At 60.7% G+C, this 57,671-nt stretch carries 40 protein-coding genes and 1 tRNA gene (2 of these 41 only partly in view); 28 read left to right on the forward strand and 13 right to left on the reverse strand.

Annotated elements, in window-relative coordinates; translation table 11 throughout:
• A protein-coding gene (gene csrA / locus CIB54_RS03405) for a carbon storage regulator CsrA (protein ID WP_065950236.1) crosses the window boundary here: on the forward strand, positions 1-82 show its 3' end. The gene continues 122 nt to the left of window position 1, outside the view; the window shows 82 of its 204 coding nt (coding positions 123-204); its start codon lies off the left edge, out of view; the stop codon is at positions 80-82.
• An 8-nt stretch (positions 83-90) separates the two neighbouring features.
• Here csrA and CIB54_RS03410 read toward each other — a convergent pair whose 3' ends face one another.
• The 5 genes from CIB54_RS03410 to mnmC form a co-directional block, all read right to left on the reverse strand.
• Entirely contained in the window at positions 91-318 is a 228-nt protein-coding gene (locus tag CIB54_RS03410) for a YheU family protein (protein WP_003192759.1), read from the reverse strand.
• A gap of 75 nt (positions 319-393) precedes the next feature.
• Positions 394-1,593, reverse strand: coding sequence for an osmoprotectant NAGGN system M42 family peptidase (locus tag CIB54_RS03415; protein ID WP_065950234.1), 1,200 nt, complete (start codon positions 1,591-1,593; stop codon positions 394-396).
• A gap of 172 nt (positions 1,594-1,765) precedes the next feature.
• On the reverse strand, positions 1,766-3,511 hold the full coding sequence (ngg, locus tag CIB54_RS03420) for an N-acetylglutaminylglutamine synthetase (RefSeq protein ID WP_101218583.1): 1,746 nt from the start codon (positions 3,509-3,511) through the stop codon (positions 1,766-1,768).
• 3 nt (positions 3,512-3,514) lie between these two features.
• On the reverse strand, positions 3,515-5,287 hold the full coding sequence (locus CIB54_RS03425; RefSeq protein WP_101218585.1) for an N-acetylglutaminylglutamine amidotransferase: 1,773 nt from the start codon (positions 5,285-5,287) through the stop codon (positions 3,515-3,517).
• A gap of 135 nt (positions 5,288-5,422) precedes the next feature.
• Complete coding sequence (mnmC, locus tag CIB54_RS03430; RefSeq protein WP_101218587.1) at positions 5,423-7,423, reverse strand: bifunctional tRNA (5-methylaminomethyl-2-thiouridine)(34)-methyltransferase MnmC2/FAD-dependent 5-carboxymethylaminomethyl-2-thiouridine(34) oxidoreductase MnmC1; 2,001 nt, start codon at positions 7,421-7,423, stop codon at positions 5,423-5,425.
• Positions 7,424-7,579: 156 nt separating this feature from the next.
• Between mnmC and pap the strand changes: the two genes are divergently transcribed.
• The 13 genes from pap to CIB54_RS03495 all read left to right on the forward strand — a co-directional run bounded on the left by pap (position 7,580) and on the right by CIB54_RS03495 (position 21,283).
• Positions 7,580-9,094, forward strand: coding sequence for a polyphosphate:AMP phosphotransferase (gene pap / locus CIB54_RS03435; protein WP_065950231.1), 1,515 nt, complete (start codon positions 7,580-7,582; stop codon positions 9,092-9,094).
• Between the two features lie 794 nt (positions 9,095-9,888).
• Complete coding sequence (locus CIB54_RS03440) at positions 9,889-11,073, forward strand: thiolase family protein (protein ID WP_101218589.1); 1,185 nt, start codon at positions 9,889-9,891, stop codon at positions 11,071-11,073.
• Between the two features lie 486 nt (positions 11,074-11,559).
• Positions 11,560-12,081, forward strand: a complete 522-nt coding sequence (locus CIB54_RS03445; RefSeq protein ID WP_065950229.1) for a fimbrial protein — start codon at positions 11,560-11,562, stop codon at positions 12,079-12,081.
• Between the two features lie 51 nt (positions 12,082-12,132).
• Positions 12,133-12,693, forward strand: a complete 561-nt coding sequence (locus CIB54_RS03450; protein ID WP_065950228.1) for a fimbrial protein — start codon at positions 12,133-12,135, stop codon at positions 12,691-12,693.
• Positions 12,694-12,713: 20 nt separating this feature from the next.
• Positions 12,714-15,317: an outer membrane usher protein gene (locus CIB54_RS03455; RefSeq protein WP_157829686.1), complete on the forward strand. Its 2,604-nt coding sequence runs from the start codon at positions 12,714-12,716 to the stop codon at positions 15,315-15,317.
• Positions 15,314-16,075 carry a fimbria/pilus periplasmic chaperone gene (locus tag CIB54_RS03460; protein WP_065950227.1) on the forward strand — a complete coding sequence of 254 codons (762 nt, stop codon included), beginning with the start codon at positions 15,314-15,316 and terminating at the stop codon, positions 16,073-16,075. The genes CIB54_RS03455 and CIB54_RS03460 overlap by 4 nt, the downstream gene beginning before the upstream one ends.
• Before the next feature lie 17 nt (positions 16,076-16,092).
• Positions 16,093-16,674 carry a fimbrial protein gene (locus CIB54_RS03465; RefSeq protein WP_101218659.1) on the forward strand — a complete coding sequence of 194 codons (582 nt, stop codon included), beginning with the start codon at positions 16,093-16,095 and terminating at the stop codon, positions 16,672-16,674.
• 10 nt (positions 16,675-16,684) lie between these two features.
• Positions 16,685-17,167, forward strand: a complete 483-nt coding sequence (locus CIB54_RS03470) for a fimbrial protein (RefSeq protein ID WP_065950226.1) — start codon at positions 16,685-16,687, stop codon at positions 17,165-17,167.
• A gap of 28 nt (positions 17,168-17,195) precedes the next feature.
• The gene (locus CIB54_RS03475) at positions 17,196-17,675 is read left to right on the forward strand and encodes a fimbrial protein (RefSeq protein ID WP_065950225.1); all 480 of its coding nucleotides are present in this window, start codon (positions 17,196-17,198) and stop codon (positions 17,673-17,675) included.
• 11 nt (positions 17,676-17,686) lie between these two features.
• Positions 17,687-18,223 carry a fimbrial protein gene (locus CIB54_RS03480; protein WP_101218591.1) on the forward strand — a complete coding sequence of 179 codons (537 nt, stop codon included), beginning with the start codon at positions 17,687-17,689 and terminating at the stop codon, positions 18,221-18,223.
• Positions 18,224-18,260: 37 nt separating this feature from the next.
• Positions 18,261-19,229, forward strand: a complete 969-nt coding sequence (locus tag CIB54_RS03485; protein ID WP_101218593.1) for a fimbrial protein — start codon at positions 18,261-18,263, stop codon at positions 19,227-19,229.
• A gap of 68 nt (positions 19,230-19,297) precedes the next feature.
• The gene (locus CIB54_RS03490; RefSeq protein ID WP_065950279.1) at positions 19,298-20,254 is read left to right on the forward strand and encodes a fimbrial protein; all 957 of its coding nucleotides are present in this window, start codon (positions 19,298-19,300) and stop codon (positions 20,252-20,254) included.
• 75 nt (positions 20,255-20,329) lie between these two features.
• On the forward strand, positions 20,330-21,283 hold the full coding sequence (locus CIB54_RS03495; protein ID WP_065950222.1) for a DMT family transporter: 954 nt from the start codon (positions 20,330-20,332) through the stop codon (positions 21,281-21,283).
• A gap of 348 nt (positions 21,284-21,631) precedes the next feature.
• On the opposite strand, the gene CIB54_RS03505 is transcribed toward CIB54_RS03495, so the two are convergent.
• Positions 21,632-23,020: a class II fumarate hydratase gene (locus CIB54_RS03505; protein WP_101218597.1), complete on the reverse strand. Its 1,389-nt coding sequence runs from the start codon at positions 23,018-23,020 to the stop codon at positions 21,632-21,634.
• A 182-nt stretch (positions 23,021-23,202) separates the two neighbouring features.
• On the opposite strand from CIB54_RS03505, the gene CIB54_RS03510 reads away from it, so the two are divergent.
• From CIB54_RS03510 to CIB54_RS03520, 3 genes are all read left to right on the forward strand, one after another.
• Positions 23,203-23,721: a DUF2059 domain-containing protein gene (locus CIB54_RS03510; protein WP_003175221.1), complete on the forward strand. Its 519-nt coding sequence runs from the start codon at positions 23,203-23,205 to the stop codon at positions 23,719-23,721.
• Between the two features lie 6 nt (positions 23,722-23,727).
• Complete coding sequence (locus tag CIB54_RS03515) at positions 23,728-24,021, forward strand: BolA family protein (RefSeq protein ID WP_065950220.1); 294 nt, start codon at positions 23,728-23,730, stop codon at positions 24,019-24,021.
• A gap of 137 nt (positions 24,022-24,158) precedes the next feature.
• A complete protein-coding gene (locus tag CIB54_RS03520; RefSeq protein WP_101218599.1) occupies positions 24,159-27,149 on the forward strand; it encodes an RHS repeat-associated core domain-containing protein in 2,991 nt (996 codons plus the stop codon).
• A gap of 115 nt (positions 27,150-27,264) precedes the next feature.
• On the opposite strand, the gene CIB54_RS03525 is transcribed toward CIB54_RS03520, so the two are convergent.
• The 3 genes from CIB54_RS03525 to CIB54_RS03535 are packed head-to-tail and all read right to left on the reverse strand — an operon-like array spanning position 27,265 to position 39,517.
• Positions 27,265-31,860 (reverse strand): SpvB/TcaC N-terminal domain-containing protein, encoded by a 4,596-nt coding sequence (locus CIB54_RS03525; protein ID WP_101218601.1) that lies wholly within the window; start codon positions 31,858-31,860, stop codon positions 27,265-27,267.
• A complete protein-coding gene (locus CIB54_RS03530; protein ID WP_101218602.1) occupies positions 31,857-36,686 on the reverse strand; it encodes a Tc toxin subunit A-related protein in 4,830 nt (1,609 codons plus the stop codon). The genes CIB54_RS03525 and CIB54_RS03530 overlap by 4 nt, the downstream gene beginning before the upstream one ends.
• 44 nt (positions 36,687-36,730) lie before the next feature.
• Positions 36,731-39,517 carry a Tc toxin subunit A gene (locus tag CIB54_RS03535; RefSeq protein WP_101218603.1) on the reverse strand — a complete coding sequence of 929 codons (2,787 nt, stop codon included), beginning with the start codon at positions 39,515-39,517 and terminating at the stop codon, positions 36,731-36,733.
• 178 nt (positions 39,518-39,695) lie between these two features.
• Here CIB54_RS03535 and CIB54_RS03540 point away from each other — a divergent pair, with 178 nt between their 5' ends.
• The 6 genes from CIB54_RS03540 to CIB54_RS03565 all read left to right on the forward strand — a co-directional run bounded on the left by CIB54_RS03540 (position 39,696) and on the right by CIB54_RS03565 (position 49,492).
• Positions 39,696-42,602, forward strand: a complete 2,907-nt coding sequence (locus CIB54_RS03540; protein ID WP_101218605.1) for an RHS repeat-associated core domain-containing protein — start codon at positions 39,696-39,698, stop codon at positions 42,600-42,602.
• Between the two features lie 131 nt (positions 42,603-42,733).
• The gene (locus tag CIB54_RS03545) at positions 42,734-43,675 is read left to right on the forward strand and encodes an oxygen-dependent tRNA uridine(34) hydroxylase TrhO (RefSeq protein ID WP_101218607.1); all 942 of its coding nucleotides are present in this window, start codon (positions 42,734-42,736) and stop codon (positions 43,673-43,675) included.
• Between the two features lie 3 nt (positions 43,676-43,678).
• Positions 43,679-44,317 carry a DsbA family protein gene (locus CIB54_RS03550; protein WP_101218609.1) on the forward strand — a complete coding sequence of 213 codons (639 nt, stop codon included), beginning with the start codon at positions 43,679-43,681 and terminating at the stop codon, positions 44,315-44,317.
• Positions 44,307-46,109, forward strand: a complete 1,803-nt coding sequence (locus CIB54_RS03555) for an ABC transporter ATP-binding protein (RefSeq protein WP_065950212.1) — start codon at positions 44,307-44,309, stop codon at positions 46,107-46,109. The genes CIB54_RS03550 and CIB54_RS03555 overlap by 11 nt, the downstream gene beginning before the upstream one ends.
• Before the next feature lie 71 nt (positions 46,110-46,180).
• A complete protein-coding gene (locus tag CIB54_RS03560; RefSeq protein WP_101218611.1) occupies positions 46,181-48,643 on the forward strand; it encodes an EAL domain-containing protein in 2,463 nt (820 codons plus the stop codon).
• 75 nt (positions 48,644-48,718) lie between these two features.
• Positions 48,719-49,492, forward strand: a complete 774-nt coding sequence (locus CIB54_RS03565; RefSeq protein WP_194733330.1) for an iron-containing redox enzyme family protein — start codon at positions 48,719-48,721, stop codon at positions 49,490-49,492.
• 20 nt (positions 49,493-49,512) lie between these two features.
• Here CIB54_RS03565 and CIB54_RS03570 read toward each other — a convergent pair whose 3' ends face one another.
• Together CIB54_RS03570 and lldD are read right to left on the reverse strand one after the other, a co-directional pair.
• On the reverse strand, positions 49,513-50,439 hold the full coding sequence (locus CIB54_RS03570) for a GGDEF domain-containing protein (protein WP_065950209.1): 927 nt from the start codon (positions 50,437-50,439) through the stop codon (positions 49,513-49,515).
• A gap of 306 nt (positions 50,440-50,745) precedes the next feature.
• Positions 50,746-51,882, reverse strand: a complete 1,137-nt coding sequence (gene lldD / locus CIB54_RS03575) for an FMN-dependent L-lactate dehydrogenase LldD (protein WP_101218613.1) — start codon at positions 51,880-51,882, stop codon at positions 50,746-50,748.
• A 100-nt stretch (positions 51,883-51,982) separates the two neighbouring features.
• Here lldD and CIB54_RS03580 point away from each other — a divergent pair, with 100 nt between their 5' ends.
• Complete coding sequence (locus tag CIB54_RS03580; RefSeq protein ID WP_065950207.1) at positions 51,983-52,885, forward strand: LysR family transcriptional regulator; 903 nt, start codon at positions 51,983-51,985, stop codon at positions 52,883-52,885.
• A gap of 54 nt (positions 52,886-52,939) precedes the next feature.
• Positions 52,940-53,015 (forward strand) — tRNA-Asn (locus tag CIB54_RS03585).
• Between the two features lie 336 nt (positions 53,016-53,351).
• On the opposite strand, the gene CIB54_RS03590 is transcribed toward CIB54_RS03585, so the two are convergent.
• Positions 53,352-53,993, reverse strand: a complete 642-nt coding sequence (locus tag CIB54_RS03590) for a TetR/AcrR family transcriptional regulator (protein WP_101218615.1) — start codon at positions 53,991-53,993, stop codon at positions 53,352-53,354.
• Between the two features lie 121 nt (positions 53,994-54,114).
• Here CIB54_RS03590 and CIB54_RS03595 point away from each other — a divergent pair, with 121 nt between their 5' ends.
• Positions 54,115-55,332: an MFS transporter gene (locus CIB54_RS03595; protein WP_101218617.1), complete on the forward strand. Its 1,218-nt coding sequence runs from the start codon at positions 54,115-54,117 to the stop codon at positions 55,330-55,332.
• Position 55,333: 1 nt separating this feature from the next.
• Here CIB54_RS03595 and CIB54_RS03600 read toward each other — a convergent pair whose 3' ends face one another.
• A complete protein-coding gene (locus CIB54_RS03600; protein ID WP_065950204.1) occupies positions 55,334-55,774 on the reverse strand; it encodes a hotdog fold domain-containing protein in 441 nt (146 codons plus the stop codon).
• A 135-nt stretch (positions 55,775-55,909) separates the two neighbouring features.
• On the opposite strand from CIB54_RS03600, the gene CIB54_RS03605 reads away from it, so the two are divergent.
• On the forward strand, positions 55,910-56,554 hold the full coding sequence (locus tag CIB54_RS03605; RefSeq protein WP_101218619.1) for a TetR/AcrR family transcriptional regulator: 645 nt from the start codon (positions 55,910-55,912) through the stop codon (positions 56,552-56,554).
• A gap of 52 nt (positions 56,555-56,606) precedes the next feature.
• Positions 56,607-57,671 carry the 5' portion of a YeeE/YedE family protein gene (locus CIB54_RS03610; RefSeq protein WP_101218621.1) on the forward strand. 147 nt of this gene lie beyond the right edge of the window, so only the first 1,065 of its 1,212 coding nucleotides appear in the window; its start codon is at positions 56,607-56,609; the stop codon falls past the right edge of the window.

Consider the following 57,671-nt stretch of genomic DNA (forward strand, 5'->3'; position numbering starts at 1 on the left):
CGTGCATCGCGCCGAGGTGTACCGCAAAATCCTCGAACGCCAGGCCAGGGCCGCTCGCGCGGTGCCCGTGCCCAACCCGTAGCGTCCCCGTCAATCAAACAGGTGCTTGGGCACGTCGTGCTTGAGCATCAGTTGGCATTGCTCGCTTTCCGGGTCGAACACAATCAGCGCCTGGCCCTTGGTCAATGCCTGACGCACGCGCAGTACCCGGGTTTCCAGCGGTGTGTCGTCGCCATTGTCGGTGCCATCGCGGGTGACGAAGTCTTCGATGAGGCGGGTCAGGGTGTCGACTTCAAGCGCGTCGTAGGGGATCAGCATATAAGCCTCAGGGGTCAAGTCCCGGCGATGCTACTGTGCCGGGACTTTTGTTTCCAGTGTCGGGCGTTTCCAGTATCAGCTGTTGCCGGCGTCGGCCTTGTTCCCGACCAGGCTGTCCACCGACGGCACCCTGGTATCGCTCTCCATCTGCGTCTCATGTTCGATCTGATGGCTGAAGCGGTCCAGGGAGCCTTGTGCCGGTTGCGCGTCGCTGGCGAATACCGGCGGGCTGAGGATATACGCGCCGAGCAGCCGACTCAGCGCCGCCAGGCTGTCGATGTGAGTGCGCTCGTAACCGTGGGTGGCATCGCAACCGAACGCCAGCAGGGCGGTGCGAATGTCATGCCCGGCGGTGACCGCCGAATGCGCGTCGCTGAAGTAATAGCGGAACAGATCGCGCCGCACCGGCAGGTCGTTATCGGCCGCCAGGCGCAGCAAATGCCGTGACAGGTGATAGTCATACGGCCCGCCGGAATCCTGCATCGCCACGCTCACCGCGTGCTCGCTGGAATGCTGGCCCGGAGCGACCGGGGCGATGTCGATGCCGACGAACTCACTCACATCCCAGGGCAGGGCGGCGGCGGCACCGCTGCCGGTTTCCTCGGTGATGGTGAACAGCGGGTGGCAGTCGATGAGCAGCGGTTCGCCGCTGTCGATGATGGCCTTGAGCGCAGCGAGCAGGGCGGCGACGCCGGCCTTGTCGTCCAGGTGACGTGCGCTGATGTGGCCGCTTTCGGTGAACTCCGGCAGTGGGTCGAATGCCACGTAGTCACCGACGCTGATCCCCAGGGAATCGCAATCGGCACGGGTCGCACAGTAGGCGTCCAGGCGCAGTTCCACATGGTCCCAGCTCACCGGCATTTCATCCACGGCGGTGTTGAACGCGTGCCCGGAGGCCATCAGTGGCAGCACGCTGCCGCGAATCACGCCGTTGTCGGTGAACAGGCTGACGCGGCTGCCTTCGGCAAAGCGGCTTGACCAGCAGCCGACCGGCGCCAGGGTCAGGCGACCGTTGTCCTTGATGGCGCGCACGGCGGCGCCGATGGTGTCCAGGTGCGCGGAGACGGCGCGGTCAGGGCTGTTTTTCTGGCCCTTGAGGGTCGCGCGAATCGTGCCGCGCCGGGTCATTTCAAACGGGATGCCAAGCTCTTCCAGGCGTTCGGCGACGTAGCGCACGATGGTGTCGGTGAAGCCGGTGGGGCTGGGAATGGCGAGCATTTCCAGCAGCACTTTCTGCAGGTAGGCCAGGTCGGGTTCGGGAATGGTTCGGGTCATGGAAACTCCTGATGAGTTGAGGGCATCGATGGTTTCGATGAGGTAAGGGGGAATGTCGTTGCCTTCACCGGCCTCATCGGGGGCAAACCCCCTCCCACCTTTGATAGGTGAACACCGTCAGATGTGGGAGGGGGGCTTGCCCCCGATAGCGGTTTCACATTCAACACATTCCTCAAGCGGCCGGCTGACTGTGTGGAAACAACAAATCCACAAACTTCTCAGCGGTCGGTTGCGGTTCATGGTTGGCCAGCCCGGCGCGCTCATTGGCTTCGATAAACACGTACTCCGGCTGGTCGGCGGCAGGGACCATCAGGTCCAGGCCAACCATGGGGATATCCAGGGCGCGGGCTGCACGCACAGCCGCATCCACCAGGGTCGGATGCAAAATGGCCGTGACATCTTCCAGGCACCCGCCGGTGTGCAGGTTGGCGGTGCGGCGCACGGCCAGTTGCTCGCCACGGGGCAGGACGCTGTCGTAGTCGTAGCCGGCGGCCTTGAGGGTGCGCTCGGTTTCCGCGTCCAGGGGGATCTTGCTTTCGCCATCGGTGGCAGCCTGACGACGGCGGCTTTGCGCTTCGATCAATGCACGAATCGAATGCTGACCGTCACCCATCACTTCGGCAGGGCGGCGAATCGCCGCGGCGACCACTTCGAAGCCAATCACCAGAATGCGCAGGTCCAGACCCTCGTGGAAGCTCTCGAGCAACACGCGGCTGTCGAACTGGCGCGCCGCTTCGATGGCTTGCTGCACCTCCTCGAAAGTCTGCAGATCCACCGCCACGCCCTGGCCCTGCTCGCCATCGAGCGGCTTGACCACGATGCGTTGATGTTCGTCGAGAAACTCCAGGTTGTCGTCGGCGCTGCCCGCCAGTTGCTGCGCCGGCAACTTCAAACCGGCGGCCTTGAGCACCTTGTGGGTCAGGCTTTTGTCCTGGCACAGGGTCATGCTGATGGCGCTGGTCAAGTCGCTCAGCGACTCGCGGCAGCGCACGCGGCGCCCGCCGTGGCTGAGGGTGAACAGGCCGGCATCGGCATCGTCCACCTGCACGTCGATGCCGCGTCGATGGGCTTCTTCGACAATGATCCGTGCATAAGGATTGAACCCCGCCTGCGGCCCAGGGCCGAGAAACAGCGGCTGGTTGATGCCGTTCTTGTGCTTGATGGCGAACGTGGTCAGCGCACGAAAGCCCAGCTTGGCGTAGAGGCTCTTGGCCTGGCGGTTATCGTGCAACACCGACAGGTCCAGATAGCTCAAGCCACGGCTCATGAAGTGCTCCACCAGATGGCGCACCAGCACTTCACCCACGCCGGGCCGTGTGCATTGCGGGTCTACCGCCAGGCACCACAGGCTGCAACCGTTTTCCGGGTCATGGAACGCTTTCTGATGGTTCAGGCCCATGACGCTGCCGATGACCGCGCCGCTGTCCTCATCTTCCGCCAGCCAGTACACCGGGCCGCCTTGATGGCGCGGCGTCAGGCGTTCGGCGTCAATAGGCAGCATGCCGCGGCCCTGATAGAGCAGGTTCACCGCCTGCCAGTCGGCTTCGCTCTGCACGCGACGGATCCGAAAACCGCGGAACACACGGGTAGCGGGACGGTAGTCACTGAACCACAGGCGCAGGGTGTCGGACGGGTCGAGGAACAACTGCTGTGGATCGATGCCGAGGATCTGCTGGGGCGCGGCCACATACAGCGCAATATCGCGCTCGCCGGCCTGTTCGTTGAGCAGTTCCTGGGCAAGGCTGGCGGGGTCGGGGAAGGTGTGCCCGATCAACAAACGCCCCCAACCGCAATGCACGGCAATCGGTTCGGGGCCTTGCGCGCTGCCGTCTTCGGCAAGCCGCGCCTGCAGACGCTCGTAGGTCGGCGCCTGGCCCTTGAGCAAGCGTTGGCTGTACGCCGCGGCGTTAGGTTTCATTGATCAGATTCCTTGTTCGCTGAGCCACAGGTTCAGCGCCGCCAGTTGCCACAGCTTGGAGCCGCGCAACGGGGTCAATTGGCCTTGTGGGTCCGTCAGCAGGCGGTCGAGCATGGCGGGGTTGAACAGGCCACGGTCCTGGCTCGGGTCCAGCAGCAGCTCGCGCACCCAGTTCAGGGTGTCGCCTTGCAAGTGCTTGAGGCCCGGCACCGGGAAGTAGCCTTTCTTGCGGTCGATCACTTCGCTGGGGATTACCCGGCGCGCAGCTTCCTTGAGCACCTGCTTGCCACCGTCGGGCAGCTTGAACTTGCCCGGCACGCGGGCCGACAGTTCCACCAGGCGGTAGTCGAGGAATGGCGTGCGTGCTTCCAGACCCCAGGCCATGGTCATGTTGTCGACGCGTTTGACCGGGTCGTCCACCAGCATCACGGTGCTGTCCAGGCGCAGGGCCTTGTCGACGGCGGCATCAGCCCCCGGCATCGCGAAATGTTCGCGCACGAAGTCCCCGGCGGCGTCGTTGGCGGTCAGCCATTTCGGCGCGACGGTAGCGGCGTAGTCGTCGTAGCTGCGGTCGAAAAACGCGTCGCGATAAGCCGCATACGGATCGCTGGCGCCGTCCACCTGCGGGTACCAGTGGTAACCGGCGAACAACTCGTCGGCGCCCTGGCCGCTCTGCACCACCTTGCAATGCTTGGCCACTTCCCGCGACAGCAGGTAGAAGGCGATGCAGTCATGGCTGACCATCGGCTCGCTCATGGCGCGGAATGCTGCCGGCAGTTGCTCGATGATCTCGCTTTCGGCGATGCGCAACTGATGGTGACGGGTACCGTAATGCTTGGCGATCAGGTCAGAATACTGGAACTCGTCGCCGCGCTCGCCGCCGGCATCTTCAAAGCCGATGGAGAAGGTCGACAAATCCTCTACGCCCACTTCGCGCAGCAGGCCGACGAGCATGCTCGAGTCGACGCCACCGGAGAGCAGCACGCCGACATCCACGGCTGCACGTTGGCGGATCGCGACGGCTTCGCGGGTGCTGTCGAGTACGCGATTGGTCCAGTCTTCCAGGGTCAGGTGTTTTTCATCTTCGTGGGGGCCGTAGGGCAGGGTCCACCAGGTTTGCTGTTCAGTCTTGCCGCTGGCGTCGATGCGCATCCAGCTCGCCGGTGGCAGTTTTTCAATGCCCGCCAGCAGCGTGCGCGGTGCAGGCACCACGGCATGGAAGTTCAGGTAGTGATTGAGGGCCACCGGGTCGAGGATCGGGTTGATATCGCCGCCCTTGAGCAGCGCCGGCAAGGCCGAGGCAAAGCGCAGGCGCTGGCCGGTGCGCGACAGGTACAGTGGTTTGACGCCGAGACGGTCACGGGCGATGAACAGACGCTGCGCATCGCGCTCCCAGATGGCGAACGCGAACATGCCGTTGAGCTTGGGCAGGAGTGCTTCGCCCCAGGCGTGATAGCCCTTGAGCAGCACTTCGGTGTCACCGCCGGAATAGAAGGCGTAGCCGAGGGCTTCCAGCTCTTGGCGCAGTTCAGGGAAATTGTAGATTGCGCCATTGAAGGCCAGGGACAGCCCCAGTTGGGCGTCGACCATCGGTTGGGCGGAGCCGTCCGACAGGTCCATGATTTTCAGGCGGCGATGGCCCAGGGCAATCGGCCCTTGGGCATGAAAGCCCCAGGCGTCGGGGCCACGGGGGGCGAGGTGATGCGTGATGCGTTCCACGGCTGCCAGGTCGGCAGGTTGATGATCAAAGCGTAACTCGCCAGCTAATCCACACATAAGTTCCTTACCGGTTTTTCCGTTGGGGAGGGTCAATACTCAATACGCCTTAAAGGGCGCGTACCCAGAAACTGACCCAGTGCTATGCGCGGAGTTTTAGATCAATAAGTTATAAAGCAAACTGCCATGAGGTCATCAGACCTGCACTTTGGAGGCCTGTGATTTGCCGCGAACCAGGGCGCGCAGGGCAAATCGATTGGGATGACAGGCCTCGGCCACCACGCTCGGCAAGGGCAGCGGTTCGTCACAGAGCCAGGCTGCGAGCAGTTCGCCGCACAGTGGCGCGGTGACCAGACCGCGTGAGCCGTGGCCGCTGTTGATGTACAAGCCCGGCAGCCACGGGCAGGGTACGTGTGGAACTTGCCGGGCGTCTTTGCCCAGTGCGGCGTACACCTGTGCAAAGGCCTCACGGTCGGCCAACGGGCCGACGATCGGCAGGTAGTCGGGGCTGGTGCAACGAAAGGCCGCACGGCCCTGCACGTGTTCCGGTGCCACTGTGTCGGCGTCCAGGCGTTGCAGCAGGTCCTCGGAAATCTCGCGCAGCCTCTGCAGATTGCCGGCATGTTCGGCGCGCGTGGGGGCGAGGTCCTGGTTATTGAAATCAAAACTGGCGCCCAGGGTGTGCTCGCCCAGGCGGGCCGGTGCGACATAACCTTCAGCGCAGACCACAGTGGCCAGCGCCTGACTCGCCGGCGTCTGCGCCAGGCAGGTGATTTGCCCCCGTATGCGCTTGAGCGGCAAGTCGGCGCTGGGTGCGAACCGCTTGATCTCGGCAGCGCCGGCGAGCACGACCACGCTGGCGCTGGCCAGTACCCGCTCACCGTCGCGCGCGCACCACTGATCATCCACTCGGTCGAGTTCAAGCACCTCGCGGTGGGTGAGCACGTTAATCAAGGGGTGCGTTGCCTGCCACTGGCAGAGCGACGGTGGATGCACCCAGCCGCCTTCGGGGAAAAACAGACCGCCCTGGGCCACGTCGATCCCGGCGCATTGCCGGGCCTGATCGCGATCGACCAGGTGCAGCAGTTCCGGGGGAAAGGCTGCGGCCAGTTGGGCCTGGCGCTCGCCCTCCCTGGCGTCGAACGCCAGTTGCAACACGCCGCAGTCGTCCCAGTCGACGCCACGGTGCAACTGTTCGAGCAGGCGTCGGGTATGCCCGAAGCCGCTGAGTATCAGTTGGGACAGTGCTGTCCCGTGCGCTGACAGTTTCAGGTACAGCACGCCCTGGGGATTGCCGGAAGCCTCTGCAGCCAGGCCGGCATGCCGTTCCAGCAGACTGACCCGCCAACCCCGCGCCGCCAGGCTGGCGGCGGTGGCGCAACCGGCCAGGCCACCGCCGATGACCATGGCGTGGCGGTCACCGGTGACTGGCGCCGGCCGTGCAAACCAGGGCCTGGCGCGGGCGGGCGCCGGACGGTCCTCGGGCCACCCCAGAAACTCCCCGCGCAGGATCTCCCACTTATGGCCAATGCCAGGCGTGCGTTTCATCTTGAACCCGGCGGCATTGATCAGCCGGCGTACCCAGCCGGTGCTGGTGAAGGTGCTGATGGTCGAACCCGGTGCGGCCAGGCGGGCCAGTTCGGCGAATAGCTCGGCGGTCCACATGTCAGGGTTTTTCGCCGGGGCAAAGCCGTCGAGAAACCACGCATCTATTTGCGCGTCCAGTTGCGGCAGTTGCTCCAGGGCGTCGCCGATCAGCAGGGTCAGGGTGACGCGACCGTTGTCCAGCACCAGGCGCTGGAAGCCTTGATGGATGGCGATGTACTGGCCCAGCAACTGCTCGGCGTAAGGTTGCAGTTCGGGCCAGAGGGCGAGGGCGCGTTGCAGGTCGGCATGGCTGAGCGGGTATTTCTCCACACTGACAAAATGCAGGCGTGCCCCGGCCACCGCCTGCTGGTCGAATAACTGCCAGGCACACAGGAAATTCAAGCCCGTACCGAATCCGGTTTCACCGATCACCAGGCGCCCACCGGCCGGCAAGGCCGCAAAACGCGCCTGCAAGCGGTTCTGTTCAAGGAACACATAACGGGTTTCTTCCAGGCCCGACTGGTCGGAGAAATACACGTCATCGAACACCCGCGAGTGCGGGCGGCCTTGGTCGTCCCAGTCGAGCTGGGCGTGGGTGATCGGGTTCATGGGTGGCTCATATGAATAACGGCAGGTAAAGACAAGGCGGCCATTCTAGCCGATCAACCGGTCTTGAATTGATCCACGGCAAGCGGCGGTTGAATTTCCTCCCGCGTGTCGTTGCCCAATCCGCTAGTCTTGAGCCATCTTGAAACGGAGCTGCCCATGTTCGAATCCGCCGAAATCGGTCACGCCATCGACAAAGACACCTATGACGCCGAAGTGCCGGCCCTGCGTGAAGCCTTGCTGGAAGTGCAGTACGAGCTGCAACAGCAGAAGCGCTTTCCGGTGATCATCCTGATCAACGGCATCGAAGGCGCGGGCAAGGGCGAAACCGTCAAGCTGCTCAATGAGTGGATGGACCCGCGCCTGATCGAAGTGCGCACTTTCGACCAGCAGACCGACGAAGAACTGGCGCGCCCGCCGGCCTGGCGTTACTGGCGGCAGTTGCCCGCCAAAGGCCGCATGGGGATTTTCTTCGGCAACTGGTACAGCCAGATGCTGCAGGGCCGGGTGCATGGACAGATCAAGGATGCGCGGCTCGATCAGGCCATCGCCGGTGCCGAGCGCCTGGAAAAGATGCTGTGCGATGAAGGCGCGCTGATCTTCAAGTTCTGGTTCCACCTGTCCAAGAAACAGATGAAGGCGCGGCTCAAGGCCCTGGCCGATGACCCGCTGCACAGCTGGCGCATCAGCCCGCTGGACTGGCAGCAGTCCAAGACTTACGACAAGTTCGTGCATTTCGGCGAGCGCGTGCTGCGCCGCACCAGTCGCGACTACGCACCGTGGCACGTGATCGAGGGGGTCGACCCGCATTACCGTGGGCTGACCGTGGGCAAGATCCTGCTCGAAGGCCTGCAGAGCGCGTTGAAGCAGGCCAGGGTCAAGGCCAGTGGCATGAACCCGGCGCCGCTGCCGTCGTCGGTGGACCAGATGAGCCTGCTCAACAGCCTCGACATGAGCCTGCGGCTGGACAAGGACGATTACGAAGAACAGCTGATTACCGAACAGGCGCGCTTTTCCGGCCTGATGCGCGACAAACGCATGCGCAAGCACGCGCTGGTCACCGTCTTTGAAGGCAACGACGCGGCCGGCAAGGGCGGAGCGATCCGCCGTGTCGCGGCCGCGCTGGACCCGCGCCAGTACCACATCGTGCCGATTGCCGCGCCCAGCGAAGACGAGCGCGCCCAGCCGTACCTGTGGCGGTTCTGGCAGAAGATCCCGGCGCGGGGCATGTTCACCGTGTTCGATCGCTCCTGGTACGGCCGCGTGCTGGTGGAACGCATCGAAGGCTTCTGCACCCCGACGGACTGGATGCGCGCCTATGGCGAGATCAATGATTTCGAAGAGCAGCTGCGCGATGCCGGTGTGATCGTGGTCAAGTTCTGGCTGGCGATCGACAAGGAGACTCAATTGGAACGCTTCAAGGCCCGCGAAGAGATTCCGTTCAAGCGCTTCAAGATTACCGAAGACGACTGGCGCAACCGCGACAAGTGGGACGACTATCGTGCGGCGGTAGGCGACATGGTTGATCGCACCAGCACCGAGGTGGCGCCCTGGACGCTGGTGGAAGCCAACGACAAGCGCTGGGCGCGGGTCAAGGTATTGCGCACGATCAACCGGGCATTGGAAGACGCATTCGAGAAGTCCGACAAGCACGACAAGAAGAAAAAGAAATAGAAAAAGCCTGGATCGAACCCGGTCCAATGTGGGAGGGGCTTGCTCCCGATGGCGGTGGGTCAGTTTCAGCTGCATCGACTGACAGCCTGCCATCGGGAGCAAGCCCCCTCCCACATTGGATTTGTGCACATCAGATAGACTCCCTGCGCGCGCCATGCCTTCGCCAGAACCGACAAGCACGACAAGAAGAAACAGCCTGAGCCTGACTCGGCCCAACTGTGGGAGGGGGCTTGCCCCCGATGGCGGTGGGTCAGCTGCAGCTGCATCGACTGACAGCCTGCCATCGGGGGCAAGCCCCCTCCCACATTGGATTTTTGCACATCAGATAGATTCCCTGCGCGCGTCATGCCTTCGCCAAACCCGACAAGCACGACAAAAAGAAACAGCCTGAGCCTGACTCGATCCAACTGTGGGAGGGGGCTTGCTCCCGATGGCGGTGGGTCAGCTGCAGATGCACTGACTGACCCTCCCACATTGGATTTTTGCACATCAGATAGACTCCCTGCGCGTCATGCCTTCGCCAAAACCGACAAGCGCGACAAAAAGAAATAGCCTGAGCCTGACTCGATCCAACTGTGGGAGGGGGCTTGCCCCCGATGGCGGTGAGTCAGTTGCAGCTGCATCGACTGACAGCCTGCCATCGGGAGCAAGCCCCCTCCCACAGTTGACCTGCACAGACCAGATAGAGCGGTCTTCCCGGTCCCATGTTTTCGCATCCATGCAGTGAATGATCATCGCGGGCAGCCGGGCCCGCATCTATCCTCGATCCACAACCACAAGATCGAGGTAGCCCCATGCGTGAAGTAGTGATCGTCGACAGTGTGCGAACCGGCCTGGCCAAGTCCTTTCGCGGCAAGTTCAACCAGACCCGGCCCGATGACATGGCGGCCCATTGTGTCAACGCGCTGCTGGTGCGCAATGGCATCGACCCGGTCACGGTCGAAGACTGCATCGTCGGCGCCGGCTCCAACGAAGGCGCCCAGGGTTACAACATCGGGCGCAATGTGGCGGTGCTGTCGCAACTGGGCACCGGTACGGCGGGCATGACCCTCAATCGTTTCTGTTCGTCAGGCTTGCAGGCGATTGCCATTGCCGCCAACCAGATTGCCTCGGGTTGCAGCGACATCATCGTTGCCGGTGGTGTGGAATCCATCAGCCTGACCATGAAAAGCGTCAACACCGACCACCTGATCAACCCGCTGCTCAAGGAGCAGGTACCAGGCATTTATTTTCCTATGGGCCAGACCGCCGAAATCGTCGCGCGTCGCTATAACGTCAGCCGCGAGGATCAGGACCTGTACGCCCTGCAAAGCCAGCAGCGCACCGCGCAGGCGCAGGCTGATGGGTTGTTCGACGATGAAATCGTGCCGATGGCGGTCAAGTACAAAGTCGAAGACAAGCGTACCGGTCAAGTGCAGGTGCTCGATGGCGTGGTCGACCGCGACGACTGCAACCGCCCCGACACCACTCTGGCCAGCCTCAGTGGCTTGAAGCCGGTGTTTGCCGAAGACGGTTCGGTGACGGCGGGTAATTCGTCGCAGCTGTCCGACGGTGCGTCGATGACGCTGGTGATGAGCCTGGAAAAAGCCCTGGCGTTGGGGCTCAAGCCCAAGGCGTTTTTTCGCGGTTTTACCGTGGCCGGTTGCGAGCCGGACGAAATGGGCATCGGCCCGGTGTTCTCGGTGCCCAGGTTGCTCAAGGCCAAAGGCTTGCAGGTGGCGGATATCGACCTGTGGGAGCTCAACGAAGCATTTGCCTCGCAGTGCCTGTATGCGCGTAACCGCCTGCAAATCGACAATGCCAGATACAACGTCAACGGCGGTTCGATCTCCATCGGCCACCCGTTCGGCATGACCGGCTCGCGGCAGGTGGGGCACCTGGTGCGCGAGTTGCAGCGCCGCAACCTGCGTTACGGCATCGTCACCATGTGCGTGGGCGGCGGAATGGGCGCAACCGGATTGTTCGAGGCCGTGCGTTAGGCCTTGATTGACGGGTTGCAACACACGCTGACAGGGGGAGCTTTGCTCCCCCTTTTTGCATCTGCCGTTCAGGCATGTCCCTGCACGCTGGTCAAATAGTTAGTTGCAATATCCCTGTAAGGTTTATTGTTTTAACGGCTATGTAGCCCTATTCTTACAGCTGTTTCCAGTACTAAATAATTCTCATCTAACTTCAGTGTAGTCCTATTCCTTCAGTTGTTTTTAAAGTTTTGGCAAATGGCCATAATTTTCCTGCAAGCCTTGATATACAAAGGCTACGTCATTAAACGAAACGGCTGGCTTACTTCTTCAAGTGTGAAGTGGACACTTGCCCGGCGTTGAGCGTGATCCTGAAATGCAATACAAAAAGTTGGAAAAGCACGTCAGGAATTCCTCTCGATGCATAGGTCAAACCGCTCTTTTAATCAGCCCTGCGCCTATCGGTGGCAAGGCTCCTTAATGACACTTGTTAGTGGGAATCTGTAGATGAAAACCAAAATGAAAACTGTGCTGTTGTCTGTCGGTCTGCTGGCGGGTTCGATGTCGATGGCGCACGCGGCGGATGGAACAGTGACGTTTATCGGGTCGGTCCACTCGGGTGCCTGCTCTATCAAGCCTGACTCCGTCGACCAAACCGTTCGCCTGGGCGCGATTGCAAAGCATCAACTGCAAGCGGGGGGCAAATCGGAAGCGCGGACCGTGAAGATCGAGCTGGAAGGTTGCGATCTGACGGGCCTCACTGACAACACGGTCACCACGACCTTCACCGGCGCGCCATCCTCGGTTGTGCCCGGTGCTATCGGTACGGTCGGCGGTGCAGGCAACCTGGGCATCATGATGACCCATGGCGGGGACCTCGTTAAGTTGGGTGTGCCTACCGCCCCGCAAGTCATCAGCGTGGGTGATAACACGCTGGAATTCGGCGCGTACGTACAAGGCGCCGCCACTGGGGACATCATTCCCGGCGACTTCAGCGCGGTCACCAATTTCACTTTGGCTTATCAGTAAGTTTCACCCCCGCCACCCGGTGTGGCGGGGGGATTCTGACGGGAGATCCAGGTGAACACATTCATACGTCTGGCTATCGCCTCTTCATTAACGACATTCATCAGCCCTTGTGTTGTCGCCCAGGCGGCTGCGCAAGGCGATGGGGTCGTGCTGCTGGGAGGGGAAGTGGTTGATTCCGCCTGCGGGCTGGAATTGGCCAGCATCGATCAAACCATCGAGATGCCGCCCGAGCCGGTGGGTCGGCTCTTGCGCAACACGCGGGGCGAAGACCATCCCTTTCAGCTGCGTCTGGTCAATTGCTCGTTGAGCCGCCCGGACCCGTCGCGCCCGGGTGCAAGCCTGCCGGATTGGGAACACATGCGCGTGACGTTCGAAGGTCCCACCGACAGGGCAGGGCTCTCCTTCGCAGTGTTTGGCGACTCGCAGGGGGTTGCCCTGCACATCGTCGACGCCGCCGGCCAGGAAAGCCTGCCGGGGCAACGCATGGCGCCGGTCCCGCTGGCGGAAGGTGACATGACACTCAACTACCGGTTTTTCCTGGTCGGCAACGGCTTGCCATTGGTGGTCGGGGCTCACAGTGCCGCGGTGCGGTTCAAGTTGGAATACTTTTGAACAGTGATGGACAGGCTTGCATGTTGAATACGTCGAAGATCAAAAATACGCTGCGTCCCGGGCTGTTCGGCGGGTTGATGTCACTGGCAGGCACTGCAATGGGTGCTGGGGATATCGAGTTCAATACCGACGTCCTCGATCTGAGTGATCGCGCCAACATTGACTTGTCTCAATTTGCGCGCAGCGGATTCATTCTGCCAGGCACTTACTCGATGGCTGTGCACCTCAATGCCCATCCTATTGCTGAGCAATCGGTGGCGTTCTATCCCCCCGATGACGACCCCAAGGGCAGCCAGGCCTGTTTGTCGCGCAGTCTTGTCGAGCAACTGGACCTGAAAGTGTCCGAAGCCGGCAAACTGATGTGGTGGAAGGACGGCGAGTGCCTGGATATAACAAGCTTGCCCGGCATGGAGGTCAGGGGTGATTTGGCCACCTCGACCCTGAGCATCAACGTGCCCCAGGCCTACCTTGAATACAACGCTATCAATTGGGACCCACCTTCCCGATGGGATGAGGGGGTGCCGGGGCTGTTGGTGGACTACAGCCTGACGGCGCAGTCCAATTACCAGCGCGACAATGGCCAGCGCAAAAACCTCAGCGGTAATGGAACCGTGGGGGCCAATGCCGGTGCCTGGCGTCTCAGGGCGGATTGGCAGGGGCGTGTGGAGAGCGGTCGGCAGGAGGCCGCCGGCCCGCAAAAACTGGAGTGGAGCCGCTATTACGCGTATCGCGCCATCCCGGCGTTGCAGGCGCGCCTGGTGGTGGGTGAGAACTATCTGTATTCGGACCTGTTCGACAGCTTCCGCTTTACCGGCGCCGCGCTCAACTCGGATCAAAGCCAACTGCCCCCCAACTTGCGCGGTTACGCGCCGGAAGTGGTCGGTGTGGCCAGGACCAACGCCAAAGTCATCATCAGCCAGCAGGGCCGTGTGCTCTACGAAACCCTGGTTGCGGCCGGCCCCTTTCGCATTCAGGACCTCAATGATGCGGTGACCGGCAAGCTGGATGTGCGGGTGGAAGAACAGGACGGTTCGGTCCATACCTTCCAACTCAATACGGCCGGTGTGCCTTACCTGACGCGCCCAGGCCAAGTCCGTTACAAGCTGGCAAGCGGGCGACCGTCCAACCTTCAGACGGGCTCCGATGGCGCCGTCTTCGGTACCGCAGAGTTCTCCTGGGGCGTGAGCAATGGCTGGTCGTTGTTCGGTGGCGGTATCACCGATAACAACTATCGGGCGTTAGCCGTGGGCGCCGGGCGGGACTTGCTGGCGTTCGGTGCCGTCTCGCTGGATGTCACGCAGTCGCGTGCCAACGTCTGGAACGAGACGCTCTCGGGTAAATCCTACCGCCTTCAATACTCGAAGAACTTCGAAGAGTACGACAGCCAGGTGACCTTCGCCGGCTACCGCTTTTCCGAGAAGAACTTCCTGAGCATGAGTGAGTACCTGGATGCACGGCATTACGGGTTGAACGGCGAGCTTGGCGGGCGAGGGGACTACCGCGATCCCAACGAGGGTTGGCGGCCCATCGGTGGCAGCAAAGCGCTGTATACGGTGACGGTCAACAAGCAGTTTCGTGACCTGGGCGCCACTGTCTACGCCAGCTACAACAAGCAAACCTACTGGGACCGGCCGGACACGCATCGCTGGAACCTGTCGCTGTCGCGCTACTTCAATGTGGGCACGGTCAAGAACATGAGCCTGTCGCTGAACATGTACCGCACCCAGGAATACAACTACAAGGACAACGGCATGGCGCTGACGGTCAGCCTGCCGTTGGGGCGTACCGGCACGCTGTCGCTGGACGCCAATCGAGCCGCCGGCAAAAACGGTTTTGCCTCGCGCTACAGCGACCGCCTCGATGAGCGTAACAGCTACCAGCTCAGTGCCAGCGACACCTCCGCCAGCGGTTACCTGAGCCATATGGGCGACAACGTCGACATCGACGTGAGTGCCAGCAGGCAGCAGGGCGGTTCCAGCAACCTCGGTGTCTCCGCACGCGGCGGTGCCACGCTCACGGCCTATGGTGCGGCGCTCCATCGAACCACCAGTACAGGCGGCACCCGCCTGATGGTCGATACCGCCGGTGTGCCCGATGTGCCGGTGCGCGGTTATGGCGCGCCGACCCGCAGCAATGCCTTTGGCAAAGCCGTGATCTCGGATATCAGCAGCTATCAGCGCACCGCCGCCAGCGTTGATTTGGAGCGCTTGCCGAGCAATGTCGAAGCCACTCAATCAGTCACGCAATTGACGCTCACCGAAGGGGCAATCGGTTATCGCTCGCTGGATGTGATTGCCGGTGAAAAAGCCATGGCGGTACTGCGCCTGGCGGATGGCAGCTCGCCGCCCTTCGGCGCGACGGTGCAGAACCTCAAGCAACAGGATACCGGCATTGTGAATGATGGCGGCGAGGTCTACCTGAGCGGCATCCAGGCCGGCGAGCAGATGACCGTCAGTTGGGGCGGCGGCGCACGCTGCCTGCTCACGCTGCCCGCCACGTTGCCTGCCGATGGGTTGACCGATGCCCTGCAATTGCGCTGCCAGCCGGTAGCCGCCGATCCATCCTTGCCCGAGCCCGCCGGGCTGTCCGGCACGCCTATCGATACGGAGAACACAGCCTCATGATGCCCAATACACGTCGCCTATTCCCACCCTTCGCGCTGTTGGCCCTGGCCTTGACCCAGACTGCCAACGCTGCCGTGGGCCTGGACCGTACCCGCGTGATTTTCGACGGTGGCAAAGAGGCCACCAGCGTGAATATCACCAACAACAACACCCAGTTGCCCTATCTGGCCCAGGGCTGGATCGAGGATGAAACCGGTAAGAAAATCACCACGCCGTTGATCGTGCTTCCACCGGTTCAACGCCTGGAGCCGGGCAAACAAAGCCAGGTGAAGGTCCAGGCGTTGCCGGCGGCCAAGTCGCTGCCGCAGGACCGGGAGACGGTCTACTACTTCAACTTGAGGGAAATTCCGCCGCGCAGCGATAAGTCCAACACCCTGCAGATCGCGCTGCAAACCCGTATCAAGTTGTTCTACCGCCCGCAGGCCATCGAGCCGAGCCAGCAGGATTTGTCCAACCCGTGGCAGGAAAAACTGACCCTGACCCGTGAAGGCGATCAATACCGGGTGAGTAACCCCACGCCCTATTACGTGACGTTGGTGGATGCACGCAGCAGCAAGGACAGCACAACCGTGCCGGGTTTCGTGCCACTGATGGTTCCCCCCAAAGGCTCCCTGGTCTTGGGGCCTGCCGCCAAGGCACTGGGCACGAGCCCCTATCTGGCCTACGTGAACGACTACGGCGGTCGCCCGCTCCTGGCCTTCACCTGCACGGGGGACACTTGCACCGTGGACCGGCAGGCCGCGCCGGCGAATGAGTAATGGTGCTGGAGAACGTCATGAAGTCGCAAAAAGTGAAGGTCCTGGGCGGCCTGTTATGGGCCTTGGCGATGGGCGCGCAGGCCGCGGATGAGGACGATATCGAAGGCATGAGCGGCATGCTGAATGTGCTCGGGTCCATGCATGAGTCGCCTTGCAGCCTGGAGATGACGTCGCTGCACCAGACCGTCGACCTGGACGCCGTGTCGACCAGCCAGTTGCAACGGCCCGGTGACCAGGCGACCCCCAAGGCTTTTCAGCTGCGGTTCACCGATTGTCTGCGCACCGCCGGCCGTATCCGCAATGAACGTACCGGCAACCTGACCTGGAGTGCTTACCAACCGGTGCTGTCGGTCACATTCGAGGCGCCGGCCGATGCCGACGATCCGCGGCTGGTCAAAGTGCAGGGCATTACCGGCATGGGCCTGCAGTTGACCGATGCCCTCGGTCGCGACGTGCAGTTGGGCTCAAGGGGCCAGCCGCTGTTTTTGCCCGTGGGCCGCAATACCCAGACCTGGAATGTACGGCCCACGCGCACCGCTGCGCCGTTGACCAGCGGGGCATTCAGGGCCGTGGTGGATTTCAGGCTCACTTATGAGTAGGGGTGCAACGATGGCTAAATCAATCGGCTTGATTGCCGGCGGCGTGTGGATGGCGGTCAGCCAGGCCTTGCAGGCCGAAACCAGTTTGACCATTCGCGCGGTGATCATCGCGCCCCCGCCGTGCGTCATCAACGGTGGCAGCACGCTGGACGTACCGTTCGGCAATGACCTGCTGACGTCACGGGTCGATGGGGTCAATTACCGGCGCGGGGTGCCGTATACCGTGACCTGTGATTCGCCATTCAGCAATGCGTTGAGCCTGGAACTCAAGGGCACGGCGGCGTCGTTTGACAACCGCGCGCTCGCCACCCGCAAGGCGGACCTTGGCGTCAGGCTGTTTGTGAATGGCGCTGACTGGCCGCTCAATACAGCGGTGAATTTTACCTATCCCAATTTCCCCGTGGTGCAGGCGGTGCCGGTCAAACGTGCGGGCAGCACGCTGACCGGCGGGGCCTTCGATGCCACCGCGACCCTGGTGGTCGACTACCAATGATGGTTACCGATAAAGAGAGGAATGACCCATGACAGCTTGGCAGCCGCGAGCCTTGCTCGCTCTGTGCGTCATCGGCCTGTGCAGTGGAGCGTCGGCCAACTTGACGTTCAGCGGGACACTGAACGAGCCGCCTCCGTGCACGATCGATGCGGGCAACACCATTGAGGTCGATTTTGGCGATGTCGGGGTAAAACGCGTCGATGGGGTGAGGTATCGCAGAGCGGTCGGCTACGCGATCAACTGCGGCACCGACACCCTGCCATGGGCATTGAAACTGAGTCTCAACGGCACGCCCACGGCGTTTGACGGTTCAGCGGTGCAGACCAGCGTGCCTGCGCTGGGCATTCGGGTGTTTCAGAACAACCTGCCATTCCCACTCAATACGCCCCTGGACATCACCTTGTCGTCACCGCCGACCCTGGAGGTAGTGCCCGTGCAGCAGCCCGGTGCAACGCTGCCTCCGGCCAGGTTCACGGCGGTGGCCACGTTGTTGGCCGAATACCAGTAGGAGCTGAATCGATGCGATATCAAAGGGTTCAAACGGCAGGCCTGGCCGTTCTGCTCGCCATCGGCCTGATCCCCCTGGGCCAGGCGGCGGACAATCTGCGTTTCAAAGGCAACCTGGTTGAAGAGGCCTGCACCCTGCGCCCCGGCGACGAGGCCGTCACGCTGGAACTCTGGGACCTCACCAGCAAGTACCTGTATATCAACACGCGCTCGGTGGGCAAGCGTTTCAAGCTGCACCTGGAAGACTGCGATACCACGATCGGCAACTCGGTGACCATCACCTTCGGCGGCGCCGAGAACAGAGAGCTTCCCGGCTTGCTCGCACTGGACGGTGGCAGCGGCGCCTCGGGCATTGGCGTCGGCATGGAGACGCTGAGCGACAAACCCTTGCCCTTGAATACCGTCAGCGACAGACAGGTGTTGAGCGACGGCAGCAATGCCATCGAGCTCAAGGCCTATGTGCAGGGCGAGCCGACCGCCATCAAGGATCAGACCATCGGGCACGGTGCGTACACGGTGACCTCAACTTTTACGCTGGACTATCCCTAGGCTGTGGCCGGGTAGAGCAGAGCAACAAGAGATCAAGATGAAACGACTCTATGGCGTTATAGCGCTTCTCGTCCTGCTGGGTGTCAACACGGCCGTTCGAGCAGCTGATTGCCGCGTGAATGGCGGAGCGTGGCGATATGTTGGAGACGGTGGGATCCTGAATCTGCAGGTCCCCGTCACGGTCAGAGTGGGCTCGGACAGTACCCGTCTGATCCTTGAAGGTGCATGGCTGGAGTGCCGATTTACTCCATCCCCCGCTCACCCTGCGCGCATAGATTATTGGGGAACCTCTGCGCAGGCCGGTTCCCCCTGGGTGCCCGGCCCGAAATTTTCCGCGCAAGGTACTGGCTTACGCATAAACGGCGCGTTTTATAACACCCCTGTGCCGTATAACATCCGGATCGCGACCATGCCTAATAACGGTCTGGGGTACCCCATCAACGTAGCCCCCTATATCTTGCTGAGAAACGATCCGAGCAACCCTATCGACGTTCGAAGAGGGGACATCCTGGGCGCGTTGAATCTTCACCAGACCAACAACTACAGTTCGGGAAGTACCAGGCTCGTACTGACGTACACCGCCGAGAACAACTTCGGCATCTCTCCATCGACCTGCACGATCAACAACAACAATCCCATCGATATCGACTTCGGCACCGTGAATCAACGGGCCATTGGCACTGCCCCGCTGACAACCTCGATTGTCAGCCACCGCAGGCTCACCTACTCATGTCCGGATGGCGGGATCACTACACCGATCACCATTACTTACAAAGGCGGCCCGTCGTCGTTCGATTCACGTTTGTTGCTGATGAACAATCCGGACGTGGGCACGGCGCTCGTCCGCGCGGGTTCAGTGGTACCTGTGAACGATGCGTTCCTGACCCGTATCACCAACAGCACAGGCGGGGACGATGTGACGTTTGCTCTCGTTCGGCGCAACGGGGCGCTACCGAGCGCGGGGGGCGTAAGCGGCAGCGGTGTGCTGGTGATGGGGGTGCCCTGATGCATAAGATCCAGCCCGCTCGCACAGGGTGGCACGCTTTATTTATCAGGCGTTCGAGAGAGATCAGAATGAAACGACTATCTGGAGCCTTGGTGCTTCTTGCCCTGACGGGTTTTGCTACGACCGCGCAAGCTGTCCATTGCCGTGTCAATGGAGGAAACTGGGAAACCGGCAACCCTAATCTACAGGTCCCCGTTACGGTCACCCTCAACGCGGACCGTACACGCATCATGATGGAAGGGGCGAGGCTGGAATGTCGGTACTCCGCTGGGCAGGGCCCGGGGTGGGGGGTGGACTATTGGTCGACGGGTAACGCTTCAGGTACCCCCTGGACGCCCGGCCCGTCATTCGGCGGTCAACAGACGGGTTTGAGTATCAACGGGGCGTTCTATAACACCCCGGTTCCTTCGGGCATAAGGGTGGCGACCATGCCCAACAACGGGGTCGGTTACCTGATCAATGTCGTCCCTTTTATATTGGTGCGTAATTTTCCTTCCAACCCCATCAATGTTGTAGCAGGGGACAATCTTGGTGTACTACGCCTGATCGCCACGAACAACTACAGCTCGGAGACTGCAAACCTCAGGGTTACTTACTTTGCCAAAAACGACTTCACCGTCTCCCCGTCAACCTGCACGATCAACAACAACCACCCCATCGAGATCAACTTCGGTAACGTGCACCAGCGAGGGATAGGCACCGACCCGCTGACATCGTCCATCGTCAGTAACCGCAGGCTCACCTATTCATGCCCGGATGGCGGGATCAATACACCCATCACCATCACGTACAAAGGCACCCGCACCGGTTTCGACTCTCGCCTGCTGTTGATGAACAATGCCGATGTGGGCACAGCCCTGGTGCGCAATGGGTCCGCCGTACCGGTCAATGGTTCGTTCCTGACCCGCATCACTAACAGCACGGGCGCCGACGACGTGACGTTTTCCCTGGTTCGTCGCGCGGGCTCGTTGCCGGCCGCCGGCCCCGTCAGCGGCAGCGGGATACTGGTGATGGGCGTGCCCTGAACACAGCGCGATACCCAAAGCGCACCGCATGCCCCTAGAATGCCGGTTCCACTTCCTCTGGCATCTGGGGCACTCATGCACATCTCTTCGGGCCGCTGGGTCTACGGTTTTCTCCTGACCCTGTTGACCGCGCTGCTCTGGGGCATTCTACCGATCAAGCTCAAACAGGTATTGCAGGTGATGGACCCGATCACGGTGACCTGGTTTCGCCTGATCGTCGCGGGCAGTTGCCTGTTTATCTACCTGGCGTTCACCCGGCGCTTGCCCAGCCGCAAGGTACTTGGCCCCAAGGGCGGCTGGCTGGTGGCGATGGCCGTGTGCGGGCTGGTGGGCAATTATGTGTTGTATCTGGTGGGTTTGAAGATGCTGAGCCCCGGTACCGCACAACTGGTGGTGCAGATGGGGCCGATCTTCCTGATGGTTGCCAGCGTATTTGTGTTCAAGGAGCGTTTCAGCCTTGGGCAGGGCGTGGGGCTGATGGTGCTGATCATTGGCTTCGGGTTGTTCTTCAACCAGCGCCTGGCTGAGTTGCTGACCTCGATGGGCACCTACACCGCCGGCGTGTTGACGGTGCTGCTGGCGACCAGCATCTGGGTGTTCTACGCCCTGGGCCAGAAGCAGTTGCTGACCGTGTGGAATTCGCTGCAGGTGATGATGGTGATCTACCTGTCGTGTGCGGTATTGCTCACGCCGTGGGCGCATCCGCTGCAAGCGCTGCAACTGAGCCCGCTGCAAGGCTGGCTGCTGCTGGCGTGCTGCATGAACACGCTGGTGGCCTACGGCGCCTTTGCCGAGGCGCTGGCGCATTGGGAGGCGTCGCGGGTCAGTGCGACCCTGGCCCTGACGCCGTTGGTGACCTTTGTGGCGGTGGCACTGGCGGCGTGGCTGTGGCCGGATTTTGTGCAGGCCGAAGCGATCAACGCCTTGGGCTATTTTGGCGCGCTGGTGGTGGTGATGGGCTCGGCGATGGTGGCGCTGGCGCCGTCGCTGGTGGCGGGGCTCAAGGCTCGGCGTGCGCGGTTGGTCTAGGGGTATGAAGAGCCAAATGTGGGAGGGGGCTTGCCCCCGATAGCGGCCTCAGGGCTGGCCAGTATTTTGGATCAGACCGAGTACATATCCATTATTCAGTAACGGCCATTGACCGGGCGCCTAAGATCAAAAGCAAAAGCGCGGCGGCCTTGGAGCCGACCGGCATCTTGTGCCGAGCCCGGTACAAATGTGCCCTCTGTAGGAGCGAGCTTGCTCGCGAAAAACGTTAACGATAACGCGTGCTTTCTGAACGAACGCGGTGCCTGTGAGTTTTTCGCGAGCAAGCTCGCTCCTACAATGGGTATCAGGGCAAGCCTCCCACCTTTGATCATCGGTAACCGTTGGCGCTTAGTGCCCGGCCTCCAGCATGTTTTCCGGGCGTACCCACTGGTCGAACTCTGCGTCGGTGAGGTAGCCCAGCTCCAGCGCCGCCTCCCGTAGCGTCAGGCCTTCGGCATAGGCCTTCTTGGCGATCTGCGCGGATTTGTCATAGCCGATATGCGGGTTGAGGGCGGTCACCAGCATCAGCCCACGTTCAAGGTGTTCAGCCATGTGTTCGGCGTCAGGCTCAAGGTCGGCGATGCAGTGTTCCTGGAAGTTGTTGCAGCCATCAGCCAGCAGGCGGATCGATTCCAGCAGGTTGTGGATGATCACCGGCTTGTAAACGTTCAACTGCAAGTGCCCCTGGCTTGCGGCGATGCCGATGGTCACGTCATTGCCGAGCACCTGGCAGGCCAGCATCGACAGGGCTTCGCACTGGGTCGGGTTGACCTTGCCGGGCATGATCGAACTGCCCGGTTCGTTGGCTGGCAATTTGACTTCTGCCAACCCCGCGCGCGGGCCGGAGCCGAGCAGGCGCAGGTCGTTGGCGAGTTTCATCAGGGCCACGGCCAGGGTTTTCAGCGCGCCGTGCAAGGTCACCAGCGGCTCATGGCCGGAGAGGGCGGCGAATTTGTTTGGCGCGGTGACGAACGGCAGGCCCGACAGTGCGGCCAGCTCGGCGGCAATCGCTTCGCCAAAGCCATGGGGCGAATTGAGCCCGGTGCCAACGGCCGTACCGCCCTGGGCCAGCTCGCACACGGCGGGCAGGGCGCTGCGGATGGCGCGTTCGGCGTAGTCGAGCTGGGCGATAAACGCCGAGAGTTCCTGGCCGAAGGTGATCGGCGTGGCATCCATCATGTGGGTGCGGCCGGTCTTGACCAGCTTCATGTGCCGCGCCGCCAGCTCCGCCAGGCCGCCGGACAGCACCGTGATGGCCGGCAACAGCTGCTCGTGCACGGCCTTCACGGTGGCAATGCTCATGGCGGTGGGGAAGCAGTCGTTGGAACTCTGGGAGCGGTTGACGTGGTCGTTGGGGTGCACCGGGCTCTTGCCACCGCGGTTGCCGCCGGCCAGTTCATTGGCACGGCCGGCGATCACTTCGTTGGCGTTCATGTTGCTCTGGGTGCCGCTGCCGGTCTGCCACACTACCAGGGGGAACTGGTCGTCGTGCTGGCCGTCGAGGATTTCATCGGCGGCCTGTTCGATCAGGCGGGCGATATCAGCGGGCAGGTCGCCGTTGCGGTCGTTGACCCGTGCAGCGGCCTTCTTGATCAGCGCCAGGGCATGCAGGACCGCCAGCGGCATGCGCTGCTCGCCGATGGCAAAATTCACCAGCGAACGTTGGGTCTGGGCGCCCCAGTAAGCGTCATCCGGGACGTGGACTTCTCCCAGGCTGTCGGTTTCGATACGGCTCATCGGGCACACTCCTTCAGGTTCGTTTGCGCAGTTTAGGCTGTGATTGGCCAAGGGGGTTCCATAAAAGACGTTTCATCGATCAAACCACACCTGACACGGCCCGGGGTTGAGCCGCGAGGTTTTTTAGGCGCAGAATGGTCGCCCTTGGGGGTAAGACCTCGCCAGCTAGAAAAGGAAACTCGATGACTCGTCTTCGTGCCATCTGTACCGCGGTTGCTCTGGTTTGCGCCAGCGGCCAGGTTTTTGCCGATACCGCCAGCCACAACGCCAGTGCCGAAGCCTTCCTTACCCTGGCCCACGCTGACAAGCTGGGGACCCCGGTGTACATGCAAGTGCAGCAAATGTTCGCCCAGCGTTTCGAACAGACCAAGGCGCCTGCCGCCAAGCAGTCCGTACTCGACAGCTACCAGGCCAAAGCCAACGCCGCTTTGGACCAGGCCATCGGCTGGCCGAAGCTGAAACCGGACATGGTCAAGCTCTACACCACCAACTTCAGCGAATCCGAGCTCAAGGACCTGGTCGCGTTCTACCAGTCGCCTCTGGGCAAGAAAGTCCTGGAAAAAATGCCGCAACTGACCCAGCAATCGGCCCAGATGACCCAGGCCAAGCTGGAAAGCGCGGTACCGGTGGTGAACAAGCTGTTGGAAGACATGACCAACGAGCTGGCGCCAAAAGCCGCCGCACCGGCCAAGAAGAAGTAAGCAGGAATGACCATGCAACAGCGTATCGAAACGGCGCTTGCCGCCCTGGCCCCGGATCACTTGAATGTGCTGGACGAGAGCCACATGCACAGCCGTGGGTTGCAGACCCACTTCAAGGCCGTGCTGGTGAGCCAGCAGTTCGAGGGGCTTAATCGCGTCAAGCGCCACCAGAAGGTCTACGCCACCCTGGGTGACCTGATGAGCGAGTTTCATGCGCTGGCGCTGCACACCTACACGCCTGAGGAATGGGCGAAGGTCGACGCGGCACCGCCTTCGCCGACCTGCGCCGGCGGGCATTGAGTGTGGCCCCGGCCCGCGTGAGTGGGTCGGGGCGATGCCAGTACCCGGACACACAAAACATCCTCCAGCACCACCTTGCTCAACCCCCCATCCTTAGGCTTTCAGGACTACTTATTCAGCAATAAGGTCTTGAGGTCATGTCTTATTCCCTCCATCGACACACGCCGTCCCTGGTCGCCATCGACCCGCGTGGGTTAATTGTTCGTAACGTCGATTACCACCGCTCAAGCGCAAAGGTTGAACCGCAGGCGCGCATTCATCGTCAGGTGTTTGGCAGTTCCGGCTTGATGATTGAGCAGTGGGATCCGCGCCTGTGGCAATTGTCGCGTTCACAGGCCGGCACTCAGGCCAGTCAACACACGGTCTACAGCCTTGGCGGGCATGCGTTGCGCGTTGCCAGTGCGGATGCCGGCTGGCGGCTCATGTTGCCGGGTGAGGCTGGGCAGTTACTGGAAGAGTGGGATGGGCGGGGCGCCCATCAGGCTCATCACTACGATCAATACGTGCGGCCCGTCGCCGTGTTCGAGCAAGCGGCCAATGACGAGCAACCACTCTGTGTCGAACGTATTGTCTATGCTCCCCACTCGTACGAAGAGGCCGTACGCAACCGCTGTGGCCAGGTGATTCGGCATGATGACGGTGGCGGTTCGTTGTTCCACGAGTTTTATGGGCTGCATGGAGACGTCGTCCAGCAGACTCGACGTTTCCGGCAGGCGACGGCTGCGCTGGATTGGCCGCCTGCCGATGCGCAACACGACGCACGCCTGGAACCCGAGCGTTTCCAGGCATCAACGGGTTTCAACGCGCTGGGCGAACGCCTGCATCACACGGATGCCAAGGACAATCGCCTGGAGTATGCCTATGGCGTTGACGGCCAGCCGGCGAGCGTCTTTGTTTCGCCCACGGGCGGCGTGCGTACGCAGTTGATGGGCCAGCGTCGCTACAACGCGGCGGGCCATGTGATCAGCGAACATGCCGGGAACGGCGTTGTGCGTACCCTGCATTACCGTGAAGTCGATGGTCGCTTGCGGCAGATGAGTGCCCGTGTGCCAGGGCCGACGGGCACAGCGCTGCAAGATCTGACTTACGATTATGACGGCGTCGGCAACGTTGTGCGGATCGACGATCTTGCCCAGCCGACACAATGGTCGAGCAACACCCGGATCAGTTCGGGCAGCGTCTATGAGTACGACACGTTATCGCAATTGATCAAGGCCACCGGGCGTGAAACCGCCGGCAACAAGGGTGGCCCCGCGTTACCGGCGAGGGTGGCGTTCGGCTCGGCTGACGACAGCGTCTGGCGTCGCTACACCCAGCAGTTCAGCTATGACGAGGCTGGCAATTTGCTTGAGTTGCAGCACGTGCCCAGCAGCGGCACGGGGTTCACGCGCCAGATGAGTGTGGCCGCCGACAGCAATCATTTCGTGCCGCAGGCCGATGGCAGGGGCGTGCCGGGGTTGGGGCAGGGCTTTGACCGCAATGGCAATCTGCAAGCACTGGAGGGCGGGCAAAGCATGGGCTGGGATGTGCGCAATCAGCTGGTGCGCCTCACGCAGGTGCTGCGCGAGGGAGGAAACGACGATGAGGAACGCTACGCATACGATGCGACCGGCAGGCGCATCCTCAAGCGCCGGGTAACCCAGGCCAGGGGCGTGGTGCATACGGCGCAGGTGCGTTACTTGCCAGGGTTGGAGATCCGCCATGACAGTGCAACGGGGGAGCAATTGAATGTACTCGACATCGATGTCGGTACGCTCACCATCCGGGTACTGTCCTGGGATCGTCACCCCTCGGGCGACAGCCAGGCGGTGCAGATCCGTTACGGTTTGTCGGACCACTTGGGCAGCAGCGCACTGGAGCTGGGCGAGCAGGCGCAGCTATTGAGTCAGGAAAGCTATTATCCCTACGGCGGTACCGCGTGGTGGGCGGCGAAAAGCGCCAGCGAGGCGAGCTATAAATTCATCCGTTATTCGGGCAAGGAGCGCGATGCCAGTGGGCTGTCCTACTACGGCTTCAGGTATTACGCGCCGTGGTTGTGTCGCTGGATCAGCCCGGACCCGGCCGGCGATGCCGATGGTTTGAATGCGTACGCCATGGTGGGCGGTAACCCCGTCACGAAAGTCGATGAGCATGGGCTGACGTCGACTCCGGCCTTGGAGCAGCCTCGGCAGACACAACTGCGCAGGCTTTCCATCAGTCGCAGGCTCGCGCATATAGCGCGTATTGCTCGACCCAGGATGCAGGCGGGTGCATCGGCCGCGATTCGCGATGGTTTATCCACCTATATTTCCAATACCTTTTGGACGGGCGTCGATCTGGCAGTCTTCAGCACTATCCAACCGACGGCGCAACGCAACCAAATCCTGCGCATTACCGTCGCGGCGCTGGATGCAGTGTCCACGGCGCATATGAGTACGGGTGTCGCCGGTAATTGGACGCAATATGCGCCACATATCGGTGCTATTTTTGCAGGTGCCGCAGGTATGGGGTATGCCATGTATGGCGACTCGATAGGTGATCAAGCCGAGCACAGCTGGGACCCGGTGACAGTCCAGCGCTTGGGCGGGCATGTCCGCGCGCTCTCCAGGGAACTTGTGCAGCAGATCATCCGTGGGCACGGTACCGGCGTCTCCTGGGGCAGCACGCCGCTGCGGGGCAGGGTTACGCGCACCGCCGGAGCGACGGCGGCCTATGGCCTTGCAACCGTGGCCAATGCGATGTACGGCGGGGAAGTACCCGCTCTGATGCAACCCAATGTCTCACCTCTGATAGAAGCCTACGATGCAGCAATGGGAACGATGATTCGTGGCGGTCACCCGACGGCCAGCCAAGATATCCATGGTCAAACCCTGCAGCTGCCGGACCCCGCCGCGACGGCGCACGGTGGGCTGAGCCGAATGTTCAATCAGGTGTGGACGCACTGGGCCGCGCGCGGTGTCGAAGCATTGGCTGTTTCGTTGACGGGCTTGCCCATGGCGGCCCAAGGTCGGGTCACTCAAAACCTTGTGATGGCGGCCCGCGGCGTGTTTTCTGCACTGACCGAATGGCGTGGCTTTTTCGTGCAGTTTGCCAGGGGCGGGTACTCGGCCTTGGCGATGGGCTGGCGCCGAGGCCCGCGGTCCAGGTAGGAGGATGAATGGGCCGCCGTCGTGCCGGGCGGCCACGGATTCAAGCCTGCGGTGATCGTTCCCAGGCGTGGGAACGATCAAAAACTGGAGTGCACCTATCCGATCAGCCGGGCCCTTATCGCTCGTCAGTCAGTGCTTTGGAGGCGGCAGCTTGCAGTTCTTCGTAGGTATCGTTTTCATCCTCGTTGACGGTGTACCAGGCCCAATAGGTGGTACGCCGCATGAATCCTCCTGCGGTCAGTGTCTTTGTCGGGCGCCCGAGGGGGTCGTAGAACTGTCGGTCGCTATGGCCCAGCTCGCGCATGGATTGATCATTGACGTAGGCGTGCTTGTCGGCGAAGTAGGGGCGGTAGACGCGAATGACCAGGCCCTTGTTGTTGTATTCGACACGCTCGCTGACGCGCCAGCGGGGGTCGGCTTGCACGTGGCGCAGCTGTTTCTTGAAGGTGCCGGGTACCGTATCGGGTAGGCTGTCGACCAGCAAATTGCCCTTGTCATCAACCGCATTGGCCAGGCCTGGCTCAGTCTTTTGCTTGGTCTGCAAGGTACGGCTGAAGCCATCCCAACAGGTCAAGGTCATACGGATCTGTCGGGCGGCATCGTCCGGGTAGCGGTCGGCTTGCAACATGAGCCCATGTACCGGTGTCCGGCTGGCTTTGTCGATCAACGCCTTGAGTTGTTTGTCGCTGTCGCTGAGCCCCTGGCGCGCCGGTGGGCCCAGACGCATCCTCGCGCTCGCGCGGATATGCCCGCTGGGGAGCAAATAGGCTGCGGCGACCCACTCTGGCTTGACCAGGGCCATGTCGACCGTGCCCATCCAACTGAATGGGGCATAGCAGTGCAGGCTGGCCATGCTCTGCAACACGCTTTGCGCGTGTTCTATGGCAAACCCGGGCGTTACATCCTTGGGCGGGCGGTAGCTCTCCAAGGCGGCGAAACCTACTTTGCGGTTGTGTTCGTGACCGTGAAAGGTGTTGACGAGCAGTTGCCCGAAACCGTCATAAAGTGCTTCTTGAATATTGCCATTGGGGTCGACGATTTTTGTCGGCAGCAGCAATCGATAGTCGTATTCGGCTTTGGTCACACAACCATCGGGCATTTTCACACGCACGGTTTGCAACACGCAGGCGTCATAGCTGAGCGTTGTTTCGCCATGGGCCTCGGTGGCTCGCAGTGCCCTTAACCGATAAAACTGGGTGGCCATGCCATAGCGGGGAAAGTGCCGGCGAATCGACCATAAGCGATTTTCCTTGGGCGGCACTTCGCCGTCGAATAGAAAAAACAGCTCCAGGGTGTGATAGCCGCTGTCGCTGAGCTTTTTTACCAGATCAACTGCAGGTTGGTTGGGCATCGCCGGTATGTCCTTGTAGGCATTCAGGGCGTTGTCATCCAGCTCTGCGGTTTCCAGGTAATCGGTCAAAGCCTGGGCTGTAGCGTTGCCGGGCTCCAGGGTTTTACCCAAGCCACCGGCTTGTCGATAACGCTGCACGGACAAGCCGCTCAGTTCGCGTTTGGCACCAGCGGCCAATGGCCCGTCGCGGTTGTCGATGAACCCTTCATAGGCGATACGCCCAAGGTCTAGCCCGCCGGCCGCTGGTGCCTTGCCCAGCACCAGGGCATTGTTTCGTTGGCGGTACGGTAACGCCAGACGCCAGTTTTGTGCGTCGTCCAGATGAATGTGCTGTGCCAGCGTTTCGCTCAGGTAATAGAACTGCTGCGCGCTGTCATGAGTGTCGCGCCACCAGCGCTTGTGATGTTCATCGACCAGCACGGCGGGCGGTAAGCTGGAGGCGCTCGTACGGCGGGCGTAATGCAGGGTGACGCCATGCACCAGGCAGCCATAGGCATCCCAGCGCAGGTTGATCTGGTGTTGGCAGACGGGATCGTCTTTCACCCCTTCATATTGGTAGGTGATCGACTCCAGGGCCAATGGCAGTAGCCGGGCATAGGGCGTATGGGCACTGTTCGGCGCCAGTTCGCGGATCAGATAACGCTGTTGCTTGACGCAATAGGGCACGGTGCCTTGTGCCGGATCCGCCGCTGCCACCTCCACCCTTAGCACACTGCCGCTGAGTGCGCGTGCCACTTCGCGTGCCAGCGATGGCGCAGGATCGCTGATCAAGTCGTCGTGATGGTCCAGCGGTTGGGCCCCGGACGTCGCCTTGTATCGGCTGACCAGCGTGCGGCCCATGGCCTTGGCCTGTGGGTCGTGAGTGCTATGGCCGAGGGTGGGCATGTCGATGGATTGCCCGGTATGAAACCAGGTCTTGGTGCGCACAGGTGCGCTGAAACCCTGGGAGTGTTGTTCGTCCTTGTTGCTTTCGGTGTCGGTTTGCAGTACCAGCCCGAAACCCCGAAATTCGCGGTCTGTGCGGTCGTAATAAGCCTGGCGATAGCGCCAGTGTCGGGTCAGTTGGTTGCCGGTAATTGCGTCCCGTTGGGTTTGTTGGCTGACCAGCAGCAGCGCAAAGGGTAACTGGCTGACCGCAGGCTGGCCGTTGGCGGGACGCTCACGTTTTTCATCCAGCCATTCCTGGGCACTGCTGCGATACTTGATCAAGGCCTGAGCACCCATGTTGTTGTCGGTTCCCAGGAGCAGCCAGGGCTTCTGGCTGAAAAAGTCGTAGCGCCAATGTACGGGGGTCTGGTGGGCGGCGGTCAGGATCAGGCTGGGGCAGCCCAGGCCGTCCACGTCGACGACGTTGACCTGACAGTGGTCGTCGTACCGCACGCCCTCCGGCCATGGGACTTTGATCGCCTGTGCTTCGAAGCCGTTGCCCCCTTTATTGAGAAAAATACACAGGTGAGCGTTGCTCAAATACAGCAAGTCGGTAGCGCCACCTCCATTCAGGTCGACGAGCAGTACATCGGCCGCCTTGAATGTTTCATAACGCAACGGCAACGTGGCCAACACAAACCCTTGGGCAAAACGCCCGCGACCCAGGTTTGGCCAACATTTTATTTCGTTATGACGGATACGTACCAGATGCTGCTGGCCTGTGGCGAGCACATCGCTGAACGCCACCAGTTCATTGGGCGAGTCAGAAACGATCGGCAAGGTGTCGTCGAGCGTATGCGGCACTTCGATGGAGGGTTCGAAGCCTTTTTTTCGGCGATTGGCATACAGGCGCACGCTACGCGGGCCGATCATGGCAACGTCAGGGCGTCCCGTGCCCATCAAGTCGGCAAGTATTCCCTGGGGATGGAAAAATTCCGACGGGAACGCGTCGAACGGCGTGAAGGTTGACCAGTTGCGCTGCTCGTCCAGGCTGAAAAAGCCGCTCATCCCAGGTTGGGCAACCAGCCAGTCCAGACGGCCATCGCCGTCCACATCGGCCAGCGCCTGGTGGATGGGCCGGGTGCTGTCGGCGACCGGCACCCGCGCCAACTCCCGGGCGGCGCCGTAAATCACCTCGTCGCCGGTCTTCGTGTGCTGCGGCCTGAGGGGTTCACGGTAGTACCAACTCTTGTCAGCGCGGTACAACACACCGGGTATGCCCTCGCCATACAGATCGACCAGTTGATAACGATCGCTGTCATGCAGCCCGGGCAGTGAACTGAAGGGTTGATAGCGGCTCGGGTCCACCTTGAGCTGGCTCGACTGGTAAAAGCACTCCAACGGCGGGCGGCTCACACTATTGCCCGCGCTGTCGTAGGCCTGCTCATGCACCGCGCTCAACAGGCTGACATGGCTGGAGGTGCGGTATTCCAGCAGCAGACGCTTGACCAGCACCGGGTCAGCGCCCATTCGCGCTTCTTTGGGGAAGTGATGAAACATCAGGATCTGGCTGCAACGGCGTAGGGTGCGCAACTCGAAGCCGTAGGCAAAGTCCGAGCAGGGGTCGGGTCGTGCCGGCCAGTCCCGGGTTCTCCGGTACGTCGGCCGCTGATCCAGTGCGAGCGCACGTTCGCCGTAATCGAACAGCAAGTGAAAGTGCCAGCCCATGTCCGGCTCATCGTCGGTCTGCCAGAGGTAAAGCTGTTCCTGCTCCCTGGCGGTGAAGTTGGCATAGCAGACGCGCTCCAGGTAATGCCGGGCTCGACAGTCCCTCGGGTAGCGTGAGCGATCGGTTTCTTTTTTGTAGTGATAATAAATATGCTCGCCGTGGGCACTCAGGCTTTCCTGCAACAACCATTGCCCCACATGGTGCGGGTGGTCCGGATCGGCAATTCGGGCCAGTGGGGTTTTTCCGTAAAAGTGCTGACTGCCATCGGCACCGCGTAGCAACCAGAAGCCCGCCGTGTCAGCTGCCGATTGCCAGTGTTCGATACGGTCGAAGCGGGTCTCGACCCTGGGGAAGTGGCGGGTAACCGTATATGCGCGGGGCAGTGGCAAGCCATTGAAGGATGCAAGGCTGCTACGGATGATCGCCCCCTCGGCGTCGCGTTCCGGTAGCCAGATTTGCCCGTCGGGGCCCAGCACCGCATCGTGCACCGTGTACCCCGGCACGCCATGGGAGGTGCGTTGGCTGACGGCGCCCAGGTGCACGCCCCAGCCCAGGCCGAAGGGGCCGTTACCGGCGCCGCTCTGGTAGGTCAGCGACATGGCTGGCGTGTAGCCGCGCGCGGGCGAGATCGGCAACGTAATTTCAAAGCTTGCCGTACCACTGGAACCGATATCGCCCCAGCCCTTGCCGGTGCCCTGGATAGCGGCACCGCTCTTGGGCAGGGCCGGGGTATTGACCTGCAGGTTGTGAGTGTCGTCGCTCATGCCTGACCCCCGCCGGCAGCGGCCACCCTGGCGGTGTAGCGCAGGTGAATGACAATATCGTTGATGGATTCCAGCACGGCTTTCTGCCGGTCCGGGTTGGGAAACTCCAGGGTCCAGTCGGAAATGGCCCCGGTGTATTCGAAGGGCAAGTAGCGATCGTTGCTCTCGAAGTTGAGCGTGAACAGACCGTTGTCATCCAGCCCGGTGGACAGTGCGATTTGCTGATGGGCACGCATGTCGCTGCGTCGAGCGCCCGTGGGCAGTACGATTTCGTTGTGGGTCTGGGTCAGTATCGCCTTGATGTCCTCATAGGGCCCCAGGGTTGCGGGCAACGACACGCTGATGCCTTTGATTCGCCGCAGGATGTGCTTGGGGTAATCCTCGTCAAACAGCGTCCCGGTCAATTTGAAGCACAGCATGCCTTTAGCGACCAATTGTTTTTTATGCTCGGCCCACTTGTCTTGCGTAGTCGAGGGTTGAGTGTCGTTTGTACGGGTGGGGGGCGTGGTGACTACGCAATCGATCAGGCGATGACGCAGGGAGATGGTCTTGACGATCTCCAGGTCTCGCACGTTTTGGTTCAGGTAGGCTGCATTCATGTTCAACAGCGACAGCTTCAGGGCCTCACCCGCCAGGTAACCGCGGTAGTTGTTGTTCCAGGCACTGGGCTGGATAAACGTGCGCTCATAATCTGCTATTTCGTACTGCCAGCACGCTTGCGCGGTACGGCACAGGGAAAGGCCAAGGTCATAGACTTGGTAGTAGAACTTGCTCAGTTGTGCATTGAGCCAGTCATATAGTTGCGCCTTGGTAAAGCGCTTGGCCAGTAATTGGTAGTTTGACCAGGCCTGGGCCAGGGAGGTCTCGGCCAGGCGTAATTGCAGGCGCGTGGCTTTTTCCTGCTCCGCATAGGCGTGTGACTGGGCATCGATCTGGGCCAGTTCGAGTTGGGCTTGATCCTGGGCATGCGCCCATTCTTGCGCCCGGCGGTTGAATTGCTCGGTACGGTCCAGGTCCGCGGCAGTGCCGCGCAAGTGCGTCGCAATGCCTTGGGCCACGGCTTGGGCGGCATAAAACGGGCCTTCCCAACGCCACCCGCCGCTACTTGTACCGAAGATGTTCGGCGCCATCATCGCAATGCCGGCCGCTGCGGCGGCGACGGAGCCTGCGGTCTCGAATCCGCTGCTGATCAGGTAGAGTTGGCCCGCGTTCGCTTCTGCGAGGCTGATGCCTTCGGTGAGCAGGCGTTCGTAGTGGCGCATCCGGGACTCGATCATGCTCCGACTGGCGCCGAGTGCCTGGCGGTTTTTTTCGTCGATCAACAACGCCTGGTGTTGTTGGGTTACGACGATATTGGCCAAGTCCCAGGCTTGTTGTTGCTGCAACTCCAGGTATTCAGCCTGTTCCTTGCGCTCAATCAGGCTCAGCACCGTGTTGCCCAATTGAATCACGGCTTCAGTTGCTGTGAGGGCGTGGCCCAGCATGGTCTGAAAGCGATAATGACCGACTTGCGCGTCAATGAACGTCGCCACGCCTCCTTCGCCGAAGGCACCTTTGCTCTGGCTGGCCAATAGTTTGAGAGGGGAAAGCGGGGTTGCGTACAGCGACAGGCGCAAGGGCTTGCCGGTGATATCGAGATTATGCCGCAGGTTATGCAGACGGCTTTCGAGCTTGTCCCAGCGTGCGACTTGCTCGGTATTGAAGGGGAGGCACAGATTATCGGTGTCTGTGAGCGACGCCAGTGCGGTAGCTTCGGTCGCAGGGTTGACAGTGATTGATGGGGTTTGCTGCTCCAGTTTTACCAGGGCCTTAGAGCGCTCCTTCGTCAGGTGTTCGAGGGTAATTTCATCCCACGGTTCAGTGGTGGTGACGCGGGGGCGTGGCCCGAGAAAATGATTGGCTCGTGTGTACCAGAGTTTGGCTTGGGTGAGGCTGTCGGGGGTGAGCTGTCGATAGGCTGCATCGCCACGATTGAGCAGTATATCGAGATAAAACAGGTAGATTGCTTTGCGAAAATGCACGGGGGCGCGCATCGCCAGTTTGTGTGGGTCGTTGGTGACGGAACCGGGGCGCAGGTCGGTACGAACAAGCTCTTTGAACCCCCAGAATGCAGGGTGTTCGCTGGCCTGATCGGCCAGCCGCCCTGGGTCGAAGAGGTATTTGAGCCAGGCTTGTGCTTGGCCATACTGCTGCTCCTGATTCAGGCGATGGGCAACCAGCCAGGGCACGTACAGGAACAGCTCCCAGAAGTGCTTGCTATTAGCCCCGTTAAAATCAATGTCTGCTGCTGCTCCACTGGGTGTGAGTGGAGGTTCTTGCCACGTTTTCGGCGTTAACGAGAACAACGTATCAAGGCTGTCATTGGCCGCCTGGGCCAGCTTGCCGGCAATACAGGTATTTGTGCGAACGGTGGTGGGCATGTTGGCCGGTGGGGTGGAGGCGCTCTCGGAGAAATCAATAAATTCGGCGGTGCCGAGTATTCCTGACGTATGCCTTTTGATCGTCGGCGCCAGTTGCTGGTTGAGCGTTGCGTCAGCGTCGGAAGCGGCCGGTTTCAGGGTTGTCGCTTTCAGGGCATAACCGAGGATTGTCGAGTCCAGGTTGGCAGGCTCAAGCGTCGCCACCCCATGTATCAGGGTGATGCCGGACTCTTTCTGCTCCTGTGTCAGTGCAATACGAGCCGTGACCCGATGCCCCTTGGTTAATTCGGGGGTTGATCCGTGGAGGCTTTCGTGGGCAGTGTTCTGATAGTTGATGATTTGATGTGAGTTGGCGCTGATGAACTCGGTAAATGGATAGTCTTTGAAATTTGCACTCATGATGATGTGCTTATAGGCACGTAATGTGGACGTGGTCACCTCGGCCTTTTTGATGATCAATGTATTTTGTGCGTGCAGCGAGTTCTTTTTATTGAGCCCTGTGTATCGACTGTAGCGGTTGAGGGCGACAGCGATGTGTTTACCTCCACTGGTGTATAAATTTATGAAGGCCGTCTTGTCGATGAAATTACCTGCCAGTGAGAAGCCGCCTGCGATCTGGTTGTTGTTCGTCAGGCTGATCAGTGATCCGTTCTCGGCATGTACAGCGTTGGGGAACTCCTCGTGTGTGACCGGGTTTTTAAAATAAAGGCTGTAAAAGTCCGTGTTCAATTCGTCAGTCGTGCCGGTGATGTAAGAGCCAGAGGCCAGTTTGAGCTGAGTGGTTTTCGGATTGTCCAGTGCGTCGTCTGTTTTCAGCGTGATCGTAATGTCCCTGGGCGCTTTTGCTTTTAATGTGACACTGTACGACTGTTTGAAATCGCCATTGAGGGTGGAGAAAAATACAATCTCGTTGGTGTTTGAATCAAAAGAAACATCACTGGGTTCGGTGTCTTTTATCTGTTCTCGAGATTTTTCCAGGTTCCAATCCTTGTTGTCTTCGATATTTGTTTCCTGCTTGATGGTCAGCGAATGCCTGGCTGCGGGCGTCACCTTGAACTGCAAGTTACCCTGGTTTTTGTGAGCGAAGAACGTGAGGTATTGCCGAGCGCGGTCAGGCAGTAACTCGCTGTAATACCCGCTGACGCTTTGATCTTCACCTTTTGCTACAGCCTGCACTTTTGTCTTCTGTGACGGATCGAAGGATTCCAGGAGTCGGTTTATCTCCTCGGCCACCTGTGAGCCGGGCAGCACGCTGTAGCGTTCGGGGCTGCCGCCGTCGGCGATGGTGGTGATGTTGAAGGACTGGTCGATATGGACAGCCTGGAAAAATTTCCCAATAAAATGCTCCTGCTGTTTAGGGTCTTTACGGCTGGTGGCGAGCACACTTAAAAACAGTACAGGGGGACCGTTGCTGTCGACGATTGCCACCGTTTGTGTAATGGTTTTCAGAAAGGCTGCAGTCAATGCGTTGACGTCTTCGGTGGCGCAGTATTGCTCGATGCAGGATTTAGGTGCACTCCAACTGCTGTCGTACTTTTTATAAGAAAAATTGAGGCGAAATTTGACGTAGCGACTGTTGATCCATTCGGTCTGCTGTTTTTTTTCCGCAGGATCGGGTTGCGTCGGTTTGACGGAACTGGTGGCGGCGGGCTTGATGCATTCGGCCCAGATGAGAAATAGCCGGTTATTGAAATACACCGGCCGGATACTTTGCTCGGCGGTGGCGTCGGAGACCGACACGTTGATTTTTTCCCAGTCTGTCCAAGCGTCCTGAAAAAGTACCGAGCCTGCGCGTTTGGACAGGTCGAGGGAGCGCCAGTAATAGGTGTGTTCGGAACTCGATTTACCGACGAAGTAATAGGTGCCGCTATACAGGTCGCTCAAGCCGGCGTCGATATAACCGTTGATCGTGCGTATGTTGGCGATTTCCTCGAACCTGGCCAGGTAATTGTGAACCGCCGTGGTGACGGTATCCGCTTGAATTCGATACTGGCTCAGGTCGTTTTCCAACTGCTCAAAGCTGTCGGTCTTGGCATGCCGTAATGTCGGGTCCAAATAGTTGGCGGGGTGATACTGCAACTGCTGGCTGGCGTTCCAGAGTGCGTAGGTGTGCAACTGTTCGCGCCATAACTTGTCCTGTGCCGGGGTCATGCGCCGCTCTTCATAGCCCGGTTCCAGGCCCAGCTGGATGCGCGTGATGTACTGTTGCAGGCTGGAGATGGCACAGGCTACCGTGCTGGTCTGCACGGCTTGGCTGACTTGTACATCGAGCAGCCAGTATTCGTATAGGTCGGCGGCATGGGTGATGTTGTTCTCTAGTTTGCCAGGTACCTTGTGGGTGAGGTAGTACGCGAGCATGGCGTCGCGCAGGCTTTCATTGAGCAATTGATTAAACGAGTGAGACATGATCAGTCCTTGAGCAGGTCGAAAGCGGATAGGGGGTCAATAGGTTATGGATGCGCACTTACGACCGCCTCTCCGACGGTCTTCCAGTCAGCAAATGTCGAGTCGGCCTTCAGTTCGCTGGCTTTAATCAGCATCTTGGCGGGCAGGCCTGTGTCCTTGCTGGCTTGGCGACAGCGCAGTACCCAGTCCAGGCGGTTCATTGAGGTAATGCGTGGCGGTTTCAGTTGGCTGCTGAAGGCATCTATTTCACTGGCACTCCAGTCTAAAAGTTGAGCGAGACGCTCGTTTGTTTCGTCACTGTCGTTCTGCGCAGCGCTGTTGGGCAGGGTATTGGCTTGTTCGAAATAGTTGAGAAGCTGTTCTTCCGTTACACCACTGCGGTCAATGCAATGTTTGAACTGCTGCATGAGGTAGAGGTTGTTCGGGGTCAGTTCCAGCAACGAGGACTCTTTGTACTCGCGCGCAAGCCAGTGCGGGTTGACCAGAAACTGATGAAGCGCATGTGGGCTGAGGGGCAGTTGCAGAAAACCGGCGGCGTGAGGCAACCGCAGTATCAAGTAGGCGAGGGTTTGCAGCGGCGGGTCATCGGGGGCATGTAGGCGCAAGAAATGGTGGTGAAAGTCGTATTTTTTATAGCCGTTGGCGTTGCCTGGCGCATGGGGGACGTCCTGGATGATTTTTTTAAGGCGTCCATACAACGACCACAACTCATTACGCACCGTGCTCAGCAGATTGCTGAGTTCAGACTTCGCTTGGTCGATCAAGTGTTTCGTACGTGTAGCGTCAATGCTGACTTTAACGGAAGAGAGCACTTCATCGAGCGCCGCCTCGATGGTTGTGTCGGGGCGCATCCGTTGCAGCGCTGTATAGGCTAAGGATTTCCAGTCAACGACAGGCAGGCTGGCTGGTTCGTCATCGGGTTGCTTGGGAAGAGTGAGCCGTTGCAACTGTTTGGAAAGAGAGGCCTGGTCATAGCTGGCGAACTCCTTCAAAAGCAGGTTGATGGCCGGGTCCTGGGCTTTGTGATCCAGCAATAACTGGTGTCTGAACAGCGCCAGGCTGCTGCCGTTTTCCTTGAACCAACGGCTGGCCCATTCCAGGTGCATGAGCATATCGAGAAAGTCAGACACACCTTTCGGCTTGTTTCGTAACGTTGGGTTGCGCAACTGCATGAGAAAGTTTGCTTTCCCGAGCATTTGCGCCAGTTGTCGGCATTCCATGACCGACACGCCAAACAGGCGGGCGATGCGCGCTTGTCGATAGATCTCGCTGACCGTCTCGATCGTACGGGTTGCAGGCTGGTCGGGGCTGATCAGTAGTTGCAGCGACTCCTGAGTGTCTTGCAGGCCCAACCCGGTGCACAGTTGTTGCCGGGTGGTAGCGTCGAACGTAGCACTGTCCAGATACAGGGGGGGCAGGGCAGAGCCGGCGCGATTGAATACCTGGTCGAACAACGACATGCGGTCGCCTGAGGCATGAACGGGCAATTGATGGAGCCAGGCGGCAAACTCTTCGGCTTGCAACCCGTAGCGCTTGCTCAGATAGCAAAACACCCCCAGTGCCCGGAGGGTGTTATGGGTGATCCGCAGCGCGCTGTTTCTGGTGCCTTCGCAGCGCATGGCGCTGACTATCAGAGTGTCCAATTGCGCGAAATGCACGCCCAGCCAGCGCTGTAGGCGAATCATGCGTTGCAGTCTGTCGAAGCGTTCAAGGCTGACGTTGACCAGCTTGGCGGGCGTGCCGTTGTCCAGGCTGATAGCGGGCGTTGCCGTGCCGTTGATGTAGCACGCACCGTAAGTGAGGCCGGTGTCCTGCTGGCAGTGAGGTGATTTGCGCGGTGATTGCGTCTGTTGTGCGAGCAGCGCCTGAAGTTGTCCGGCATCCATTTGTGTATGGTGCAGAAAGTCAGTGAGCGCCTGCGGTCCCAGCAAATCAGTTTTCCAGTTGTAGTACTTGAGATAGAACTTTTGCGCATCCGTTGCGGCTACCCAGCTATCTTTCAGCATCGTCTGTAGTTCAGGGCTCAACCCCGATAACTGACATTGGACCTCGTTGTTCTGTTCGCTGACCTGCCCGTAATGGCTGGTTTCTCCCGCCAGGGGCAGTTGGCGGCTGATGCGATAGCTCAACTCCTCCAGCGCCGGCCTGTCTCCCACCAGGCGCCGTTGGCATTGCTGATGGTGGAAGTGATAGGGCAGCGAAAACGGGTACCAGGTTTTACTCAGCACCTCATAGGTCGTTTCGTCTGTGCCCGGCGCGATATTTTCGAGCAGGATCTGGTTGACGATCGACAACATGGGCACCTGGCCCGACACGCTGTGTTGGTTGATCGTCAATGCCCCGAGGTCCGGGCGTCGCTCCGACAGCTTGACCGCATTTGCGCCCTTGGCGTTTTGTTCCAGTTGCAGGGCGAACAGATAGAGCGCCCGTAGGTAGGCCGCCGGCGAATCGATCGCTGCGATGGAAGAACTGGCACAGAACTGATGCCAGTTTTCGTTGAATAAGGCCTGGTAGGTGGCGCTGGTTTCGGGGGCGACACTGCGTTTATCACGCGGTGAAGGAGGGGGCGATGAGACTTGTTGTTCGCGAAACAGCGTTTCCAGCTGCGCTGCAGCGTTCTGGGCCTTGAGGTACACCGCGCGGGCATCGTCGTCGTTGCAGGTGGCCAATTGCTCTGCAAATGCCTTTTCGCCGAGACGCACAATGTCGAATACCGAGCGAATGTCGAGGCGCTGCAGCGCGGTTTTGAAATCGTCCCGGCCGGGGGCGGGAGGGCGTGAGTGATCAATCAGTTGAGCGAGCAAGGAGCTGCTGTCGGCTTGCATATTCATACGTTCCTTCACGTCCGCCGACGGGTCCGGCGGGCAATGAAAAACGCTATCACGCAGATTAACGGGGCCAGGTATAGGTATTTACAGGCATCGCCGGCACCCATACGCCGATACCACCTTTATCCAGGGCAACAAGCCCAGGCTTTGCTGACCTTTGTGCAATTGAGGTCATGAGATCATGTCTGCTTCACTTCATCGAAATACGCCCTCGCTTGCGGCATTCGACCCCCGTGGGTTGACCGTGCGCAGCGTCGCTTACCGGCGCGATACCCCCCAGGCTGCGCCAACGGCCCGTGTCAGGCGCCAGGTCTATGGGGCCAGCGGCCTGCTACTGCAGCAGTGGGACCCACGCCTGTATGCCCTTAAATTGAGCGTGCCCTTGACCGAGGCGAACCAGGAGTCGGTGTACAGCCTGTCCGGCACGCTGATCCGCCGCAACGATGTGGATGCCGGCATGCGGCTGATGCTGTCGGCGCCCTCCGGGCAACTGCTGCATGCCTGGGACGGGCGGGGTGCGTATCAGCGCCACGACTACGATGCTTTTCAACGCCCGGTGGCGGTGTTCGAACAACCTGCCGACCAAGCGCAACCCCACTGTGTCGAACGCCTGGTGTATGCCCTGCCAACCCCCGAGCACCGTGCGCTCAACCGCAGCGGCCGTTTGGTCCGCCATGCCGATCCGGTGGGCACACAGGTGTACGATGAGTACGGGATTACCGGCCAGGTGCTGCAGCAAACGCGGGGGTTTCGCGAGCCCGCCGGCGAGGTTGACTGGCCACTTGCCCAAGCCGATCAGAACCAGCAATTGGAGCGCGCGCGTTACACCACACGCTGGACGTTTGACGCCCTCGGCGGCACCTTGAAACAGGTCGACGCCAAGGGTAATGGCCGCCACTTTGCCTATGGTCTGGATGGCCAGGCGAAACATATCTACCTCGCCTTGAAAAGCGGTGTGCGCAAGACCGTCATAGAGCGCTACGACTACAATGCCGCCGGTCAGGTGGAGGCGGCCCTGCTGGGCAATGGTGTGAGCAGCCTGTCCGCCTATCGGGCTGAAGATGGCCGTATGCATCGGCTGATGGCTTACCGTAAAAATGAGATGGCCGCGCCGCTGCAGGATTTGAATTACGACTATGACCCGGTGGGAAATATTTCAGCCCTGCGGGATCGGGCGCAACCGACACAATGGCGTCACAACACGCAAGTGGAGGCTTGCTCTCGCTATGTATACGACTCGCTGTACCAACTGACCCAGGCGAGCGGTCGCGAGAGTGCCGCCGCCGCCATCGGCCCGGCACTGCCCGCGCGTATTTCGTTCGGTTCCACCGATACCGGTTTATGGCGCAACTACACCCAGCACTATGCCTATGACGAGGGGGGCAACCTGACCCGGCTGCGCCACGTGCCGTCCAGTGGCGTCGGCTACACCCGCAGCCTGCAAGTGGCGACGGGCAGTAACCGAGGATTGTCGAGCGAGCATCCGGTAGCCGAGCTGACGCAGGGCTTTGATGCCAATGGCAATCAGCAACAGCTGGAGCGCGGCGTGCCTATGACGTGGAATGTGCGTAATCAGTTGGCCCGCGTTACGTCAATTTTGCGCGAGGGCGGGGCCTCGGATGAGGAGGCTTATATGTATGCAGGCGACGGTCAGCGTGCGCTCAAGCTCACTCACCAGCAGGTGGCCGGCAGCCGGCAAACGGCCCGTGTGTATTACCTGCCAGGCCTGGAACTGCGCCAACGGCCGTTGCGTCGGTTGAACGTGGTGCGCCTTGAAGTGGCGTGTTGCACGGTTGAGGTCTTGCAATGGGAGCTGGGACTCGATGAGGGGGCCGCCGATGAAACCCTGCGTTTTTGCCTGAAGGATCAGCAATCGAGTCATGGCCTGGAGCTGGGCGAGCAAGCCGAGTTATTGAGCCAGGAGAGTTATTTTCCGTATGGGGGGACGGCGTGGTGGGCCTCACGCAACGCGGTGGAGGGCAGCTACAAAACCCGCCGATATTCGGGCAAGGAGCGGGACGGCGGTGGTTTGTATTATTACGGTTTCCGCTATTACGCCCCGTGGTTGCAACGCTGGATAAGCCCTGACCCCGCAGGGGATGACGGGCAGCTCAATCCTTATCTCATGGCGTTCAATAACCCGGTCACGTTCGTTGATTCAATGGGGCTGCAGCCTGCCTCCGTGGAAAATACCCGGATACAGGGCGGTATTGTAATTTTGCTGTTTTTAGTCTTGCTGGGCCTGGGTGTGGGAGCGTTGCTGGGGAATGCAAACTTGGGGGCTGCCGTGGGCGCGCTGGTGGGAGGTGCACTCTTTGGTGCCAGCCGCCTGAGTGCCTATCGACAAATGCAGCCGGAGGCCGTGGCCAGTGCAGCGCAACAAGTGGAACAGCAGTTCGCCAGGGATACTACGGAGATGGCGATCAATTTGGCGCAGCAGGGGTCGTTGAGTGACGAAGAAACAGAGCGGCTGGTGAATTTTGCCTATGCGCGTCGCCCTGCTGAAGGAGGCATTTTCCTTGGAGTCCATGAACGTCAGGGGACCCTCTATGGCTACGCGGGACCTATGGACCAACGGCCCGCTGTCGAACGCGTATTGGAGGGGAGTGGTAACCCGATGCCTGAGTTGAGGCGCATGGGTTATAACGAAATAGTGCTGCGAAGGCCTGGGCTTGAATCCGTTGGTGCGCGTGGTCAGCAGGCAGGGCCGAGTGCGTTTGAGGTCGAGGCGACCACGCAGGTGGCGGGTTCAAGTCGCGCCCGCGGTGCTCGGCAAGCACAGTCGCAGGTGCCGTTGGCGCCGCCGGCGGCAGCGAGAGCCGCTGCCCCGCCGATGATGATTGACACCGCCAGGCTTGCAGATACCCAGCTATCGGGCCGCGAGCGCCGCAGTATTGCCCTTGCCCTCGGCCACTTGCGTGAAGGGCGTTTCGCTGCGGTTCATTGGCATCTTCACGCAGATCAACTGTGGTCCGCTGATTTGCACGGCTACGCCAGTGCGCGTGGACGCGGTGTCTATCGTTTGATGCTCAGCCATCAGGGTGGCCGGCGGTACCGAGTGGAGGGCGTACGCAACCCACACCGGTGAGGACATATCAGCGCCTGCGTGTCGGTGCGGTGGCGGCGTGGTTTTGCTAGAATGCGCGCCGCGTCGCCTGGTCGGCGTCATTTTGCATCCGGTTCACCCCTTACGAGGGTAGCCACCTGGAGAGATTACCCATGACTCAACCTATCGTCGTGGCGGCACTGTACAAGTTCGTCACCCTTGAAGATTACGTCGCCCTGCGCGAGCCACTGTTGCAGGCGATGGTCGACAACGGCATCAAAGGCACCTTGCTGATCGCCGAAGAAGGCATCAACGGCACCGTTTCCGGCAGCCGCGAAGGCATCGATGGCCTGATGGCCTGGCTCAAGAAAGACCCACGCATGGTCGATATCGACCACAAAGAGTCCTACTGCGACGACCAACCGTTCTACCGCACCAAGGTCAAGCTCAAGAAAGAGATCGTGACCCTGGGCGTGGAAGGCGTGGACCCGAACAAAAAGGTCGGCACCTACGTCGACCCCAAGGATTGGAACGCGCTGATCAGCGACCCCGACGTGCTGCTGATCGACACCCGCAACGACTACGAAGTGTCGATCGGCACCTTTGAAGGCGCAATCGACCCGAAGACCACCAGTTTTCGCGAATTCCCCGACTACATCAAAGCCAACTTCGATCCGGCCAGGCACAAGAAGGTCGCCATGTTCTGTACCGGCGGCATTCGTTGCGAGAAAGCGTCGAGCTACATGCTCAGCGAAGGCTTCGACGAGGTCTATCATCTCAAGGGCGGTATTCTCAAATACCTCGAAGAGGTGCCGCAGGAAGAGACCAAGTGGCAGGGCGACTGCTTCGTGTTCGACAATCGCGTCACCGTGCGCCACGATTTGAGCGAAGGCGACTACGATCAATGTCATGCCTGCCGCACACCGGTCAGCGTGCAAGACCGCGCGTCCGAGCACTACGTGGCCGGCATCAGTTGCCCGCATTGCTGGGATAAGCTGCCGGAGAAAACCCGTCGCAGCGCCATCGACCGGCAGAAGCAGATCGAACTGGCCAAGGCCCGTAACATGCCGCATCCGATTGGTTTCAACTACAAGCAAACCCCTTCCGAGGCTTGAACCATGACCGCGCGCCTGCTCTATGTAATGGACCCGATGTGTTCCTGGTGCTGGGGCTTTGCCCCGGTGGCGCAGGCGCTGGTTGAGCAGGCCCGGGCGGCCGGCGTGGAGTTGCACCTGGTGGTGGGCGGATTGCGCACCGGCAGTGGCGCGGCGCTGGAACCGACTACGCGGCGTTACATCCTCGAGCACTGGCAGGCGGTGACCGACGCCACCGGCCAGCCGTTCAAGCGCGAAGGCGCGTTGCCCGATGGGTTTGTCTATGACACCGAGCCTGCGTGCCGGGCCATCGTCACTGCGCGCAGCCTGGCGCCCGATTGCGCCTGGAAGCTGGTGGGGCTGATCCAGCAGGCGTTCTATGTAGAGGGCCGCGACGTCACCAATGCCCATGTGCTGGTGGAGCTGGCCGAACAGGCCGGTATTCCGCGTATCGAGTTTGCCGGCGAGTTCGACCGTGCCGAGCAGCACGCGGCCACGGCAGCGGATTTCACCTGGGTGCAGGATCTGGGCATCGCCGGTTTCCCGACCTTGCTGGCCGAGCGCAACGGACAATTGGCGCTGCTGACCAATGGCTACCAGCCGCTGGACGAGTTGTCACCGTTGCTCGCCCGATGGCTGGAGCGAGCCACCTGTGCAGGATGAGTCAAAAACCGGCGACCGCCTGACCTGGGCGGAAATCCGCCGCCTGGCCCTGCGTCACAAAAAATCCCTGTGGATCGCCAACAGCGTCGCCGTGCTGGCGACCTTGTGCAGCGTACCCATCCCGTTGCTGTTACCGCTGCTGGTCGACGAAGTGCTGTTGGGCCATGGCGACGCCGCGCTCAAGGTGATGAACCACGCGCTGCCCCTGGGCTGGCAGAAAGCTGCCGGCTATATCGGTCTGATGTTAATGGTGACTCTGGCCCTGCGTTGCGGTGCTCTGGTGTTCAACGTGGTACAGGCGCGGCTGTTTGCACGCCTGGCCAAGGACATCGTCTACCGCATCCGCGTGCGCCTGATCGAGCGGCTCAAGCGCATCTCCCTGGGCGAATATGAAAGCCTGGGCAGCGGCACGGTGACCACCCACCTGGTCACCGACCTGGACACCCTGGACAAATTCGTCGGCGAAACCCTCAGCCGCTTCCTGGTGGCGATGCTGACCCTGGTCGGCACCTCAGCGATCCTGGTGTGGATGCATTGGCAGCTGGCGTTGCTGATCCTGCTGTTCAACCCGTTGGTGATCTATGCCACGGTGCAGTTGGGCAAGCGTGTCAAACACCTGAAAAAACTGGAAAACGACAGCACCTCACGGTTCACCCAGGCGCTCACCGAAACCCTGGATGCCATCCAGGAAGTGCGCGCCGGCAACCGCCAGGGTTTCTTCCTCGGCCGCCTGGGCCAGCGTGCCCGTGAGGTGCGGGACTATGCCATCCACTCACAATGGAAAACCGACGCGTCCAGCCGCGCCAGTGGCTTGCTGTTCCAGTTCGGTATCGACATCTTCCGCGCCGCAGCCATGTTGACCGTGCTGTTTTCCGACCTGTCCATCGGCCAGATGCTCGCGGTGTTCAGTTACCTGTGGTTCATGATCGGCCCGGTGGAGCAGTTGCTCAACCTGCAATACGCCTATTACGCGGCAGGCGGCGCGTTGACGCGTATCAACGAACTGCTGGCCCGCGCCGACGAGCCGCAATACGCGGGAGGCGCCGACCCCTTCAGTGGGCGTGCGACCGTCGGTATCGACGTGCGCGGCCTGGACTTCGGCTACGGTGACGACCTGGTGCTCGACCAATTGAACCTGGCCATCGCACCGGGGGAGAAGGTCGCGATTGTCGGCGCCAGCGGCGGCGGCAAAAGTACCCTGGTGCAACTGTTGCTGGGTCTCTACACACCGCAGGCTGGCAGCATTTGTTTTGGCGGCGCGAGCCAGCAGGAGATCGGCCTGGCGACCATCCGTGAAAACGTCGCGGTGGTGCTGCAGCACCCGGCGCTGTTCAATGATACCGTGCGCGCCAACCTGACGATGGGCCGCGAGCGTACGGACCAGGCCTGCTGGCAGGCACTGGAAATCGCCCAGCTGGATGCTACCGTCAAGGCATTGCCGTTGGGCCTGGACAGCATAGTGGGGCGATCCGGCGTGCGTTTTTCCGGTGGTCAACGGCAACGCCTGGCTATCGCGCGCATGGTCTTGGCCGAGCCCAAAGTCGTGATTCTGGATGAAGCCACCTCGGCGCTGGACGCGGCCACCGAGTACAACCTGCATCAGGCGCTGGCGCGGTTTCTCAGTGGGCGTACTACACTGATCATCGCCCACCGGCTCTCGGCAGTGAAACAGGCTGACCGTGTATTGGTGTTCGATGGCGGGCATATCGCCGAGGATGGCGACCATCAGCAATTGATTGCCGATGGCGGGCTGTACGCCAAATTGTATGGACACCTGCAACAAGTACGTTGATTTAGCTTAGGCTGTGCTATCGGGAGCGGATTTTCGCGTGCGTATTGAGCTGTGCATGTGCAAGGGACTTCATGAAGCAAAAGCGGACTCTCGGAACGCCACGGCTGCTGGGCATTGTCTGGCCCTTTATTGCCGTTGTACTGTTCCAGGCATTGTTAGGCTGCGTCAGTCTCTACGTGCTCTCGGCGGTGCGTGGCTATGTGGCAGGTGAAAGTCTGTGGTCCAAGGGCCAGAAAGACGCTATCTATTACCTGACCCTCTACGCCGATAATCGCGAAGCCGCCACCTACCTCAAGTATCAGCAAGCCATTGCGGTGCCTCAGGGCGGGCACGAGTTGCGCATCGCCCTGGACAGCCCCACCCCTGATATCCCCGCTGCGCGCCTGGGTATCATCAAGGGCGGCAACCACCCGGACGACGTCTCCAGCCTGATCTGGCTGTACCTCAACTTCCGTCATTTCAGCTACCTGGAAAAAGCCATCGAACTCTGGACGGTGGGCGACGGCTACCTGTTGCAACTGGACGACCTTGCTCGCCAAATGCATGACGCCATTGCTGCCGATCGGGTGAATGCCGACGATGTGCGGCGGTGGAAAGCGCGTATCACAGCCATCAACGAAGGTGTGACACCGGCCGCCAAGGCGTTCAGCGATGCCTTGGGCGAAGGTTCGCGGATGATCCTGCGCCTGCTGTTGATCACCAACCTCGCCACGGCCCTGGGCCTGATCGTTCTGGCGCTGCTGCGCACGCACAAGTTGCTGGCCCAGCGCCATGCGTTTGCCGATGCCCTGCAAGCGGAAAAAGAGCGGGCGCAGATCACCCTGGAGTCGATTGGTGACGGTGTCATCACCACCGACGTGGACGGTTCGATTGCCTATATGAACCCCGCCGCCGAAGCACTGACCCACTGGACGTCGGCCCAGGCCCAGGGCCTGCCGCTGGCGGCGTTGTTCAAATTGCTGGATGAGAACGCCGAGCCGGACGGCTTCACCCTGATCGAGCACATCATCAAGGGCGAACTCAGTGGCGGCAGTGAGCATTCCAAGCTGATACAGCGCCTGGACGGCAGCACTGTCTCGGTGACCCTGGTGGGCGCGCCGATTCGCAGCGCGGGCAAGGTCAGTGGCGCGGTGCTGGTGCTGCATGACATGACCCAGGAGCGCCAGTACATCGCCAATCTTTCCTGGCAGGCGACCCACGATGCCTTGACCGGCCTGGCCAACCGGCGTGAATTCGAATACCGCCTGGAGCAGGTGCTGCAGCAGGTGGTGCGCCAGCCAAACGGCCGGCATGCCTTGATGTTCCTCGACCTGGACCAATTCAAACTGGTCAATGACACCTGCGGCCACGCCGCGGGCGACGAGTTGCTGCGACACATTTGCGCGCTGCTGCAATCGGACTTGCGCGAAGGCGATACCCTGGCGCGGCTGGGCGGCGATGAATTTGGCATCCTGCTGGAGCACTGCCCGGCACCCGTGGCCGAGAAGATTGCCGAGAGCCTGCGCCACACGGTGCAGAGCCTGCACTTTGTGTGGAAGGGCCGGCCGTTCATGACCACCGTCAGCATCGGCCTGGTGCATATCTCACAAGCGCCCACCACCCTGGAGACGTCGCTGCGCGCCGCCGACATGGCGTGCTACATGGCCAAGGAGAAAGGGCGTAATCGGGTGCAGGTGTATCACGCCGATGACTCGGAGCTGTCCATACGCTTTGGCGAGATGGCGTGGGTGCAACGCCTGCACATGGCCCTTGAGGAGGACCGCTTTTGCCTTTACTCCCAGGAAATTTCGCCTCTGGGCCCTACCGAAGCGGGCACCGGTCACATCGAAATACTCTTGCGCCTGCACGACGAAGCGGGGCGAATCATCCTGCCTGACAGTTTCATTCCGGCGGCCGAGCGTTACGGCTTGATGACTTCCCTGGATCGCTGGGTGGTGGACAACGTATTCAAGATCATTGCCCGTTGCATGCACGAGCGTCCGGGCCGACCCATGGCCATGTGTGCGATTAATCTGTCAGGCATAACCATTGGCGATGATGATTTTCTCGGGTTTTTGCGTGAAAAATTCGGCACTTACAGCATTCCCCCGGAAATGATTTGTTTTGAAATAACTGAGACCAGCGCTATCGCCAATTTAGGCAGTGCAATTCGTTTTATTAATGAACTCAAGGCGTTAGGTTGCCACTTTTCCCTTGATGATTTTTGCGCCGGAATGTCCTCATTCGCCTATCTCAAACATTTACCTGTAGACTTCTTGAAGATCGATGGAAGTTTCGTAAAGGATATGCTGGACGACCCGATTAACCGCGCCATGGTCGAAGTGATCAATCACATCGGCCATGTCATGGGTAAACGCACAATTGCCGAGTTTGTTGAAACGTCGCAGATCGAACAGGCGTTACTTGAGATAGGTGTGGACTACGCTCAAGGCTATCTGATCGAGCGCCCGCAATTGTTTACCTGTGATCGCCTGCAGTGCCGACCCGTGCGGCCGCAGCCCCTGTTATTCAAGGCGCCCGGTACATTCCGCTGAAACTTGCCGGTCTGTACATCACACTTAAAAAGGAGCCCTACAGTGATCGACACATTCAACAGAACCGGCCCGCTTATGGAAGCCTCGAGTTACCCCGCCTGGGCCCAGCAACTGATCCAGGACTGTAGCGAGAGCAAGCGTCGAGTTGTCGAACACGAACTGTACCACCGCATGCGCGATAACACGCTCAGCGCCAGGACCATGCGCCACTACCTGATCGGCGGCTGGCCTGTGGTGGAGCAGTTTGCCTTGTACATGGCGCAGAACCTCACCAAGACCAAATTTGCCCGTCATCCTGGGGAGGACATGGCGCGACGCTGGCTGATGCGCAATATTCGCGTTGAATTGAACCATGCCGATTATTGGGTGAATTGGGCGCGTGCCCATGGTGTCAGTCTCGACGACCTGCAGGCCCAGGACGTGCCACCGGAGTTGCACGCACTGAGTCATTGGTGCTGGCACACCAGCTCGTCTGATTCATTGATCGTCGCGATTGCCGCCACCAACTACGCCATCGAGGGCGCGACAGGGGAGTGGTCCGCCGTGGTCTGTTCCACCGGCGTGTATGCCGCTGCCTTCCCCGAGGAAGAGCGCAAGCGTGCGATGAAATGGCTGAAGATGCACGCCCAGTATGATGACGCACACCCTTGGGAAGCGCTGGAAATCATCTGTACCCTCGCCGGCACGAACCCGAGCAGGCCCCTGCAGGTAGAGTTGCGCCAGGCCGTGTGCAAGAGCTACGACTACATGTATCTGTTCCTGGAAAGTTGCATGCAACTGGAACAAGAGAAAGAAAAGGCCCCCGCGCTCGTGCGTGAGCGCCAGGCCCGAGTCGCCAGCGAGGCGTGATGCACAGGCAATGGCGGGGGTTACCCCGCCATTGCCAGGCGATTACGGCCTTCGCGCTTGGCCACGTACAAGGCATTGTCGGCTCGGCGCAGCAGGCTTTCAGCCGACTCAGCCGCCAGTAACGTCGAGCAGCCGAGGCTTACCGTCAATTCGATTCGCGTCCCTTCTACCCAGTAGTCCTGGGCTTGCGCCGCCTGGCGCAGGCGCTCGCCGACCATCCGCGCCGCATCGCGGCCGGTGTTGGACAGCAGGATCAGAAATTCTTCGCCGCCAAACCGAAACACCATGTCCACGTTGCGCAGCTGGCCTTTGATCGCCGCCGCCACGGCGCGCAATACGCTGTCGCCGGCGGTATGGCCATGGGTGTCATTGATGCGCTTGAAGTGATCGATGTCCAGCATCAACAGGGACAGCGGGTGCATGTGCCGCCGCGCCATGTCGATTTCCCGTTGCAGTGTCTGGTCCATGGCGATCCGGTTGCCGGTTTCGGTCAACGGGTCGCGCAGGGCGCTGCGGGTGGCGGCGCGGTAGAGCAGGGCGTTACGCATCGGATACAGCAGGGCTGCCAGCAGGGATTCGAGTTGGCCCAGTTCCTCTTCCGTAAAGCGCTGGTTGCGGCGGAACACCAACTCGCCCAGGTGCTCGCCGTCATGGCTCAAGGTGTAGCTCATCGAATGATGGCCGCGATGGCCGAACTCCAGGCGCAGGTCACTGGTGACGTGGCGATATTGCAAGGCATCGAGCGGCACCAGGCGTTGGATTTCGCGAAAGAACAGGCCAAGGATGCGTTCCGGCTCGAGGCTGGTTTGCAATTGCTGGTTAAGTTGCTGGCGAAGCTGGCCAAGGGTGGCGGGGCGAGGTGAACGGAGGGCGGGCTGACCAAATCCCAGGCGTTGCAATTTGGCACTGTCAAAGTCAATTGCGTTGGTCTGGGTGGGTGTTTTCATAGGTGAACGGCCTCTAAGCACATGACTGTCTTACAGGCGGATGAGAGTGGCAAGTGCCAGGCGTCTTACTGCTCCTTCAGTTCCGTAAAACAGTAAGGATCAGTTTAAACCGCTTTACGCCGGGTTATAAGGCCGGGGCACTGCCACACGTCTTGTCATCGCTTGACCTGCTTGAAGGGTGTTAGAGCGAGATTCGTGCCAAATCGTTTTATTTAATAAATAGCGATATGAATCAATTGACTGCCTCGACTCGAAAAACAGTCGACAGCGCGTGGCGTCATTTATCTGGCTGGGGCAGTTGAAGGATTACGTAGCGACCAGCGTGGAACCGTCAATTTGTTCGATCGACGTGACACCGGTCAGCGTCATCGCCACGCGCATTTCCTTGGCAAAGATATCCAGCAGGTTTTCCACACCGTTCTGCCCGTCGGCGGCCAATGCGTACACGCTGGCGCGCCCGAGCAGGCAGGCCTTGGCCCCCAGGGCAAGCATGCGCACCACGTCGAGCCCGGAACGAATGCCGGAATCCACCAGCACGGTGAGGTCATCGCCGACGGCCTCGGCAATGGGCGGCAACGCCTTGGCGGTAGACAACACGCCATCCAGCTGGCGGCCACCATGGTTGGAGACCACGATGCCGTCGGCACCGAAGCTCATGGCATCCTTGGCATCCTGTGGGTCGAGGATGCCCTTGATGATCATCGGCCCCTTCCAGAAGTCGCGAATCCACTCCAGGTCTTTCCAACTGATCGAGGGATCGAAGTTATTGGCCAGCCAGCCTATGTAGTCCTCCAGATGGGTGGGTTTGCCCAGGTACCTGGAAATATTGCCCAGGTCATGGGGACGGCCCATCAACCCCACATCGAACGCCCATTGCGGCTTGGTCATGGCTTGCAGCATCCGCCGTTGCGCCGCATACGGGCCGGACATGCCGGAGTGGGCATCACGATAACGCGCGCCCGGGGTCGGCATATCGACGGTAAACACCAGTGTCGTCACGCCCGCCGCCTGCGCGCGCTCCAGCGCATTGCGCATGAAGCCGCGATCCTTGAGCACATACAACTGGAACCATATCGACTGCGGGCTTTGCGAGGCGACTTCTTCAATCGAGCACACCGACACCGTCGACAAACAGAAGGGCACCCCCTTGTTCGCTGCAGCCTTGGCTGCTTGCACTTCACCGCGCCGTGCATACATGCCCGTCAAGCCGACCGGGCTGAGGATGACCGGCATGGCCTGCTCCTGGCCGAACAACGAGGTTTTCAGGCTCAGGTTATCGACATTGCGCAAGATGCGCTGGCGCAGGCTTATCTCGGCCAGGTCCGAACTGTTGGCCCGCAGCGTGTGCTCGGCGTAAGCGCCGCCATCGATATAGTCGAATAGAAAGCGCGGCAACCTGCGCTTGGCGGCAGCGCGGTAATCGGATGCGGACGAAATGATCATGTAGAGGGGCTCCACTCGGCGAAGCGCTCTACGATAAGCAAAATTCTGGCATGATAAAAACAACTTTTATCGCTGCAATCGAGTCGCAAAAGGAATACTGATGAATCTGCGAACACTGCGGGCGTTTGTCGAAGTGGTGCGTCAGGGCGGTTTTTCCCAGGCGGCTGAAGTGGTGTCCCTGACCCAGTCCACGGTCAGCAAAGCGGTCAAGACGCTGGAGGAGGAACTGGGCACCCCATTGCTTGATCGTCTCGGCCACAGGAACGAACTCACTGCCGCTGGCGAAATTGCCTACCGGCGTGCCTTGGTTATGCTTGCTGAGCGCAACGACCTGATAGCCGAGATCAACGACCTGCGCGGCCTCAAGCGCGGCGTGCTGCGCATCGGCCTGCCGCCGGTGGGTTGCGGCGTATTGTTTGCCGCAATGTTTGCCACCTACCGCACGCGTTACCCCGACATCGACATCGAACTCACCGAGTACGGCAGCAAAAAACTGCGCGAATGCCTGGAAGCGGGGGAGGTCGACCTGGCGGCCCTGCTGCTGCCCGTCGACGAGTGTTTCGACTACCAGCCCGTGCGCAACGAACCGCTGATCGCCGTGCTGCCCATCAACCACCCGCTGGCGCGCCGCGAACGCATCGACTTCATTGACCTGGCGGACTCTGCGTTCATCCTGTTCGAAGCGGGTTTCGCCCTCAACGCGAAAATCCTCGCCGCCTGCGAACGCAAGGGCGTTGTGCCAAAGGTAACGGCACGTAGTGGGCAGATCGATTTTATCGTCGACCTGGTCGCCGCCGGCCTGGGCGTGGCCTTCCTGCCGCGGATGCTGGCGCACAAGCACCAGCATGCTGGCATTGCCCTGATCCCCCTGGACGAACCTCACACCGACTGGCACATCGCCCTGGCTTGGCGTGCCAGTGCCCACCTGCCACCGGCAGCCCGGGCGTGGCTGGAGCTGGCCGGGGAGCAGGCGGTTTCGACCGGCCAGCCTGTTCAGTCGTGACAAATGTCAGAGGAGGCTTGACTTCTTCTTTTTAATCAGTAACATACGGCGCATTCCGCGATAGCTCAGTTGGTAGAGCAAATGACTGTTAATCATTGGGTCCCTGGTTCGAGTCCAGGTCGTGGAGCCAGATAGAGAAAAGCCTGCAGCGATGCAGGCTTTTTTTTGCGTGGGATTTGCCCCGTCAACCAAAGTACACAGCGACAATCATTAATTTGATCCAGTGCAGAGTCATGCGGCCCTCACTTACCCCTGCCATCAGTCTCGACGATTGCCTCTTCGAGCGGCCCCAATCGCCATGAAGACACAGCCTGGTATCCAAAAACCAGGGTTTGCGGTGCCCAAGCCTACTGCGACTAGCGCCACGCCTACTGCGAACATGATGCGTTCTCCATAACCGAAATATCCACTGACGGCTGAGCTGAATCAGCATTGCCCTTTATAACCGGATACCCGCTGGGTTTCCCTATGACGCAACGTTGCGATGGGGCGGGACAGTCGCGGCGGCGATATCCCAAGTCTGCATGATCTGGCCGATGGCTGCATCGATAACGGCGTGAGGAACGTTGTCCCGCGCCTGGATCGACAGCCCTTGCAGGAAACTGTCAAACACCGTCGCCATCGACGCGGCGTCAAGGGTGTCCGGCAGGGATCCGCCGCTGATTGCGCGTTCAACGCACGCCACAATCCCGGCCCGCGTGCGTGCCCGTGACTGGGTCAGCGCATCCGCCACGCGGGCATTCTCGGGGCTCGGCGCGCTCATCACACCGAGTGTCACCATGCAGCCCTTGGGGTGGGCGTTGTCACACTGCATGCGCGCCGACTGGCGCAATGCAGTCTCGATGGCCTGGCGCGGTGGCAGGGTTTCGTCCCAAAGGCACTCGGTGACCTGGGCGTAGGTCGCCAGGTAACGCTGCACGCACTCATCGAACAGCGCTTGCTTGGAACCGAATGCCGCGTAAAAACTCGGTGCGGAGATGCCGCCCCCCAGGCCGTCCTTGAGCTGGGCGAGCGACGTGGCGTCGTAGCCGTGTTGCCAAAACAGGTGCATGGCCTGTTCCACGGCCTGTTCACGGTCGAAGGTACGGGGCCGGCCCATTTGTGCCATAGCGAGAGTCCTCTGAATACCTATATAAATACTAGTCGATACATAAGTCGTTGACAACGACTGTGCTCGCCTGCAACATTTGTATCGATCAGTATTTAAGTTCGCCCAAGGAGTTTCCCTCGTGACCCCCTCACTCAGTTTATCGGCGTCATCCGAACGTCTGCCCATCGGCGCCTTGCTCGCCCTGGCCATGACCGGCTTTATCTGCATCGTCACTGAAACACTGCCCGCCGGGCTGTTGCCGTTGATCAGCAAGGGCCTGGCGATTTCACCGTCGATGGCCGGGCAAATGGTCACCGCCTATGCGCTGGGCTCGGTGTTGGCGGTGATCCCGATGACCATCGCCACCCGTGGCTGGCGCCGACGCAATGTGCTGTTGCTGACCATCGTCGGCTTCCTCCTGTTCAATTCGATTACGGCGCTGTCGTCCCACTATGGCGTCACGCTGGTCGCGCGCTTTTTTGCCGGTGTGGCGGCAGGGTTGGCCTGGAGCCTACTGGCCGGTTATGCACGGCGCATGGTCGCGCCCGGGCAACAGGGTAAAGCGCTGGCATTGGCGATGGTGGGGACGCCGATTGCGCTGTCCCTGGGGGTGCCGCTGGGTACCTGGCTCGGCGGGTTGCTGGGCTGGCGGACCACCTTTGGCCTGATGTCGGCGCTGACGCTGGGATTGATCGTGTGGGTACTGGTGAAAGTCCCGGATTACCCGCCGCAGCCCGCGCACCAGCGTCTCTCCCTCGTCAAGGTGTTGACCACCCCCGGAGTACGCCCGGTGCTGGCCGTGGTCATCAGTTGGATGCTTGCCCATAACATTCTGTACACCTACATCGCGCCATTCCTGGCACCGGCCGGGCTGGCGCAGCGGGTGGATCTGGTGCTGCTGGTGTTCGGTATCGCCGCGTTGGCGGGTATCTGGCTGACGGCCAGACTGGTCGAGCCGATGCTGCGCAAGACGGTATTGGTGAGCCTGGCGACCTTCGCGGCAATCAGTGGCGTGTTCGGTTTTCTAGGCAACCAGCCGCCGGTGATCTACCTCGGGGTGGCGGTCTGGGGGTTGAGTTTCGGCGGTGCCGCCACCTTGCTGCAAACCGCCCTGGCCGATGCCGCAGGTGAGGGTGCGGATGTCGCGCTGTCACTGAATGTCGTGGCGTGGAACAGCGCGATTGCCGGCAGCGGGGTGGTGGGGGGCGTACTGCTTGACCGTTGGGGTGTGGCCTCGTTTGCCTGGGTAATGCTGTTGTTGGCGGGCGTGGCGCTGGTGATCGCGTGGTCGGCGCATGCCCATGGCTTCAAGCCGGGACGGCGGTCTGCCCATGGGCCTGCGGCGGTGGGGCACTGAGTTAAGCGAGTTTCACATTCATGGTGATGTGGGCCGTGAACACTTTGACGTCGCCCTCATCAAATACGTCCACCGGCACAACTTTGTCCCCGGCCGTTTGCCAGTCGATGGCACTGCCATCGGCGACCGCGCGGATGTCTGTTTTTGCCTTGGCCAGGTATTGCACGGTCATGCCTTTGGGAATCCAGCGGGCGCCGGGGGGAATGGACGCGTCGGTCATCATCCCGCCGGCCAGTTCGGCGGCGTTGCACAACGCAATCGCGTGCACCGAAGCCAGATGATTGGTGATTTCCTTGCGAAACGGCACGTTGACCACCGCGTGGTTGGGGCGCAACTCAGCGATCTCGGGCGTGATCGTGCTGAAGTACGGTGCCATTTGGCAGGCCAGGTTGCTGAACGCGGCAGGGCCTACGCTGTTGAACATGCTGAGTGCTTGGCTCATTGGGTGTCCTCATGATGGGTTTACAGAATAATATTCTGTAACGGAACAATATTCCGTAAATTCCCTGCGTGTCAAGCCAGGCTTTCTCTGCCGCCCGCAGAACCTATAGACTCTGTTCATTTGGCGTCCCTGTGCATGCATTCCATCGACCTTATCGAGCGCACCTTCCCGGGCCGGCGCAGCGACCTCAAACGCACCATCCTGCGCGAGGCGCTGGCGTGTTTTAACGAGGCGGGGATTGAAGCGACGAATATCGAAACCATCCGCGCCCGCTGCGAGACCAGCGTGGGTGCCATCTACCACCACTTCGGCAATAAAGAGGGGTTGGTCGCGGCGCTTTTCTTCGCCGCGCTGGAGGACCAGGCCAGCCTGCGCGAACGTTATTTGCAAACGGCGGATACCGCCCAGGCGGGGGTGACCGCGCTGGTGTACAGCTACGTAGAATGGGTGACTGAACAACCGGACTGGGCGCGTTTCGTATTCCAGAGCCGCTTCGCCGTGTCCAATGGCCCGTTCAGTGACGAGCTGGTTTCACGCAATAAACAACGTAACCAGCAGTTGAAGGATTGGCTGAGTGGGGCAGGGCGCAAGGAGCATTTCAGCCACTTGCCCGCCGAACTGATCCCTTCGCTGATCATTGGCGCGGCAGAAAGCTACTCGCGTGCGTGGTTGTCGGCGAAGGTCAGGAAGAGCCCCTGGGAGTACCGTGAACTGCTGGCTGAGGCCGCGTGGAGCTCAATCAACCTACGCGAGAGCCAGGCGGGCAACGTCAGCGCCTGACCGCCATCCCGCCGGGTTTATACTGGCCACCTTCAAACACGTCGAGATTCCCATGAGCACCTCTGTTTCCCTGACGCCGGCACGCAAGCCGGTCGCGCCCTTGGTGGCCTTTATCATCCTGGTGGCAGGCGCCCTGTTCCTGCAAAGCGCGGTGGGCATGCGCCAGGTCTGGTTGCTGATCGTCGGCGCCGCATTGGGCCTGACGCTGTACCACGCAGCCTTCGGTTTCACCTCGGCCTGGCGTGTGTTTATCAAGGATCGGCGCGGCGCCGGGTTGCGCGCGCAGATGGTGATGCTGGCGGTGGCGGTGGTGCTGTTTTTCCCGGCGCTGGGCGCGGGGACCCTGTTCGGCCAGCCGGTGGTCGGGCTGGTGGCGCCGGCCGGAGTGTCGGTGGTCTTCGGCGCGTTTATCTTCGGCATCGGCATGCAGCTGGGCGGCGGTTGCGCGTCGGGCACCCTGTTCACCGTAGGCGGCGGCAATGCGCGCATGCTGGTGACCCTGTTGTTCTTTATCTGCGGTTCGTTGATTGCCACCCATCACGTCGACTGGTGGTTTGCCTTGCCGTCGTTCCCGCCGGTTTCAATCGTCAAAAGTTTCGGTGTACTGCCGGCGTTGCTCCTGAGCCTGGCGGTGTTCGCATTCATTGCGTGGGTGACTGTGCGTCTGGAGAAGGGACGTCATGGCGGGCTTGAGGCTGGCGTGACCAGTGAACACCGGGGGGCGCGTCGCTTCCTGCGTGGGCCTTGGCCGTTGGTGTGGGGGGCGATAGGCCTGGCCTTGCTCAACTATGCCACGCTGGCGCTGGCCGGGCGGCCGTGGGGCATTACGTCAGCGTTTGCGCTGTGGGGCGCCAAGGTGGCGAGTGGGCTGGGTGTAGACGTAGCCAGTTGGGCGTTCTGGCAGATGCCGGCCAACGCCAAGGCCCTGGCCGCACCGGTTTGGGAAGACATCACCAGCGTCATGGACATCGGCATCGTGCTTGGCGCGTTGTTGGCCGCAGGCCTTGCCGGGCGATTTGCGCCGAGCTTGAAGATACCGGCGCGTTCGTTGATCGCGGCGGTCATTGGTGGCCTGTTGCTCGGTTATGGTTCGCGCCTGGCGTATGGCTGCAACATC

The sequence above is a fragment of the Pseudomonas fluorescens genome, assembly GCF_002837185.1.
In the GTDB taxonomy this organism is placed as follows: Bacteria; Pseudomonadota; Gammaproteobacteria; order Pseudomonadales; family Pseudomonadaceae; genus Aquipseudomonas; species Aquipseudomonas fluorescens_AM.

What these genes read in the sequence shown, in the direction of transcription:
- CIB54_RS03410 (WP_003192759.1), bottom strand. Translation starts at nt 318, where the DNA reads ATGCTGATCCCCTACGACGCGCTTGAAGTCGACACCCTGACCCGCCTC.
- CIB54_RS03415 (WP_065950234.1), bottom strand. Translation starts at nt 1,593, where the DNA reads ATGACCCGAACCATTCCCGAACCCGACCTGGCCTACCTGCAGAAAGTG.
- ngg (WP_101218583.1), bottom strand. Translation starts at nt 3,511, where the DNA reads ATGAAACCTAACGCCGCGGCGTACAGCCAACGCTTGCTCAAGGGCCAG.
- CIB54_RS03425 (WP_101218585.1), bottom strand. Translation starts at nt 5,287, where the DNA reads ATGTGTGGATTAGCTGGCGAGTTACGCTTTGATCATCAACCTGCCGAC.
- mnmC (WP_101218587.1), bottom strand. Translation starts at nt 7,423, where the DNA reads ATGAACCCGATCACCCACGCCCAGCTCGACTGGGACGACCAAGGCCGC.
- pap (WP_065950231.1), top strand. Translation starts at nt 7,580, where the DNA reads ATGTTCGAATCCGCCGAAATCGGTCACGCCATCGACAAAGACACCTAT.
- CIB54_RS03440 (WP_101218589.1), top strand. Translation starts at nt 9,889, where the DNA reads ATGCGTGAAGTAGTGATCGTCGACAGTGTGCGAACCGGCCTGGCCAAG.
- CIB54_RS03445 (WP_065950229.1), top strand. Translation starts at nt 11,560, where the DNA reads ATGAAAACCAAAATGAAAACTGTGCTGTTGTCTGTCGGTCTGCTGGCG.
- CIB54_RS03455 (WP_157829686.1), top strand. Translation starts at nt 12,714, where the DNA reads ATGTTGAATACGTCGAAGATCAAAAATACGCTGCGTCCCGGGCTGTTC.
- CIB54_RS03460 (WP_065950227.1), top strand. Translation starts at nt 15,314, where the DNA reads ATGATGCCCAATACACGTCGCCTATTCCCACCCTTCGCGCTGTTGGCC.
- CIB54_RS03465 (WP_101218659.1), top strand. Translation starts at nt 16,093, where the DNA reads ATGAAGTCGCAAAAAGTGAAGGTCCTGGGCGGCCTGTTATGGGCCTTG.
- CIB54_RS03470 (WP_065950226.1), top strand. Translation starts at nt 16,685, where the DNA reads ATGGCTAAATCAATCGGCTTGATTGCCGGCGGCGTGTGGATGGCGGTC.
- CIB54_RS03475 (WP_065950225.1), top strand. Translation starts at nt 17,196, where the DNA reads ATGACAGCTTGGCAGCCGCGAGCCTTGCTCGCTCTGTGCGTCATCGGC.
- CIB54_RS03480 (WP_101218591.1), top strand. Translation starts at nt 17,687, where the DNA reads ATGCGATATCAAAGGGTTCAAACGGCAGGCCTGGCCGTTCTGCTCGCC.
- CIB54_RS03485 (WP_101218593.1), top strand. Translation starts at nt 18,261, where the DNA reads ATGAAACGACTCTATGGCGTTATAGCGCTTCTCGTCCTGCTGGGTGTC.
- CIB54_RS03490 (WP_065950279.1), top strand. Translation starts at nt 19,298, where the DNA reads ATGAAACGACTATCTGGAGCCTTGGTGCTTCTTGCCCTGACGGGTTTT.
- CIB54_RS03495 (WP_065950222.1), top strand. Translation starts at nt 20,330, where the DNA reads ATGCACATCTCTTCGGGCCGCTGGGTCTACGGTTTTCTCCTGACCCTG.
- CIB54_RS03505 (WP_101218597.1), bottom strand. Translation starts at nt 23,020, where the DNA reads ATGAGCCGTATCGAAACCGACAGCCTGGGAGAAGTCCACGTCCCGGAT.
- CIB54_RS03510 (WP_003175221.1), top strand. Translation starts at nt 23,203, where the DNA reads ATGACTCGTCTTCGTGCCATCTGTACCGCGGTTGCTCTGGTTTGCGCC.
- CIB54_RS03515 (WP_065950220.1), top strand. Translation starts at nt 23,728, where the DNA reads ATGACCATGCAACAGCGTATCGAAACGGCGCTTGCCGCCCTGGCCCCG.
- CIB54_RS03520 (WP_101218599.1), top strand. Translation starts at nt 24,159, where the DNA reads ATGTCTTATTCCCTCCATCGACACACGCCGTCCCTGGTCGCCATCGAC.
- CIB54_RS03525 (WP_101218601.1), bottom strand. Translation starts at nt 31,860, where the DNA reads ATGAGCGACGACACTCACAACCTGCAGGTCAATACCCCGGCCCTGCCC.
- CIB54_RS03530 (WP_101218602.1), bottom strand. Translation starts at nt 36,686, where the DNA reads ATGTCTCACTCGTTTAATCAATTGCTCAATGAAAGCCTGCGCGACGCC.
- CIB54_RS03535 (WP_101218603.1), bottom strand. Translation starts at nt 39,517, where the DNA reads ATGAATATGCAAGCCGACAGCAGCTCCTTGCTCGCTCAACTGATTGAT.
- CIB54_RS03540 (WP_101218605.1), top strand. Translation starts at nt 39,696, where the DNA reads ATGTCTGCTTCACTTCATCGAAATACGCCCTCGCTTGCGGCATTCGAC.
- CIB54_RS03545 (WP_101218607.1), top strand. Translation starts at nt 42,734, where the DNA reads ATGACTCAACCTATCGTCGTGGCGGCACTGTACAAGTTCGTCACCCTT.
- CIB54_RS03550 (WP_101218609.1), top strand. Translation starts at nt 43,679, where the DNA reads ATGACCGCGCGCCTGCTCTATGTAATGGACCCGATGTGTTCCTGGTGC.
- CIB54_RS03560 (WP_101218611.1), top strand. Translation starts at nt 46,181, where the DNA reads ATGAAGCAAAAGCGGACTCTCGGAACGCCACGGCTGCTGGGCATTGTC.
- CIB54_RS03565 (WP_194733330.1), top strand. Translation starts at nt 48,719, where the DNA reads ATGGAAGCCTCGAGTTACCCCGCCTGGGCCCAGCAACTGATCCAGGAC.
- CIB54_RS03570 (WP_065950209.1), bottom strand. Translation starts at nt 50,439, where the DNA reads ATGAAAACACCCACCCAGACCAACGCAATTGACTTTGACAGTGCCAAA.
- lldD (WP_101218613.1), bottom strand. Translation starts at nt 51,882, where the DNA reads ATGATCATTTCGTCCGCATCCGATTACCGCGCTGCCGCCAAGCGCAGG.
- CIB54_RS03580 (WP_065950207.1), top strand. Translation starts at nt 51,983, where the DNA reads ATGAATCTGCGAACACTGCGGGCGTTTGTCGAAGTGGTGCGTCAGGGC.
- CIB54_RS03590 (WP_101218615.1), bottom strand. Translation starts at nt 53,993, where the DNA reads ATGGCACAAATGGGCCGGCCCCGTACCTTCGACCGTGAACAGGCCGTG.
- CIB54_RS03600 (WP_065950204.1), bottom strand. Translation starts at nt 55,774, where the DNA reads ATGAGCCAAGCACTCAGCATGTTCAACAGCGTAGGCCCTGCCGCGTTC.
- CIB54_RS03605 (WP_101218619.1), top strand. Translation starts at nt 55,910, where the DNA reads ATGCATTCCATCGACCTTATCGAGCGCACCTTCCCGGGCCGGCGCAGC.